At 50.0% G+C, this 57,671-nt stretch carries 52 protein-coding genes and 2 pseudogenes (1 of these 54 cut by a window edge); 30 read left to right on the top strand and 24 right to left on the bottom strand.

The genetic code is table 11. From position 1 onward, the window contains the following. The 8 genes from acnD to recO form a co-directional block, all read right to left on the bottom strand. On the bottom strand, nt 1-136 hold the 5' end (the start) of the coding sequence (gene acnD / locus HMPREF2596_RS04885; RefSeq protein WP_070850000.1) for a Fe/S-dependent 2-methylisocitrate dehydratase AcnD. Its footprint begins 2,471 nt before the window's first position; the window shows 136 of its 2,607 coding nt (coding positions 1-136); its start codon is at nt 134-136; its stop codon lies beyond the left edge, outside the window. 400 nt (nt 137-536) lie between these two features. Then, nucleotides 537-1,691, bottom strand: a complete 1,155-nt coding sequence (gene prpC / locus HMPREF2596_RS04880) for a bifunctional 2-methylcitrate synthase/citrate synthase (protein ID WP_070849999.1) — start codon at nt 1,689-1,691, stop codon at nt 537-539. 85 nt (nt 1,692-1,776) lie between these two features. Then, entirely contained in the window at nt 1,777-2,652 is an 876-nt protein-coding gene (gene prpB, locus HMPREF2596_RS04875) for a methylisocitrate lyase (RefSeq protein WP_070849998.1), read from the bottom strand. A 765-nt stretch (nt 2,653-3,417) separates the two neighbouring features. After that, a complete protein-coding gene (locus HMPREF2596_RS04870; protein WP_070849997.1) occupies nt 3,418-3,840 on the bottom strand; it encodes a hypothetical protein in 423 nt (140 codons plus the stop codon). Nucleotide 3,841: 1 nt separating this feature from the next. Next, nucleotides 3,842-4,642, bottom strand: coding sequence for an NUDIX domain-containing protein (locus HMPREF2596_RS04865; RefSeq protein ID WP_210401063.1), 801 nt, complete (start codon nt 4,640-4,642; stop codon nt 3,842-3,844). 153 nt (nt 4,643-4,795) lie between these two features. Beyond that, a complete protein-coding gene (gene acpS, locus HMPREF2596_RS04860; RefSeq protein WP_070849995.1) occupies nt 4,796-5,173 on the bottom strand; it encodes a holo-ACP synthase in 378 nt (125 codons plus the stop codon). Between the two features lie 88 nt (nt 5,174-5,261). Further along, nucleotides 5,262-5,990, bottom strand: a complete 729-nt coding sequence (gene pdxJ, locus HMPREF2596_RS04855; protein ID WP_070849993.1) for a pyridoxine 5'-phosphate synthase — start codon at nt 5,988-5,990, stop codon at nt 5,262-5,264. A gap of 68 nt (nt 5,991-6,058) precedes the next feature. Beyond that, nucleotides 6,059-6,802 carry a DNA repair protein RecO gene (recO, locus tag HMPREF2596_RS04850; protein ID WP_070849991.1) on the bottom strand — a complete coding sequence of 248 codons (744 nt, stop codon included), beginning with the start codon at nt 6,800-6,802 and terminating at the stop codon, nt 6,059-6,061. A 139-nt stretch (nt 6,803-6,941) separates the two neighbouring features. Here recO and HMPREF2596_RS04845 point away from each other — a divergent pair. Beyond that, nucleotides 6,942-8,399: pseudogene (locus tag HMPREF2596_RS04845) on the top strand (patatin-like phospholipase family protein). A 100-nt stretch (nt 8,400-8,499) separates the two neighbouring features. Continuing rightward, a complete protein-coding gene (locus HMPREF2596_RS04840) occupies nt 8,500-9,234 on the top strand; it encodes an epoxyqueuosine reductase QueH (RefSeq protein ID WP_070849989.1) in 735 nt (244 codons plus the stop codon). Nucleotides 9,235-9,285: 51 nt separating this feature from the next. On the opposite strand, the gene HMPREF2596_RS04835 is transcribed toward HMPREF2596_RS04840, so the two are convergent. Beyond that, nucleotides 9,286-9,618, bottom strand: coding sequence for a stress response protein (locus HMPREF2596_RS04835; RefSeq protein WP_070849987.1), 333 nt, complete (start codon nt 9,616-9,618; stop codon nt 9,286-9,288). Nucleotides 9,619-10,010: 392 nt separating this feature from the next. Here HMPREF2596_RS04835 and nrdA point away from each other — a divergent pair, with 392 nt between their 5' ends. From nrdA to HMPREF2596_RS04810, 5 genes are all read left to right on the top strand, one after another. After that, entirely contained in the window at nt 10,011-12,290 is a 2,280-nt protein-coding gene (gene nrdA / locus HMPREF2596_RS04830; RefSeq protein WP_070849986.1) for a class 1a ribonucleoside-diphosphate reductase subunit alpha, read from the top strand. A gap of 67 nt (nt 12,291-12,357) precedes the next feature. Beyond that, nucleotides 12,358-13,098 (top strand): NYN domain-containing protein, encoded by a 741-nt coding sequence (locus HMPREF2596_RS04825; protein ID WP_070849983.1) that lies wholly within the window; start codon nt 12,358-12,360, stop codon nt 13,096-13,098. A 145-nt stretch (nt 13,099-13,243) separates the two neighbouring features. Continuing rightward, nucleotides 13,244-14,377: a class Ia ribonucleoside-diphosphate reductase subunit beta gene (gene nrdB / locus HMPREF2596_RS04820; protein WP_039863698.1), complete on the top strand. Its 1,134-nt coding sequence runs from the start codon at nt 13,244-13,246 to the stop codon at nt 14,375-14,377. 105 nt (nt 14,378-14,482) lie between these two features. Next, nucleotides 14,483-14,782 carry a class I ribonucleotide reductase maintenance protein YfaE gene (gene yfaE / locus HMPREF2596_RS04815; protein WP_003686421.1) on the top strand — a complete coding sequence of 100 codons (300 nt, stop codon included), beginning with the start codon at nt 14,483-14,485 and terminating at the stop codon, nt 14,780-14,782. Between the two features lie 227 nt (nt 14,783-15,009). Beyond that, entirely contained in the window at nt 15,010-15,408 is a 399-nt protein-coding gene (locus HMPREF2596_RS04810; protein ID WP_070849981.1) for an NTF2 fold immunity protein, read from the top strand. Nucleotides 15,409-15,539: 131 nt separating this feature from the next. Here HMPREF2596_RS04810 and HMPREF2596_RS04805 read toward each other — a convergent pair whose 3' ends face one another. The 7 genes from HMPREF2596_RS04805 to gshA all read right to left on the bottom strand — a co-directional run bounded on the left by HMPREF2596_RS04805 (nt 15,540) and on the right by gshA (nt 24,952). Then, entirely contained in the window at nt 15,540-16,109 is a 570-nt protein-coding gene (locus HMPREF2596_RS04805; protein WP_070711946.1) for an acetate uptake transporter, read from the bottom strand. Between the two features lie 134 nt (nt 16,110-16,243). Continuing rightward, nucleotides 16,244-16,993 (bottom strand): type I 3-dehydroquinate dehydratase, encoded by a 750-nt coding sequence (gene aroD / locus HMPREF2596_RS04800; protein ID WP_070849979.1) that lies wholly within the window; start codon nt 16,991-16,993, stop codon nt 16,244-16,246. A gap of 27 nt (nt 16,994-17,020) precedes the next feature. After that, nucleotides 17,021-18,862 (bottom strand): excinuclease ABC subunit UvrC, encoded by a 1,842-nt coding sequence (gene uvrC / locus HMPREF2596_RS04795; RefSeq protein ID WP_070849978.1) that lies wholly within the window; start codon nt 18,860-18,862, stop codon nt 17,021-17,023. A gap of 64 nt (nt 18,863-18,926) precedes the next feature. Next, nucleotides 18,927-21,698 carry a DNA gyrase subunit A gene (gene gyrA / locus HMPREF2596_RS04790; protein WP_070849976.1) on the bottom strand — a complete coding sequence of 924 codons (2,772 nt, stop codon included), beginning with the start codon at nt 21,696-21,698 and terminating at the stop codon, nt 18,927-18,929. A gap of 127 nt (nt 21,699-21,825) precedes the next feature. Further along, on the bottom strand, nt 21,826-22,308 hold the full coding sequence (locus HMPREF2596_RS04785) for an acyl-CoA thioesterase (RefSeq protein WP_070849974.1): 483 nt from the start codon (nt 22,306-22,308) through the stop codon (nt 21,826-21,828). 114 nt (nt 22,309-22,422) lie between these two features. Beyond that, a complete protein-coding gene (gene corA / locus HMPREF2596_RS04780) occupies nt 22,423-23,493 on the bottom strand; it encodes a magnesium/cobalt transporter CorA (RefSeq protein ID WP_070849972.1) in 1,071 nt (356 codons plus the stop codon). Between the two features lie 100 nt (nt 23,494-23,593). Further along, a complete protein-coding gene (gene gshA / locus HMPREF2596_RS04775) occupies nt 23,594-24,952 on the bottom strand; it encodes a glutamate--cysteine ligase (protein ID WP_070849970.1) in 1,359 nt (452 codons plus the stop codon). A 264-nt stretch (nt 24,953-25,216) separates the two neighbouring features. Between gshA and leuC the strand changes: the two genes are divergently transcribed. The 8 genes and pseudogenes from leuC to leuB all read left to right on the top strand — a co-directional run bounded on the left by leuC (nt 25,217) and on the right by leuB (nt 31,464). Next, entirely contained in the window at nt 25,217-26,626 is a 1,410-nt protein-coding gene (gene leuC / locus HMPREF2596_RS04770) for a 3-isopropylmalate dehydratase large subunit (protein WP_070849968.1), read from the top strand. A gap of 125 nt (nt 26,627-26,751) precedes the next feature. Further along, complete coding sequence (locus tag HMPREF2596_RS04765; protein WP_070849966.1) at nt 26,752-26,973, top strand: hypothetical protein; 222 nt, start codon at nt 26,752-26,754, stop codon at nt 26,971-26,973. A 98-nt stretch (nt 26,974-27,071) separates the two neighbouring features. Beyond that, complete coding sequence (locus tag HMPREF2596_RS04760) at nt 27,072-27,437, top strand: VOC family protein (RefSeq protein ID WP_049349466.1); 366 nt, start codon at nt 27,072-27,074, stop codon at nt 27,435-27,437. Nucleotides 27,438-27,482: 45 nt separating this feature from the next. Then, nucleotides 27,483-28,124 (top strand): 3-isopropylmalate dehydratase small subunit, encoded by a 642-nt coding sequence (gene leuD, locus HMPREF2596_RS04755; protein ID WP_070849964.1) that lies wholly within the window; start codon nt 27,483-27,485, stop codon nt 28,122-28,124. A 68-nt stretch (nt 28,125-28,192) separates the two neighbouring features. Further along, nucleotides 28,193-28,861, top strand: a pseudogene (locus tag HMPREF2596_RS04750) (DUF2625 domain-containing protein). A 102-nt stretch (nt 28,862-28,963) separates the two neighbouring features. Then, nucleotides 28,964-29,425, top strand: coding sequence for a NanQ anomerase/TabA/YiaL family protein (locus HMPREF2596_RS04745; RefSeq protein ID WP_070849962.1), 462 nt, complete (start codon nt 28,964-28,966; stop codon nt 29,423-29,425). Between the two features lie 38 nt (nt 29,426-29,463). Continuing rightward, nucleotides 29,464-30,327, top strand: a complete 864-nt coding sequence (locus HMPREF2596_RS04740; protein WP_070849960.1) for a DUF1444 family protein — start codon at nt 29,464-29,466, stop codon at nt 30,325-30,327. 66 nt (nt 30,328-30,393) lie between these two features. After that, a complete protein-coding gene (gene leuB, locus HMPREF2596_RS04735; RefSeq protein ID WP_036490965.1) occupies nt 30,394-31,464 on the top strand; it encodes a 3-isopropylmalate dehydrogenase in 1,071 nt (356 codons plus the stop codon). Between the two features lie 128 nt (nt 31,465-31,592). Here leuB and HMPREF2596_RS04730 read toward each other — a convergent pair whose 3' ends face one another. Beyond that, the gene (locus HMPREF2596_RS04730; protein WP_070849959.1) at nt 31,593-33,002 is read right to left on the bottom strand and encodes a DEAD/DEAH box helicase; all 1,410 of its coding nucleotides are present in this window, start codon (nt 33,000-33,002) and stop codon (nt 31,593-31,595) included. A 116-nt stretch (nt 33,003-33,118) separates the two neighbouring features. Here HMPREF2596_RS04730 and HMPREF2596_RS11300 point away from each other — a divergent pair, with 116 nt between their 5' ends. The 9 genes from HMPREF2596_RS11300 to gloB all read left to right on the top strand — a co-directional run bounded on the left by HMPREF2596_RS11300 (nt 33,119) and on the right by gloB (nt 45,491). Next, entirely contained in the window at nt 33,119-33,322 is a 204-nt protein-coding gene (locus HMPREF2596_RS11300; protein ID WP_070849957.1) for a hypothetical protein, read from the top strand. A 21-nt stretch (nt 33,323-33,343) separates the two neighbouring features. Beyond that, nucleotides 33,344-33,739, top strand: coding sequence for a glycosyl transferase (locus tag HMPREF2596_RS04720; RefSeq protein ID WP_070849955.1), 396 nt, complete (start codon nt 33,344-33,346; stop codon nt 33,737-33,739). Between the two features lie 14 nt (nt 33,740-33,753). Beyond that, entirely contained in the window at nt 33,754-34,698 is a 945-nt protein-coding gene (locus HMPREF2596_RS04715; RefSeq protein WP_070849953.1) for a class I SAM-dependent methyltransferase, read from the top strand. 112 nt (nt 34,699-34,810) lie between these two features. Further along, nucleotides 34,811-35,992: an acetylornithine/succinyldiaminopimelate transaminase gene (locus HMPREF2596_RS04710; protein WP_070849951.1), complete on the top strand. Its 1,182-nt coding sequence runs from the start codon at nt 34,811-34,813 to the stop codon at nt 35,990-35,992. A 226-nt stretch (nt 35,993-36,218) separates the two neighbouring features. Next, complete coding sequence (locus HMPREF2596_RS04705) at nt 36,219-37,154, top strand: dihydroorotate oxidase (protein ID WP_070849949.1); 936 nt, start codon at nt 36,219-36,221, stop codon at nt 37,152-37,154. A 91-nt stretch (nt 37,155-37,245) separates the two neighbouring features. After that, entirely contained in the window at nt 37,246-39,246 is a 2,001-nt protein-coding gene (rep, locus tag HMPREF2596_RS04700) for a DNA helicase Rep (protein WP_070849947.1), read from the top strand. A 307-nt stretch (nt 39,247-39,553) separates the two neighbouring features. Then, nucleotides 39,554-43,450: a phosphoribosylformylglycinamidine synthase gene (gene purL / locus HMPREF2596_RS04695; protein ID WP_070849945.1), complete on the top strand. Its 3,897-nt coding sequence runs from the start codon at nt 39,554-39,556 to the stop codon at nt 43,448-43,450. A gap of 182 nt (nt 43,451-43,632) precedes the next feature. Continuing rightward, a complete protein-coding gene (locus HMPREF2596_RS04690; RefSeq protein WP_070849943.1) occupies nt 43,633-44,718 on the top strand; it encodes a hypothetical protein in 1,086 nt (361 codons plus the stop codon). Nucleotides 44,719-44,741: 23 nt separating this feature from the next. Beyond that, nucleotides 44,742-45,491, top strand: a complete 750-nt coding sequence (gene gloB / locus HMPREF2596_RS04685; protein ID WP_070849941.1) for a hydroxyacylglutathione hydrolase — start codon at nt 44,742-44,744, stop codon at nt 45,489-45,491. A 113-nt stretch (nt 45,492-45,604) separates the two neighbouring features. On the opposite strand, the gene HMPREF2596_RS04680 is transcribed toward gloB, so the two are convergent. Next, nucleotides 45,605-45,955, bottom strand: a complete 351-nt coding sequence (locus tag HMPREF2596_RS04680) for a winged helix-turn-helix transcriptional regulator (protein WP_070849939.1) — start codon at nt 45,953-45,955, stop codon at nt 45,605-45,607. A gap of 133 nt (nt 45,956-46,088) precedes the next feature. On the opposite strand from HMPREF2596_RS04680, the gene HMPREF2596_RS04675 reads away from it, so the two are divergent. Then, nucleotides 46,089-46,961, top strand: a complete 873-nt coding sequence (locus HMPREF2596_RS04675; protein WP_070849937.1) for a pirin family protein — start codon at nt 46,089-46,091, stop codon at nt 46,959-46,961. 125 nt (nt 46,962-47,086) lie between these two features. Here HMPREF2596_RS04675 and guaA read toward each other — a convergent pair whose 3' ends face one another. The 3 genes from guaA to dut form a co-directional block, all read right to left on the bottom strand. Next, a complete protein-coding gene (gene guaA / locus HMPREF2596_RS04670) occupies nt 47,087-48,652 on the bottom strand; it encodes a glutamine-hydrolyzing GMP synthase (RefSeq protein WP_003686344.1) in 1,566 nt (521 codons plus the stop codon). Nucleotides 48,653-48,800: 148 nt separating this feature from the next. Further along, complete coding sequence (locus tag HMPREF2596_RS04665; protein WP_070849935.1) at nt 48,801-49,127, bottom strand: hypothetical protein; 327 nt, start codon at nt 49,125-49,127, stop codon at nt 48,801-48,803. Nucleotides 49,128-49,313: 186 nt separating this feature from the next. Beyond that, nucleotides 49,314-49,766: a dUTP diphosphatase gene (gene dut / locus HMPREF2596_RS04660; protein WP_070849933.1), complete on the bottom strand. Its 453-nt coding sequence runs from the start codon at nt 49,764-49,766 to the stop codon at nt 49,314-49,316. Nucleotides 49,767-49,876: 110 nt separating this feature from the next. On the opposite strand from dut, the gene pdxH reads away from it, so the two are divergent. The 3 genes from pdxH to HMPREF2596_RS04645 all read left to right on the top strand — a co-directional run bounded on the left by pdxH (nt 49,877) and on the right by HMPREF2596_RS04645 (nt 53,571). Further along, nucleotides 49,877-50,509, top strand: a complete 633-nt coding sequence (gene pdxH, locus HMPREF2596_RS04655) for a pyridoxamine 5'-phosphate oxidase (RefSeq protein WP_049335246.1) — start codon at nt 49,877-49,879, stop codon at nt 50,507-50,509. 159 nt (nt 50,510-50,668) lie between these two features. Beyond that, a complete protein-coding gene (locus HMPREF2596_RS04650) occupies nt 50,669-51,727 on the top strand; it encodes a pseudouridine synthase (RefSeq protein WP_070849931.1) in 1,059 nt (352 codons plus the stop codon). A gap of 251 nt (nt 51,728-51,978) precedes the next feature. Next, complete coding sequence (locus HMPREF2596_RS04645; RefSeq protein ID WP_070849929.1) at nt 51,979-53,571, top strand: vWA domain-containing protein; 1,593 nt, start codon at nt 51,979-51,981, stop codon at nt 53,569-53,571. 53 nt (nt 53,572-53,624) lie between these two features. On the opposite strand, the gene rlmB is transcribed toward HMPREF2596_RS04645, so the two are convergent. The 3 genes from rlmB to HMPREF2596_RS04630 form a co-directional block, all read right to left on the bottom strand. Continuing rightward, a complete protein-coding gene (gene rlmB / locus HMPREF2596_RS04640) occupies nt 53,625-54,374 on the bottom strand; it encodes a 23S rRNA (guanosine(2251)-2'-O)-methyltransferase RlmB (RefSeq protein ID WP_004520319.1) in 750 nt (249 codons plus the stop codon). Between the two features lie 62 nt (nt 54,375-54,436). Then, nucleotides 54,437-54,745: an AzlD family protein gene (locus tag HMPREF2596_RS04635; RefSeq protein ID WP_003680717.1), complete on the bottom strand. Its 309-nt coding sequence runs from the start codon at nt 54,743-54,745 to the stop codon at nt 54,437-54,439. Then, a complete protein-coding gene (locus HMPREF2596_RS04630; protein WP_070849928.1) occupies nt 54,742-55,452 on the bottom strand; it encodes an AzlC family ABC transporter permease in 711 nt (236 codons plus the stop codon). Before HMPREF2596_RS04630 ends, HMPREF2596_RS04635 begins: the two co-directional genes overlap by 4 nt. 100 nt (nt 55,453-55,552) lie before the next feature. On the opposite strand from HMPREF2596_RS04630, the gene HMPREF2596_RS04625 reads away from it, so the two are divergent. Both HMPREF2596_RS04625 and HMPREF2596_RS04620 read left to right on the top strand, forming a co-directional pair. Further along, complete coding sequence (locus HMPREF2596_RS04625; RefSeq protein ID WP_004520317.1) at nt 55,553-56,527, top strand: PhoH family protein; 975 nt, start codon at nt 55,553-55,555, stop codon at nt 56,525-56,527. 121 nt (nt 56,528-56,648) lie between these two features. Then, entirely contained in the window at nt 56,649-57,635 is a 987-nt protein-coding gene (locus tag HMPREF2596_RS04620; protein WP_070849926.1) for a malate dehydrogenase, read from the top strand. Nucleotides 57,636-57,671: the final 36 nt, after the last annotated feature.

The raw sequence follows: 57,671 nt of genomic DNA, 5'->3' as shown, positions 1-57,671 counted from the left end.
TCTCAGCCAAGATGCGGCTTGTGTAAGGCAGCTTGTCGTAAGAGCCTGGTTTGATGTCTTCACACGCCTGACGCGCGTCGTAATATTCCAAATCCGTACCGGGCAAAGCTTTGCGGTAGCGTTGGTTGGCAGTCATGTCGGTTCTCCTAAAATCTATTCTTTTTTTGGTTTTGGGTTTCAGACGGCCTGTTGATTCGGACCTTCAGGCCGTCTGAAACCATAAATTCGGTTTTATTGCTTGTGATTTGAAATCTATTCGCGGTATGAAAAAAATTGCTGCTCCGCTACCATCATTCCCGTATAGACGGAAATCCAAACTTAAATTTTTCAGCACTCTTTACAGCAGAACATTTCAACTTTTGAATTTCTGCCTGTATGGGAATGACGACAGCAGAGCAGCATGTTTTCCAAACGGCCGGCTCTCTCTCTCGCATACTGCACTAGGCCGTCGAAAAACGAAAACTTAATTTATTCATTGTTTTCAAACGGCATTTCGAGATGGGGCGGGCTGGCGCCCCACCCTGCTGCTACGCGTATTAGCGGTTTTCAATCTCCACGAATGCCAAATCTTCAGGGCCTGTGTAGTTTGCGCTCGGACGGATGATTTTGCCGTCTTTGCGTTGCTCGAGAACGTGTGCGCTCCAACCGGTTGTACGGGAAATTACGAACAGCGGTGTGAACATAGCGGTCGGTACGCCCAATTTTTGGTAGGAAACGGCGGAGAACCAGTCCAGATTCGGGAACATTTTTTTCTCTTCCCACATCACGCTTTCCAAGCGTTCGGCAATGTCAAAGAGGCGCATATCGCCGGTTTCTTTGCTCAAACCGCGTGCCACTTCTTTAATGACAACGTTGCGAGGGTCGGAAATGGTGTACACCGGATGACCGAAACCGATCACGATTTCTTTACGGCCGATGCGTTCGCGGATGTCAGCTTCAGCTTCGTCGGCATTGCGGTAGCGTTTTTGAATATCGTAAGCCACTTCGTTCGCGCCGCCGTGTTTCGGACCTTTCAATGCGCCGATGGCGCCGGTGATGCAGGAATACATATCAGAGCCTGTACCGGCAATCACGCGGGCGGTGAAGGTAGAAGCGTTGAACTCATGCTCCGCATACAGAATCAGTGAAACGTGCATGGCTTTGATGTGTGATTCGCTTGGGCGTTTGCCGTGCAACAGGTGCAGGAAATGGCCGCCGATGGTGTCTTCGTCGCTTTCAACTTCAATGCGTCTGCCGTTGTGCGAATATTGATACCAATACAACAAGATGCTGCCGAGGCTGGCGATCAGTTTGTCGGCGATGTCGCGCGCTTCACTTTCCGGATGGCTTTCGCGTTCGGGATGAACACAGCCCAGCATGGATACACCGGTACGCATCACATCCATCGGATGGGTATGTGCAGGCAGGCTTTCCAACACTTTAATCACACGGATAGGCAGGCCGCGCATGGATTTGAGCTTGGTTTTATAAGCGGCCAACTCGAATTTGTTGGGCAGATGGCCGTGAATCAGCAGGTGGGCGACTTCTTCAAACTCGCATTTTTGTGCCAAGTCCAAGATGTCGTAACCGCGATAGCTCAAATCGTTGCCGGTACGGCCGACGGTACACAATTCGGTATTGCCCGCCGCAACGCCGGAAAGCGCAACGGATTTTTTCGGTTTGAAAGTCGGGGTTTGCGTAGTTGCAGTCATGGTATTTCTCCTTTGTATTTTTATGGGTTTTATTTTTTCAGACGGCCGATACGGATTTGCTGAAAGGCCGTCTGAAAGCGGTTAATCATTTTTGAAACAACTTATCCAGTTTTTGCTCGAAGGCGTGATAGTTCAGATGCTCGTACAGCTCGGCACGAGTTTGCATACTGTCAACCACCGCCGCCTGCGTGCCGTCGCGCATAATCGCTTCATAAACATTCAGAGCGGCTTTGCTTGCTGCACGGAACGATGACAGCGGATACAGCACCAGCGATACGCCGTTTGCAGCCAGCTCGCTTTGGGTATAAAGTGGCGTTGCACCAAATTCGGTAATGTTCGCCAATACAGGTACTTTCACTGCATCTGCAAATTGGCGGTACATGTTCAAATCGGTCATGGCCTCAGGGAAAATCATGTCTGCACCGGCTTCGACACAAGCCTGAGCGCGTTCGATAGCGGCATCCAAACCTTCTACCGCCAGTGCATCGGTACGCGCCATAATCACGAAGTTCTCATCAACGCGCGCATCGACGGCAGCTTTGATACGGTCGACCATTTCATCTTTAGAAACAATGGCTTTGTTCGGACGGTGGCCGCAGCGTTTTTGTGCTACCTGATCTTCGATGTGAACCGCTGCAACACCGGCGCGTTCAAAGTTGCGAATCGTACGAGCGATATTGAACGCTCCTCCCCAACCCACATCGATGTCCACCAGCAAAGGCGTATCCACATTGTCCGTAATCCGCCGCGCATCAATCAGTACATCTTCCATTGTGGTGATGCCCAAATCAGGGATACCGCAAGAGCAGGCTGCCACGCCGCCACCGGACAGATAAATCGCCTTGAAACCGCTTTGGGTGGCCAATCGTGCAAAGTAAGCATTGACGCAACCGACTACGGCAAGAGGATTCGATTCTTTCACGGCTTGACGGAAACGTGCTCCGGCAGAGTGTTGACTCATCATATTTCTCCTTTATAGACTTTTTTCATCAGTATTAATCGGACGGCTCGGTTTTTTCACAACCTGAAACGAACCGTTTAAAAATAAACAATTATTCTGAAAACTGTTTTCAGACGGACTGTAAAATTTCAATTATCAACCATCTGAAAATTTAAAATCAATAAATACAAATAGTTATCAAAACCAATAAATACAATAAGGCTGAAGCGGAGGTATTTGTTTTTTAAATATTATTAATCAGTATATGAATGCAACAGGGGAAAGAAGTTTTAAAACCCGAAGTGTTTGTGGGAATGCGGAAACTGGATTCGGGTTGAGAGCCTTCAGACCGCCGCGACTGGCAATAAGCAGACGACGACGGGATCGGCGGAGAGGGGAGAAAATCTATAACAAGAGAGAGTGGTTTGATACAGATTCATGATGATGTTCCTTTGTAGTGCGATGTAGTTTTTATTTATGGAAACAAATTTAAAAAATAAAACCGGTCTTGTCAAACACTTTTTTCAAAAAATTTATAAAAAATTCAGTTGCTAATAAATGATTCTTTAGCAACAAACATAAAAAACGGACAGTCCCTGCCACATCAAACCCTGATGTAGCCTGGCTTCTGTCCGTTTTGTATTTTTGGTTTATAGTCAGAATGATTGTAAACAATCCATCAAAAAATAATTTATAATTGATTCATTTATAAGGAATTTTTAAATACGTTATCAAAAAAATTAGATTTTTTTAGCCTATGGCCGTTCAGACGGCCCTATCGGATGGCTACTTCGCGCTAAATGCCGTCTGAAAAGTCTGTTTGCCGACGGTAATATCGGCAGTGTAATCATGGCGGCCCTCGACACAAAATGGCAAGCGGATTTGCAAAGCCTGCCAGCTTTGCGGCGATTGTTGCGCCAGATTATAGCGGTTAAAACCCATGTCCATGTTTTTCATACTGAAACTGATGCTGACCGCGCCCGTATTTTGCGGAACATTCTCTATCACGATATCAAACGGCTCGTGCGTATTGATGGATGTTGCACGCACTTTTGAACCGTCAGGCAGAACGCAGCCTTGTGTTAAATTACATTCGACTACTTTCGTTTTTGATTGCTGTTGCTGCCACCAATCCAAGAGCAGCAGTTTGGCCGCCGCAAACACAATCAGTAAAACAGCGGCAATCAAAAGCTTTTGATTTTTACTCATTTCAGACGGCCTCAATGTCATTATCGGTCAAAACGGCATGCGCACCCATGCTCTGCCACTGTTCGCGATAAATGGAAACCAGACTTTCCGGAACTGCTACAATCAGTGGCATCGCCACGCCTTGCGCCAAAATATCCGCAACTCGCCCGGCAGCCGCTTCATTCGCCACTTTCCAAACAACGGCATCCGCATTTTGCACCTGCCGCCATTGTTCGGCATTTTCAATGATTGGCCACGCGCTGGACGCTTCTTGCAGCTTGCCTTGTTGCCAATCGGCAAATTCCAGCAATACGGCAGATGCGGTTTGATGAGCCAATCCATACGGCACAACATGATATTCGCCCATGCTGTTTTGACCGCTAAAGCCGCTTTTCAGACGGCCTTGAAGCCGGCGCGGAATGGATAGGGAGCGTAACAATGCGCTATTGGCTGGCAGCATCGGCGCAACGGTAAAATCCCCTGCTTTTTGCCATGCCCATTTCTGCCCTTCCCTCGATTGGATTTCGCCCGTCCATTGGTCGGCTTCCACCCATAAAAAATGCAGGCGTACATGTGCGTGTTCGTAGGAATGGACTTTGGTCAGCCACGGCGTAGCGGCGAGGATACGGATACCGAGTTCTTCTTCAAACTCGCGTTGCAAGGCTTGAAAATCGCTTTCACCGGCTTCCACCTTGCCGCCGGCAAATTCCCAATAGCCTGCATACGGCTTGCCCTCTGGGCGGGAACTGAGCAGGTAGCGGCCGTTTTTGTCGAGCAAAATTCCGGCAACCACTTGCACCAAGGGACGTGTGTCTTCAATCATCATGAGATTATTCTTATACGTAGCAGGCAGCGACACCTGCCGATTTATGCGTAAAAAAACGATGTCGGGCCCATGCGCCCGACTTTTAACAAATATCTAATCCTTCAGGCCGTCTGAAAAGGATGTTCTATTCCAGAATACTTAAATCCGGCCTTATTTTTCCGCAATGACAAAAGCCATGACGGTATCTTCTTCATCGCTCATGCTCAGATGACAGCCGCGGATGCCATGCTCTTCCAGCCATTTGCTCAAAGCCGGTGCAAAAAACAATTCAGGCTTGCCCAATGCGTCATGCCCGACACCGATATTGCGGAAGGACACCACGCCGCGTATGCCCGTACCAACGGCTTTGGCAAAAGCCTCCTTGGCGGCAAAGCGTTTGGCAAGATAGTTGACCGGTTTGCCTGCCTGCGGAAATTCCAACAGCTCTTCCGGGCTGAGAATGCGTTGCGCAAATGCCAGTCCGAATTTTTTGTTCAGGCGGATAATGCGTTTGAGGGAAACAATATCCGTGCCTATTCCGTAAATCATGGGTCTGCTCCTTGTTTAAATAGTCAGGCCGTCTGAAAATGCGGCTACCGGCCAAAGCAAACCGCTTTAGCCGGTATGGCTGATGCCCTTAAGGCAGCATTCTGGCCCTGAACATGACTTCCTTCATTTGGCGGACCGCTTCAGGCAGGCCGAGGAAGAGTGCTTGGGAAATCAGAGAGTGGCCGATGTTCAGCTCGCGAATGGCGAGAATTTGGGCAATCGGCGTTACGTTGTGAATGGTCAGGCCGTGTCCGGCGTTGACGATCAAGCCTAAATCGCTGGCGTAATGCGCACCATTTTGAATGCGCTCGAATTGTTTCATTTGCTCGGCGTGGCTGTGCGCATCGGCATATGCACCGGTGTGCAATTCAATAACGGGGGCGCCGACATCATAAGCGGCTTGGATTTGCGCGTTGTCGGCATCGATAAACAAGGACACGCGGATGCCTGCGTCGGTCAGGATTTTGGTGAACTCGGCCACTTTATCCTGTTGCGCCAATACGTCCAAACCGCCCTCGGTGGTTACTTCTTGGCGTTTTTCAGGCACGATGCACACATCTTCCGGCATCACGTTGAGCGCGTTTTCCAGCATTTCTTCCGTCAGCGCCATTTCCAAATTCAGGCGCGTGCGGATGGCGTTTTTAACGGCAAACACGTCCGCATCTTTAATATGGCGGCGGTCTTCACGCAAGTGCATGGTAATTAAATCTGCGCCGTGGGTTTCCGCAATCAGCGCCGCTTCGACAGGGCTGGGATAAATCGTACCGCGCGCATTGCGGACGGTGGCAATATGGTCGATGTTTACGCCTAACAACATAATAATGTCCTTTCTTTAAAGTTTCAGACGGCCTGAGCCTGCTCATATTCACAGGCCGTCTGAAAAATTCAACTGTCCAAACCAAACTGCTGCAACTGCTGCAAAACCTGCCGAGACTTGATGCCCTCGGGCAGAAGGTTGTCAATTAAAAGCCGCGTCACTTTCAAAGCCTGCCCCAGACTTTCCTGATGAACGAAACTGCCTTCCCTCAAATCGATTAACGTCGCACCCGATACGGCAACGCCTTTATTGAGCGCGTGAAAGCGGTCGGCCTCGGCCAAGGGAACCACAGCCTCTTCCGGCGTGAGCCAATACGTTTCTTCGCCGTTGATTTCATTGCCGTTGCCGTCATGGAACAAATCGGGGGCAAAGCCCAAGCGTGTCAGCAGCGTCCATTCAAAACGGCGCAATGCGGCAATGTGGTTGGCCTCGCGGCAAATGGTTTTCATGGTTTCCGCCAAAACATCGTAAAGCTCGGGCAACGGGTCTTCGCGGACGGTCAACTTCAGCATCAACTCGTTCACATACAATCCGCTGAATAAAGCCCTGCCCTGCGGCTGCGGCCAACCGCCTATCCATTCGGCGCGATGCAGGGTCTTCAACTCTTGCGAACCATACCAAGACGCACTCACCGGCACAAACGGCACCAACACGCCGCGCAATTCGCTCTGCCGTTTACGTGCGCTTCTGGCCAACAAAGCCACACGTCCATAACGGCGGCTGAAGGCCTCCACCCACAAGCTGCTCTCGCGCCAAGGGGCGGAAGCAAGCAGAAAGACAGGTTCGTGGTTGATGCGGTTCGGTTGCGCCATAAGGGTTTGGAAAGATAAAGATTGTGTCGATTATAACGGAAAATCGACACAAAAGGCCGTCTGAAAGGTCTGCTTCTGTGAACAACGCCTGAAAACCTTTATAATCCGTTTTCAATAATTTTCCGATTTTGTTGACTTTATGCCGAAATTCCCGCTCAAATCCACGCTTTCCATACTTTCTCTCGCCCTGTTATCCGCCTGCTCCTTGGTGAAATACCAACCCATTGCCGGTATTGATGCAGTCGATTTGAAGCAAGGCTACCGCTTTGAAACCAGCAAACTCCAGCGTGAAGACGATGACGATACCTTAATTGTCGTCATGTTTTCAGGCGGAGGAACGCGTGCGGCGGCCTTGGGTTACGGCGTTTTGGAACAGCTCAACCAGCAGCAGGTAACCATCGGCGGCAAAAGAAAATCCTTGCTGGCCAACGTCGATGTCGTCGTCGGCGTATCCGGCGGATCGGTTTTGGCCGCCTATTTCGCATTAAAAGGCGAAGACACCATCCCATTGTTTTACAAACGTTTCCTACACCAAAACTTCTAACGCCAAGTCATCAAACAAGCCTTTTCCATGTCCAACCTGCCCCGACTGGCCTCGCCTGAATACGGACGCGGAGATTTGTTGCAGGAGCAGTTTGAAAACTATCTTTTCGGCAAGACCACTTTCCGCGATTTGGAAAAACACGGTAAAGGCCCGTTTGCCATCATTTCCGCCACCGATATGGGCATAGGTGAACGCTTCAACTTCACGCAGGAATACTTTGATCCGATGTGTATCGACCTGGGCAACCTCCGCATCGCCCGCGCCGTCGCCGCATCCAGTTCCGTCCCCATGGTCTTTGCACCGATTACCCTAAACAACAACGGCGGTCGCTGCAACTACACGCCGCCGATTAAAATCGAAGATGTAGACGACAGTGAAACAGGCAGACAACAAAGCCGCACCATAAAAGAGTTTTACGAGCGCTTCCAAAAATACGCAGACGGGAAAAACCGACCCTACATCCACCTGATAGACGGCGGTCTGACCGACAATCTGGGCATGCGCAGCCTTTTGGATATGACGGAAATGTACCCGGAAAAAATCCTGACAAATAAAATCCTGCAAAACAACATCCGCCATATCGTCGTCATCAACGTCAATGCGCAAAACCAAGTCAGCAGCAATTTGGACAAAACCGCGGCCGTTCCCGGTTTCCGCGACGTCGTCTCCTCCATCGTCAATATCCCCATCGACCAAAACTCGCAAGAATCCCTGCGCCGTTTCCGCGCCTTCGTCGATCAGTGGAATAAAGACAAACAGACTGACGGCATCAGTTTCTCCTTCGTCAGCCTTAACCTCAAAGACCTCCCTCCTTCCGAGTTGAGGGAAAAAGTATTGAACATTCCGACCAGTTTTTATCTGCCGCCGGAAGACGTGGACAACCTGCGTACCGCCGCTGCCGAACTGATGAAGCAATCGTTGGACTACCGCAACCTGCTGACAGAATTTGCAGCGCACCACAATCCCGATGCCATCTTTGCCGAACCGCCGCCGGACGCTAAAGATTTCAAACCGTTAAACGAAAAAGAAACACAGAAACAATCTGTTCCATAAAGTATTGCTCTGTTAAAATAGACAAATAGATTTCAACCCCTTCAGACGGCCTCAGAGATAAAGGCCGTCTGAAACAAAATATCAAAAACAGAATACAACCATGACCGAAAAAACCAAGCCTATCGTTACCGATATCGACCGCCCCATCCTCGTTCCGCCCGGTGGCCATAAAAAAGTCCTGCTGCATTCCTGCTGCGCTCCGTGCAGCGGCGAAGTAATGGAAGCCCTGCTCGCCAGCGGCATCGACTACACCATTTATTTTTACAACCCCAATATCCATCCGCACAAAGAATATATGTTGCGTAAAGAAGAAAACATGCGCTTTGCGGATAAATTCGGCATTCCCTTCATCGACAAAGACGACGACTACGAAAACGACCGCAAAGAATGGTTCGCCAAAGCCAAAGGCATGGAATTCGAACCTGAACGCGGTATCCGTTGCACCATGTGTTTCGATATGCGTTTTGAAAAAGCGGCACAATATGCCCATGAAAACGGCTTCCACGTGTTCACCAGCTCATTAGGCATTTCACGCTGGAAAGACATGAAACAGATCAACGGCTGCGGCCATCGCGCTGCCGAGCCCTACGATGACCTGGTTTATTGGGATTTCAACTGGCGCAAAGGCGGCGGCAGCGCACGCATGATTGAAATCAGCAAACGCGAACATTTCTACCAACAAGAATACTGCGGTTGCGCCTACTCCCTGCGCGACTCCAATGCCCACCGCAAATCGCAAGGCCGCATCCCCATCAAGCTGGGCGTATTGTATTACGGTGATGAATCCACCCAATACGAGCCTCAAGCCGAAAACAAAATCATTGTTGAGAAATAAATATCAAAGGCCGTCTGAAACATTCAGACGGCCTTTATTCAAATCAGAGGATTAACGGCGGCGGAATTTGCCGTGATCAAAATCATCAAATGCCTGATAAGCGGCTTGGCATTGAATTTTTTGCTCGGCATAAGGCAAACCGCGGAACGCTTTTTCCGCTTTACGGTTTTCCCTCAGCTCGGCCTTGTTGCCTTTGTAGCGATACCAAGTGGCACGGCGCTCAAGGTATTGCTTGCAGGCAGGATGCAATTTGTTTTTCTTCGCTGGCTGGTGTTTGCTCGCCTGAGGGCCATGCGGCTTGGCCGCCACCTCGGCAGAATAAGCACCCAAGCTCAATACGGTAACCGCCGCAAGTGCGGAACCTAAATTTTTCAGCATCAACATGGATTCTTCTCCTAAATAGTTTTTCCATTATATGTTTCGCCTAGGCACCGGCAAAACGCCCATTTTTCACATGACAAAAATGTGGTTAATTACTACATCATACTACTTCCTTTGCAAAATTTAACACACCTTCCATTTAGACGAAACCTGAATATAAATCTCTTTATTTCATAAGCCTCTAGACAAATTTTAAACAAATGTGATGCAAACACAAAATAATGCCTGACCGCCACAAACCCACATAAAACCTAGCCTGAGCCATTCCCCTCTTTAATCAACCCCTGAAAAAAGCGCATTGTCAAGTCTAGTTAAACAAAGAAAAATACATTATATTGTGCCGTTCAAAGCAATCAAATACCGTATCTTGTGTTTTTTAATGGGAAGACTGAATAATGAATGCAGCAACGAATATTAAAGTAACCAAACGCGACGGACGCTTGGAAGATATCGATTTAGACAAAATCCACCGTGTTGTTACTTGGGCGGCGGAAGGCTTACAAAACGTCTCCGTATCGCAAGTCGAGCTCAAATCACATATTCAGTTTTACAACGGTATCCGTACCGACGACATCCATGAGACCATCATCAAGGCCGCGGCCGACCTGATCTCACAAGACACGCCTGATTATCAATATCTGGCCGCCCGCCTCGCCATTTTCCATCTGCGCAAAATCGCTTACGGCGAGTTCGAACCGCCCCACCTCTACGATCACGTTAAAAAACTGACCGAAGCAGGCAAATACGACCGCCACATCATCGCAGATTACAGCCGCGAAGAATTCGACGAGCTGAATGCCTATATCGACCACAGCCGCGACATGACCTTCTCTTATGCTGCCGTGAAACAGCTGGAAGGCAAATATCTGGTTCAAAACCGCGTTACCCGCCAAATTTATGAAACGCCTCAGTTCTTATACATTTTGGTGGCCATGTGTCTCTTCAGCAAATATCCGAAAGAGACCCGTTTGGATTACGTCAAACGCTTTTATGACGCCGTTTCCACATTCAAAGTATCGCTGCCTACGCCTATCATGAGCGGCGTGCGTACGCCTACCCGTCAATTCTCAAGCTGCGTATTGATTGAATGCGACGACAGTCTCGACTCCATCAACGCCACCACCAGCGCGATTGTGAAATACGTTTCCCAACGCGCGGGCATCGGCATCAACGCCGGCCGTATCCGCGGCTTGGGCAGCGAAATCCGTGGCGGTGAAGCACAACACACCGGCTGCATCCCATTCTTCAAAATGTTCCAAGCAGCGGTTAAATCCTGCTCGCAAGGCGGCGTACGCGGCGGCGCGGCAACCTTGTTCTACCCATTGTGGCACATCGAAGCCGAAAGCCTGTTGGTATTGAAAAACAACCGCGGCGTAGAAGACAACCGTATCCGTCAGCTGGACTACGGCGTACAAATCAACCGCCTGCTGTACACCCGCTTGATTAAAGGCGGCAATATTACCCTGTTCTCGCCGAATGAAGTTCCCGGCCTGTACGACGCTTTCTTTGCCGATCAAGACGAATTCGAACGCCTCTACACTCAATACGAGCAAGACCCAAACATCCGCAAACGCACTTTGCCGGCAACAGAATTGTTCTCCACCCTGATGCAGGAGCGCGCCGGTACCGGTCGTATCTACATCCAAAACGTTGACCACTGCAACACACACAGCCCGTTTGATCCACGCGTTGCGCCTGTTCATCAGTCCAACTTGTGCATGGAAATCGCTCTGCCGACCAAACCGCTGGACAACATCAACGATCCGAACGGCGAAATTGCCTTGTGCACCTTGTCCGCCTTCAACTTGGGCGCATTGAACAACTTGGACGAACTGGAAGAGCTTGCCGATTTAACCGTACGCGCACTTGATGCCCTGTTGGACTATCAAGACTATCCGGTTGCAGCCGCACGCACCGCGACCATGAACCGCCGCACACTCGGCATCGGCGTCATCAACTACGCCTACTATTTGGCGAAAAACGGCGTACGTTACAGCGACGACTCCGCCCTCGGCCTGACCCACCGCACCTTTGAAGCCATGCAGTATTACCTGCTCAAAGCATCGGTGAACCTTGCCAAAGAATACGGCGCATGCCCACTGTTCAACCAAACTGTTTATTCGCAAGGCAAACTGCCTATCGACACCTACAAAAAAGACTTGGACGCCGTGTGCAACGAGCCTTTGCACTACGACTGGGAAAGCCTGCGTGCCGACATCGTCAAATACGGCCTGCGCAACTCTACCCTGACCGCACTCATGCCGTCTGAAACCAGCTCGCAAATTGCCAATGCCACCAACGGCATCGAGCCGCCACGCGGATTGGTAACGGTCAAAGCATCGAAAGACGGTATTTTGAAACAAGTCGTGCCGGAGTTTGAAACCCTGAAAGACGCCTACGAAACTCTGTGGCAGCTTCCCGGCAACGAAGGCTACCTGAAACTTGTCGGCGTAATGCAAAAATTCGTCGATCAATCGATTTCCGCCAATACCGCCTACGACCCGAACAAATTTGAAGGCAGCAAAGTTTCCATGAAACAAATGCTCAAAGACCTGCTGACCGCCTATAAATACGGTGTCAAAACCCTGTACTACCACAACACCCGCGACGGTGCGGACGATACGCAGACCGATATTCAGGATGACGGCTGCGCAGGTGGGGCCTGTAAGATTTAATAAGGGGGATTTTCAGACGGCCTCACGAAGTTGTCTGAAATAATAAATAACATAGGGGAAAAATAAATTGAAAAATATACCTGAGCAATCTATTGTTGCTCTTTTTATAGATGCGGATAACGCACCTTTTGGGAAAATTGATTTTATTCTTAATGAACTTGCAAATTATGGTTCAGTAATGATAAGAAAAATTTATGGGAATTGGAAAAGTGACCAATTAAAAGGTTGGGAAGCTGTCTTATTGGATTATGCTCTAGCACCTGTTCAACAGTTTGATTATACAAAGGGTAAGAATGCAACTGATATGGCGATGACCATAGATGTAATGGATTTATTATTTCAAGATAAAATAGACGTTTTTTGCATTGTTTCTTCCGATTGTGATTTCACACCGTTAGCAATGAGAATAAAAATGGAAGGGAAACAAGTCATTGGTTTTGGCGAACATAAAACACCTAAGTCGTTGGTTGCTGCATGTAGCAAATTTTTATTTTTAGATGCAAGTTTTGATAAAAGCAGTGGGACAAATGCTCAACCAGCTGAAATTCGGAAGAGAGCTGCTAATGAACTTAAATGTGATACCACATTAATGAATTTATTAAGAGAAGCCATTGCTAATAGTTGTGATGAAGACAGTTGGGCATCATTAAGTAATGTTGGGAAGATTATCAATAACCAATCATCTTTTGATAGTAAAAATTATGGTTATACGAAGTTGGGAGATTTAGTGCGTGTAATTGATATTTTTGAAACTAGGTTGTCAGAAAATCGTTCACAAATGTATATCCGAAATAAAAGAGCAAAGTGAAAAATGAAAGTTATTTAAATAATGGCTTGTGATTGAGGTTTGTAAATAATTTTCAGATGGTCTTGTTTTGAATATCAAAAGGTACTCTGAAAACTAAATATTATTTTTTAAAAAGAGAAACACTATGTCCTGCGAACACCTAGTCATGTCATACAGCACCTTTTCCAAAACCAAAAACGACGCGCTGAAAGAGCCGATGTTTTTTGGTCAGCCAGTGAATGTTGCTCGTTATGACCAGCAGAAATACGAAGTATTTGAAAAACTGATTGAAAAGCAGCTGTCGTTTTTCTGGCGGCCGGAAGAAATCGACGTGTCGCGCGACCGTATTGACTACGCCAATCTGCCCGAACACGAAAAACATATTTTCATCAGCAATTTGAAATACCAAACCCTGCTCGATTCGATCCAAGGCCGCAGTCCGAACGTTGCGTTCTTGCCTTTGGTGTCTATTCCCGAGCTGGAAACGTGGATTGAAACGTGGAGCTTCAGCGAAACCATCCACTCGCGCAGCTACACTCATATCATCCGTAATATCGTGAATGATCCGTCAGTCGTGTTCGATGATATTGTGCAAAACAAATACATCATCGCCCGTGCTGAAGACATTGCCTGCTATTATGATGATTTGATTGAATACACTCAATATTACAATCTGTTGGGCGAAGGTTCGCACAATATCGGTGGCAAGCTCGTTACCGTGTCTTTGCGTGAGTTGAAGAAAAAGCTCTATCTCTGCCTGATGTGCGTCAACGTATTGGAAGCCATCCGCTTCTACGTTTCATTCGCCTGCTCTTTCGCCTTTGCCGAGCGCGAATTGATGGAAGGCAACGCCAAAATCATCAAGCTGATTGCCCGTGACGAAGCCCTGCACCTGACCAGCACCCAGCATATGCTCAACCTGATGCGTGCCGGTGCCGATGATCCTGAAATGGCTGAAATTGCCAATGAATTGCAGGACGAGTGCTTCAACCTCTTCAAAAAAGCAGCCGAGCAGGAAAAAGAATGGGCGGCCTATCTGTTTAAAGACGGCTCAATGATTGGCCTGAACAAGGAAATTCTGGCTCAATACGTTGAATACATTACCAATCTGCGTATGCAGGCGGTTGGCCTTCCTGCCGGATTTGAAGGTGCGACCCAAAATCCGATTCCGTGGATTAACGCATGGCTGTCTTCTGACAATGTACAGGTTGCGCCGCAAGAAGTGGAAATTTCCTCTTACCTGATTGGTCAGATTGATTCGGAAGTCAATGCCGACGATTTGGGCGATTTCGAGCTGTAATCGAACATTCGGTTTTATGATCAAGGCCGTCTGAACGGTGTGGCTGAAATCTTTGATTTCGTCTTTACACCGTTTCAGACGGCCTTTCCAATCCAAACAAATCATATGGCACTCATCAGCACACACGACAAAACCTTCCAACTCCAACAAGGCGAAACCTTATTGGAGGGCTTGGAGCGCACTGGACACGAGGTTGAATACCAATGTCGCAGCGGCTATTGCGGTTCATGCCGGGTTAAAATCTTGGATGGAAAAGTCTCTTATGATAATTTTCCGCTCGCTTTTGTCGCGCCCGGAGAAATTTTGCCGTGCTGCTGCCGGGTTACTGAAGACATCAAGCTTGATTGTCGGGAGCGCATCAAAGAGCCGGATTTATTTGATGTCGATTTATTTGAAGACAAATAAAAATGCCGTCTGAACATTGTGGCCGAAATCTTTGATTTCATTTCCACCGTTCAGACGGCATTTTGTTTAAGCAACCTTATTTACGTTCGCCAACCGGCAAAACAGTACGGCCGAAAGATTCGCTTCATTCAAGTAGATTGCATATACAGATAAATAATATAATGATTTTATGAAGCTATCTAGGCAATAAATTTAACCCATAAGTAATAGTTTGAGTAGAATAAGATATGAGCCATACAAGTCTAGCAAAAGAAACACTACTTCATTTTATGCAGGAAATGTATTCTTGGGAAAGAAAAGCGTGTAGGAGCTTAAGAAGCAAATCTTATAAAGAGATGTTGAAGAATGAATTATCTGCTATTTTTGATCAGTTTTGTACATCCAAGAAAACACTAAGAGCCAGGGAAGTATCATTGTCTGTTCGATTCCCCTTTGAATATAAGTTAGAAACACATCATATAATTAATGAGGGCAATGAGGGGAATAAAACTTATTTCTATATTAAAGAGGAACACGCTGGTTTAGAAAATTTATATAGATTTCGAATGATTTTTCAAAAAGAAGAATGGAGAATAGACAAGAAAGAATGGCTTTGTGATGGGAAATGGATAAATTCTTCATTATAATCCAATAATCTATAGTTACCTAACAACACTATAATTTATTTTGAAGACAAATAAAAAATGCCGTCTGAACATTGTGGTTGAAATCTTTGATTTCATTTCCACCGTTCAGACGGCATTTTGTTTAAGCAACCTTATTTACGCTCGCCAACCGGCAAAACAGTACGGCCAAAAGATTCGTTGATAACCTCTGCTGCTGCCAAGTAGAACGCACCAAGTGCAGTTACCAAGCCTAAACAACCGCCGATATGGACGATGCTATGATTTTCCATGCCATCGCCAATACCCAAAGCAAAGAAAGTTAGTGTCAAGAAAAAGAAAATACCGCTCAATACTTTAGGCTTGGTCAAGGTGGCCACAAACATCATCAGCGAAAACATACCCCATGCACAGAGATACCAACCGATAAATGCCGGAGCTGTTTCACCTTTGAAAAAGATGGTAAACAAAGCCCACGTCCACCAGAATGCGCCATAGCTGATAAAAGCGGTAAAACCAAACGTATTGCCTTTCTTGAATTCAAACATACCGGCAATAACTTGGGCGATACCACCAAAGGCGAGAGCCATGCCCAAAACTAAGCCGACACCCTCTTGAGCAGTAAAAAAGCCGCCGTTAATCAGACTGAGCAACCAAGTTGTCAATGCAAATCCACACAGGCCTACTGGACCTGGATTCGCCAGGTTTTCTTTAGTAGTAGTCATTTTATTTCTCCTCTAGTTATTAAAATAGGAAGCCTATTGTTACCTATTTTATTTAAAATTAAAAGAAATAAATTTAAAAAAATCAGGCCGTCTGAAAAATATTTTTCAGACGTCCTTGAATATTAATAATTAAACTATCCCAAAATTGCCAAGATTTTCCTTAATTCGTTGGCATCAATTTGGCCGGGGGCCGACGTTTTTTGTGCCGCACCAAAGGTAATGGCCGAGCCGAAAGTCGAGCCGGCCAAGCGGCTGACGGCTCCGATTTTACCCATAGACATAGTAATAATCGGGCGATTGATAATTTGTGAAACATCATATGTTGCCTGTAATAAGGTCAATACATCTTGCGGCGATTGCGGCATCACGGCAATTTTGCAGATATCTGCACCCCACTCGGCCATTGTTTTCAGACGGCCTGTAATGTCTGCCAAAGACGGAGTGGCTTGGAAATCGTGATTGCAAAGCAAGGCGGCAGTTTGATACTCATGCGCCAAAGCTATGGTTTGTTTTATGCCGCTTTCCTCGGCAAAAAGCTCGATGTCGATAATATCGGCTTGTTTGGAACGGATGATTTTTTCCAATAATTTAAAATAATAGTCGTCCAAACAAGGCGTATTGCCGCCCTCTTGCGCCCTTCTAAACGTAAACAGTAAAGGCTTGTCAGGAAAAGCCTGTCGAACAATGCCTAATTGCTCGGCAATAAAATCGGCATCAAGCGCTTTTTGGAAAAAATCTGCACGAAATTCAATGATGTCAAAAGCCGTATCTTTCAAAATACGCAAAGCCTGCTCCAATTCCTGCGTATTGGCGGCCACCAGCGGCACGGCAATTTTAGGCAGGCCTTTGCCGATCTCGATATTTTTGATGATGACAGGTTTCATATTGTTCCTTTTTGCTCTTCAAGCCAATCAGTGCAGATGCTCATAAATGGTTTCTGCCAAGGCTTTGCTGATGCCTTCAACTTTTTCCAAGTCCTCACGGCTGGCCGCAATCACGCCGCGTAAACCGCCAAATCGGGTAAGCAATGCTTGGCGGCGTTTGCTGCCAATACCGGGGATTTCGCTAAGTGAGGAAGTAACACGTGCTTTGTCGCGTTTTTTGCGGTGGCCTGTAATCGCAAAGCGGTGCGACTCATCGCGTACAGTTTGCAATAAATGCAAGGCCGGGCTGTTGGGTGGCAGGCGGAAGACTTCGCCGGTAAAAGGCAGTATGAGTTCTTCCATACCGGCTTTGCGCTCAGGGCCTTTGGCGATACCGACCAAAGGAATGTGCAGCCCGAGTTCTTCCCATACTGATACGGCTACGCCGATTTGCCCTTTGCCGCCGTCTATCAACACGACATCCGGCCATTTGACGGCCTCGCCGTTGGCTTCGGCTTCCTGCATTTTGCCGTAACGGCGCGTCAACACTTCACGCATGGCGGCGTAGTCGTCGCCGGGCTTGGCGGTCGTGATGTTGTAGCGGCGGTATTGCGAAGGCTGGATGTTTTGCTCATCGTACACAACGCAGGACGCAATAGTGGCCTCGCCTTGCGTGTGGCTGATATCGAAACATTCAAGGCGGTTGAGGCCGTCTGAATCCATGCCGAGGATTTTAGCCAGTTCATCAATACGGTGTTGCTGGCTGCTTTGTTGCAGGCGGCGTTGGGCAATCGCCATTTGTGCGTTTTGCTCCGCCATTTTCAGCCAGACCTTGCGTTCGCCTATGGTCTTGGTGACAAATTGCATCTGCTTGCCGTGTTCGCCTTCCAAAGCCTCTTTCAGCACATCGGGAACGGGAAAGTTGCTGATGATGATGTCGGGTTTGCTTTTGCCCAGATAGTGTTGGGCGACGAAGGCTTCGGCGTAGTCTTGCCCGTTTGGTTCGGGGTCGTTTTTGGTGTCAGGGAAAAAGCTTTTATCGCCGACATGCCGTCCGCCGCGGATGCTAACCCAGTGTACGCAAACCAGGCCGTCTGAAACCGCCAGCGCGAGCAAATCGATATCGTTTGGATTGTTCGGATTTTTACTGTCGATAAACTGATTACTCTGCATGATGCCGAGCGCTTGAATTTGATCGCGGTAACGGGCTGCTTCCTCAAATTGCAGATTGGCGGCGGCGGTTTGCATTTTGTGTTGCAAGGTGCGCGTCAGTTCGTCGGTTTTGCCATTGAGGAAAGTCGCGGCTTCACGTACGCTGTCGCGGTAATCTTCTTCGCTGATGTGGCCGACACAAGGAGCGGTGCAGCGTTTGATTTGGTAAAGCAGACAAGGACGGTCGCGGTGCTCGAATACGCTGTCTTCGCAGGTACGCAGCATAAATACTTTTTGCAACACTTGAATGCTGTCGCGTACGGCGTTGCTGTTGGGATACGGACCGAAATATTGATTGGGCTTTTTCAGCGTGCCGCGGTAATACGCCATTTGCGGATATTGATGGCCGCTGAGCATCAAATAAGGATAGCTTTTATCATCGCGGAAAAGGATATTGTATTTCGGCGACAAGGCTTTGATGAAGTTGTTTTCGAGAATCAGCGCTTCGGCTTCGGAACGCGTGATGGTGGTTTCGATGTGGTGAACCTGTTTTACCATCAATGCGATGCGCGGCGAATGGTCGTTTTTTTGGAAATAGCTGGAAACGCGCCGCTTGAGATTGACCGCTTTGCCGACATACAAAACATTGTTGTCTTCGTCAAAAAAACGGTACACGCCCGGCAGATTGGGCAGATTTTTCAGAAAAAGAGGTAAATCGAACGGTTCGGTTGCGCTCACGGGATTTTCTTTTGGAATAAGCAGGCCGTCTGAAAACTTTTCAGACGGCCTTTTTCATTGACGTTTAAGATTCTTGAGACGGAGTATCTTCAGCTTCTACCACTTGGTTTTCAGCTGCATCGCTTTCCAAAGCGGCTTCATCTTCAGCCTCTTCGGCCACGCGCTCCAAGCTGACCAAGGTTTCGCCTTCATCCAAATTAATCAGACGCACGCCTGCGGCAGCGCGGCCGGTCTCGCGGATTTGCTCAACTTTGGTACGAATCAGGACACCGCCGCTGGTAATCAGCATCAGGTCGTCGGTTTCACTGACCAAAGTTGCGGCAACCAAATCGCCGTTGCGCTCGCCGGTATTGATAGCGATATTGCCTTGGCCGCCTTTGTTTTTACGGCTGTAATCGGCAATCGGGGTACGTTTGCCATAGCCGTTGGCGGTAGCGGTCAATACTTGCAAATCGCTTTGTTCGGCTTCAGGGGCGAAGGTAATCAGGCTGACAATCTTGCCATAGGCCGGCAGGCGCATACCGCGCAAACCGCCACTGCCGCGACCGGACGGACGGACACCGTGTTTGCCGCTTGGCAATGCGTTTTCGGCATTTTCATCATCCAGGCCGTCTGAATCTTCGTTTTCGGTTTCGATATCGGCATCTTCTGCTTCATCGTTACCGGATTTTTCCCAATATTCGTTAAAGCGGATGGCTTTGCCCAAGTTGGAGAACAACATAATGTCGTCCGCACCGCCGGTTTGCGCTGCGCCGACCAAGTAATCGCCTTCTTTAAGCGCGATGGCTTTAATGCCTTGGCTGCGGACGTTTTTAAACGCAGACAACTGGACTTTTTTCACCATGCCTTGTGCGGTGGCGAAGAAGACGTATTGGTCTTCCGGGAACTCGCGGACGGCCAAGATGGCGCTGACTTTTTCGCCTTCTTCCAATTGGATAACGTTGTTGATCGGACGACCGCGGCTGTTGCGGCCGCCTTCCGGCAGTTTGTACACTTTAATCCAATGGCACTTGCCCAAATTGGTAAAGCACATCAAATAATCATGCGTATTGGCAACAAACAGGGTTTCGATGAAGTCTTCGTCTTTGGTTGCTGCTGCCTGTTTGCCGCGGCCGCCGCGACGCTGCGCCTGATAGTCGGTGGTCGGCTGGGTTTTGATGTAGCCGCCATGAGTCAGGGTAACGACCATTTCACGTTGCGGAATCAGGTCTTCATCGGCAATATCACCGCCAAACGGATTGATTTCGCTGCGACGCTCGTCACCGAAGTTGGCTTTAATGTCTGCCAATTCTTCGCGGATGATTTGGGTAACACGCTCTGGTTTGGAAAGAATATCCACGAAATCAATGATTTTACTCATCAGATTTTTATATTCACCGACAATTTCTTCCTGATCGAGGCCGGTCAGGTTGCGCAGGCTCATGCGCAGGATGGCATCGGCTTGCAATTCGCTCAGGTAATAACCTTGGCTATGCAGACCCAAATTTTCAGGCAAGCCTTCAGGACGCATCATTTGCAGGTCTAAATCCGTGCGGCTGAGCATATCTTCAACCAAGCTGCTGCGCCATGGACGGGACAGCAGTTTTTCTTTGGCTTCCGGCGCATTGGCAGATTCTTTAATCAGACGGATGATTTCGTCGATATTGGACAAGGCCACCGCTTTACCTTCGGCAATATGGCCTTCATGACGCGCTTTTTTCAGGCGGAACAGGGTACGGCGGGTAACAACTTCGCGACGGTGGCGCAGGAATTCGGACAGGATTTGTTTCAGGTTCAGTAAGCGCGGCTGACCGTCAACCAAGGCCACCATGTTGATACCAAAGCTGTCTTGCAGCTGGGTCATTTTGTAGAGTTGGTTCAAAACGACTTCGGCATTTTCATTGCGTTTCAATTCGATCACGACACGCATACCGGATTTGTCGGACTCGTCGCGCAGGTCGGATACGCCTTCCAGTGTTTTTTCGCGTACCAACTCGCCAATTTTCTCAACCAGCTTGGCTTTGTTTACTTGATATGGGATTTCATCGATAACAATGGCTTCGCGCTCGCCGTTTTTACCGATAGGCTCAATATGGGTTTTACCGCGCATCACCACGCGGCCGCGGCCGGTTTTATAGCCTTCGCGCACGCCGCTTAAGCCGTAAATAGTTGCGCCTGTTGGAAAATCGGGCGCTTGGATAATGTTGATCAGCTCGTCGATTTCAGTTTCAGGCTCATCCAACAAACGCAGGCAGGCATTGATGGTATCGCCCAAATTGTGCGGCGGGATATTGGTTGCCATACCGACGGCAATACCGGACGAACCGTTTACCAACAGCGCAGGGAAGCGGGTCGGCAATACCAGCGGCTCATGTTCGCTGCCGTCATAGTTGGGGCCGAAGTTGACGGTTTCTTCTTCGATATCCGCCAGCATTTCATGGGAAATTTTTTCCATGCGGATTTCGGTATAACGCATGGCTGCTGCGGCCAAGCCGTCGACAGAACCGAAGTTGCCCTGACCGTCGATCAGCACATAACGCATGGAGAAATCTTGCGCCATACGGACGATGGTGTCGTAAACGGCCGTATCACCGTGGGGGTGGTATTTACCGATAACGTCACCGACGATACGCGCCGATTTTTTATAGGCGGAATTCCAGTTGTTTTTCAACTCGTGCATCGCGTACAACACGCGGCGGTGTACCGGCTTGAGACCGTCGCGGACATCCGGCAGGGCTCGACCCACAATCACGCTCATGGCGTAATCGAGGTAGCTCTTGCGCATTTCGTCTTCAAGGCTGACAGGCAGGGTTTCAAGTGCAAATTTATGGTCGTTGCGGATGGTTGCGTTGGTCATGATTATCTGTAATTTCGTATGGCAAAAATCTTGTTGATTCTACCACAAAACAAGCGGTTTATGGCTTTTGCGTGAAGGCCGTCTGAAACAGGATTTCAGACGGCCTTCATTATTTAATAAATTCAATTTAGTTGCAGCCAGAATCTTCGTTTGCAGCCTGCAGACTCAACTCTTTGCGCTTTTTAGCCCTTTCATAACGGCAGCGTTGGCGCGGTGTATTGATTTCCAAAGGTGGGACAGGAACCGGCTTACCTTCTTCAACGGCAACCATGGTGAAGTAGCAGCTATTGGTATGGCGCACTTCGCCGGTGCGGATGTTTTGCGCTTCAACACGGATGCCGACTTCCATAGAGGTGCGGCCGGTGTAGTTGATACTGGCGTAAAAGGTTACCAACTCACCGACATGAATAGGTTCTTTAAACAATACTTTATCAACAGACAGAGTAACGCAATAGGTACCGCTGTAACGGCAGGCGCAGGAATATGCCACTTGGTCGAGCAGGCGCAAAAGATCGCCGCCGTGAACATTGCCGCTGAAGTTTGCCGTATAAGGCATCATCAGCTCGGACATGATCAGTTCATGGGAAGGAAGTTGGCGTTCCGGTTTCATCGTTTATTCTCCTTTTGATATTTATTTTTAAATTGTCTGAAAACTTCAGACTGCACGTGTGCAAAATTATTCTACCGTTTTTAATCGTTGAATTTCAACCCCTTGCCTACCCGTTTACAGCCATTTTCTACGTGAGAAGAAAATCAGCAGTCCGATGATAATGCACAGCATCACACCCAAAACCATGAAATAGCCGTAATACCAATGCAGCTCGGGCATATTGTCGAAGTTCATGCCGTAGATGCCGGTGATGACGGTCAGCGGCATAAAGATGATGGTGATAACCGTCAACACGCGCATTTGCTGGTTCATGCGGTTGGATTGGAAGGAAAGATAAATGTCCATCATGCTCAACACCATATCACGCGAGGCATCAAGCGATTCGATAAGCTGCATATTGTGGTCGTACACGTCGCGCAGATAGACGGTGGATTCGCCTTTGAAAATGGCGAAATCGCCGCGCACGGCCAGCTGGTAAAACACATCGCGCAAGGGCAAAAGCGTTCGGCGCAGGCGGACGGCATCGCGCTTGAGGCGGTGAATCTTACTGAGAATATCGCTGTTTTCATTTTTAAACAGGGACTTGTCTATGGTTTCAAAACGGTTGTTGTACGACTCCAAAACGATAAAATAGTCGTCCACAATGCGGTCAAGCAGGCAATACGCCAGAAACGCTGTGTTTTTGTTCAAAATGTCGTGCGGATTTTCGTGCATCTGCCGGCGCAGCTGGCTGAACAAGCCCAGCGGTTTTTGTTGAAAAGACAACACAAAATCTTTGCCGATAATCACATACACTTGGTCGGAATGGAGCTTGCCTGTGGTGGTGTAATGGTAAACCTGTGCGGCAGTAAACACATAGTTACCGTAGTCTTCGATTTTCGGGCGCTGCTTGCGGCTGAGAATGTCTTCAATAACCAGCTCATGGATGCCGTAAGGCTCAAGCGCGTGTTTGAGCAAAGCAGCATCGTTGATGCCGACAAAATGCAGCCAGTTGATTTGGCCTTCTTGTGGGCGTGCAATATCGGGCAAAGCCTTTCCGGCAAGATAATCATGCTGAACAAAGGTATCGGCGGAATATAAGGTTTGGTGGATGGCAGAACGCGGCGCATTGTCCGTATTGCTGCGCTGCATGGCCTGCTCTTGCAGATTGTCGTTTGTCTCAACAGGATTGGCTGGTTTATTCATAAAAAGAAATCACGTTTATTGGTTTGAATGGATTGTACAGACATAAAAGGCCGTCTGAAAACTGATTTTCAGACGGCCTGATATATAGATGAATGTTTTATTAGGCTTGAGGCGCTGTTTGTTCCAACTCTAATGCCGCGGCGAGCAAGGACAAGCGTGCCATTACGCCGTAAACGTAGAGGCGGTTGTGTTCGTTATCCACGTCGCAGTCTTTTTCAGAGCGTGGCATACCGAGCGAATCCCATTGTTCGAATACGCGTTTGCAGGCTTCGGGGGCTTCTTGGGAGTTGTCGCCGCTGCCGGTGGGAATGCTGTTGGACAGCGGGACGAACACCATGCCGCCGGCGTTTAGATTTTCGTCCGCACCGCGTCCTTCGTGTACACGGAAGAAACCGCCGATGACGAAACGGTCCATCATATACACGACAGGTTCACTGACGGCGCCATTCATGGTTTCATAGGTATAAATACCTTCTTGGACAATGACTTCGCTGACTTCCAAACCTTCTTTGACTTTTGCCATTTTATTGCGGTTTTTACGGTTCAATCCGCGCACTTCATCGGCGGATTTAACGCTCATCACGCCCATGCCGTAAGTGCCTGCGTCGGCTTTGACGATCACAAAAGGCTGGTCGGAAATACCCAATTCATCGTATTTGGCTTGAATTTTCGCCAATACGCGCTCTACCGCGCCTGCCAATGCGTCCTCGCCTTCGCGCTCTTGGAAATCCAAACCGCCGATTTTTTCAAAATAAGGATTGATTTGCCATTCGTCGATGTCAATCAGCTTGGCAAATTCGGCGGCAACTTGGTTGTATGCACTGAAATGTTCTGTTTTGCGGCGCGTCGTCCAACCGCCGTGCAATGGAGGCAATACGGTTTGGCTGATGCCTTTGAGAATATCGGGAACGCCGGCGGACAAGTCGTTATTCAACAAAACAACGCAAGGCGAAAAACCGTCGGCAAGATGGACGCGCTCGCGGGTACGCAATAAAGGCTCAAGCAAAATTTTGTCGCCCAAGGCAGTTTCAAACTCAGTCGGCTCGGTAACTTCCGGATTCAGGCTGCCCAAACGGACTTCATACCCTGCCGAACGCAAAATCTCGCTAAGCGCATAAACGTTTTGCAGATAGAATGTGTTGCGTGTGTGGTTTTCAGGAATAATCAATACGGATTTGGCCGTTTCACAGGCGCGCTGTACCGCATCTTGCGCGGCAACCGCTGCCAGCGGGATAAAGTTTGTATTCAAATTATTGAAGCCGCCCGGAAACAAATTCATATCGATAGATGAAATTTTGTAACCGGCATTGCGGATGTCAACCGAACCATAAAACGGCGGACGGTGTTCGTTCCAATGCGAACGAAACCATGCTTCGATTTTGGCATGATTGGCAAGAATTTTTCTCTCGAATTCCTGAAATTGAGTCAGGTACTCAGGAGCCAGAACCGGTAATTTCATTCTCTATACCTCTTGGTAAATGTGGATATTAAGTGAGAATGATAGAACTTTTTAGTGCATTTCGACAAGCATTCTTTCAGATAAAATGCATCTTTTTGTCAACAATTCTACAATTTGTCTAATTTTTAATGGGAATTTTTGAAACTTTACGACAAATTTTAAAAATTGGACAAATTTCTATTGCGTAGTCCCTATAAAAAGCCTAAAATCCGCCCATAAACACAAACCATCATTCATACTTACCAATTAGCAAAGAAACTCATCATGAGCGCACAAACCCTTTACGATAAACTTTGGAACAGCCACGTCGTCCGCGAAGAAGAAGACGGCACTGTTCTGCTTTACATCGACCGTCATTTGGTTCACGAAGTTACCAGCCCGCAGGCATTTGAAGGCTTGAAAATGGCCGGCCGCAAACTCTGGCGTATCGACAGCGTAGTCTCCACAGCCGACCACAATACCCCAACCAGCGACTGGGACAAAGGTATCCAAGACCCGATTTCCAAACTGCAAGTCGATACTTTGGACAAAAACATCAAAGAGTTTGGCGCACTCGCCTACTTCCCGTTCATGGATAAAGGTCAAGGCATTGTGCACGTCATGGGCCCGGAACAAGGTGCCACCCTGCCCGGCATGACCGTGGTCTGCGGCGACTCGCACACCTCTACCCACGGCGCATTCGGCGCATTGGCTCACGGTATCGGTACTTCCGAAGTCGAACATACCATGGCTACCCAGTGCATTACCGCGAAAAAATCCAAATCCATGCTGATTTCAGTTGAAGGCCGTCTGAAACCCGGTGTTACCGCTAAAGACGTAGCGCTTTATATCATCGGCCAAATCGGTACGGCCGGCGGTACAGGTTACGCCATTGAGTTTGGCGGAGAAGCCATCCGCAGTCTTTCCATGGAAGGCCGCATGACCTTGTGCAATATGGCGATTGAAGCCGGTGCGCGCTCAGGCATGGTTGCCGTCGACCAAACCACCATCGACTATGTAAAAGGCAAACCTTTCGCACCTAAAGGCGAAGCATGGGACAAAGCCGTTGAATACTGGCGCACACTGGTGTCTGACGAAGGCGCAGTTTTTGATAAGGAATATCACTTCAAAGCCGAAGACATCGAGCCTCAAGTAACCTGGGGCACATCGCCTGAAATGGTTTTGGACATCAACGGCAAAGTACCGAACCCTGCTGAAGAAACCGATCCGGTCAAACGCAGCGGCATGGAACGCGCCCTCGAATACATGGGCTTGGAAGCCGGTACGCCATTAAACGAAATCCCCGTCGATATCGTCTTTATCGGCTCTTGTACCAACAGCCGTATCGAAGATTTGCGTGAAGCCGCCGCTATCGCCAAAGGCCGCAAAAAAGCGGACAATGTACAACGCGTATTAATTGTTCCCGGCTCCGGCTTGGTTAAAGAACAAGCCGAAAAAGAAGGCTTGGACAAAATTTTCATCGATGCCGGCTTCGAATGGCGCGAACCGGGCTGCTCGATGTGCCTCGCCATGAACGCCGACCGCCTGACCCCGGGACAACGTTGCGCCTCCACTTCCAACCGTAACTTTGAAGGCCGTCAAGGCAACGGCGGACGCACCCATCTCGTCAGCCCAGCTATGGCAGCTGCAGCCGCGGTAACCGGCCGTTTTACCGACATCCGCACTATGGCTTAAAACATGTTCAGACGGCCTTTATTCATCAGGCCGTCTGAAACAATACATTGCCCAATTAAGTTTTCCCATTGCGCAAAACGTCCGAAAACCTCCTCAATCAATTGATAACTTGAAAGGAATCTAGTATGAAAAAACTGTTTGCATTGGCTGCCGCAGCCCTTATCCTGTCAGCTTGTTCCAGCACTTGGTCCGGCGCAAAAGACGATACCAGCCGCAATTGGGACAAAACCAAAGAGACTGCCGAGCGCGTAGCCGATAAAACCGGTGAAGCCGTTAAAAAAGGTGGCAATGCAGTAGGCCGCGGCATGAGCCATGTTGGAGAAAAAATCGAAGCAGCTACCGAATAATTCGGTAAGGTGGGCCGTCTGATCCTCCTGAATCCGTTTCAGACGGCCTGTTTCCCTACTATTCAGACATCCTAAGATTCCCTGCGAAAGAAGAAGCAATGAGTAATCCGTCAAGCTGGTTCGGCATCCATGCTCAAGATTTGGATCGTGCCAAGGCCTTTTACGAATCCGTATTTGACAAGCCCTTGCAAGACGTTGGCGGCAACGGATTCCGTTTCATCATTTTTCCGGCCGATTACACACAACACGGCACGGCGGGCATGATTTGGCATGACAGCAATGCCCAACCCGGCCACGGTGGAACGACCATTTTCTTCAATTGCCCGGATTGTGCCGAAACCGCAGAAAAAGCCGTTGCAGCAGGCGGCAAGCTTTTACAAGAAAAATTCCGTATTGCCAACGGCTTTGCCGCATTTATCGAAGATACAGAAGGCAACCGAATTGGTTTGCACAGCACACGCTAAGCCGAATAGCCATAAAATTTCCCATTATTACTATAAGAATCTGACATGAAAGCCTTTACCAAAATTACCGCCATCGTCGCCCCGCTCGACCGCAGCAACGTCGATACCGATGCCATCATCCCCAAACAATTTTTAAAATCCATCAAACGCAGCGGCTTCGGCCCTAATGCCTTTGACGAATGGCGTTACCTCGACCACGGCGAACCGGGCATGGACAACAGCAAACGCCCGCTGAACCCCGATTTCTCCCTGAACCAACCACGCTATCAAGGCGCGCAAATCCTGTTGACGCGCAAAAACTTCGGCTGCGGCTCTTCACGCGAACACGCCCCTTGGGCATTAGACGACTACGGCTTCCGCGCCGTCATCGCCCCCAGCTTTGCCGACATCTTCTTCAACAACTGTTTCAAAAACGGCCTTTTGCCTATCGTTTTGACAGAAGAACAGGTTGACCAACTTTTCAAAGAAGTTGAAGCCAACGAAGGCTATCAGCTCTCCATCGATCTTGCCGAGCAAACCCTAACCACCCCTAGCGGCGAAACATTCACATTCGACATTACCGAACACCGCAAACACTGCCTCTTAAACGGCTTGGACGAAATCGGCCTGACCCTGCAACACGCTGACGAAATTCATGCCTTTGAAGAAAAACGCCGCCAAAGCCAGCCTTGGCTGTTTAACGGTTGATATACAAAAGGCCGTCTGAAAAATTTAAGTGTTTCAGACGGCCTTTACTAAATGTTTTGGAATAGTCCATGAGATCATTCGACGAATTAATCCAAACCCAAGACTCTGCATGGCCATTGATTCAAGAGTGGCTTGCGGAAGCGACAAACAGCGTTGAAGTCCTGCCTCGTACACTTGAAAAGGCACAGGAAGAACTTGTCAAAACCCAAGTAACAACACGTTCGTTTATGGGCGCTGTCGTTTATGAAACCGGCGGCATCCTGATTGACGACGGCTGGTTGCGGATACTGGGTTCCGGCAGTGCGAAACTACCCCGTGGTTTGGGAAGTTGGAATCTAGGCCGTACACAATCCGAGCCAGCAGGCTCTGCTCCCTATTATCTGTTTGCCGATGATGCCGCGGGCGGCTACTTTGCCATAAACGGTGGGGGATTAGATGGCAAAGTAGGCAATGTTTTTTACCTGCCACCGGATACCTTGGAATGGGAAGATTGCGGTAAAGGTTATGGTGATTTCTTAAATTGGGCATTGACCGGTGATTTGTAGTTGTTTTACGAAAACCTGCGTTGGGAAAATTGGTGCGAAGAAATCCATGATTTGAATGGCGACAGCGTTTACACGTTCTTTCCGTTTTTATGGACTAAAGAAGGCAGCGATATAAACCAAGTCAGCCGCAAGCGCATTCCTATTGCGGAACATTATGCTTCCACTTTGAATCTGCAAAACACAACTCCATAAAAAGCCTTTTCAGACGGCCTTGTTGTCAAAATCCAAATAAAGCATCCTGAAAACCGTATTGGCTTCTCTATATCCTGAAGTTTAATTCTACCTAACCATACCATGATTACCGACACCATAAGCAATGCCACCCGCTACGCTGCCCTGCATCCCGACTTTGCCGAGGCCTTCCATCTGTTGCAGACCCTAGATTTTGCCAATCTGCCAGACGGCCAAATGCCATGCGAGAATCCCAATATCCGTATTTTTATCGGCAGCGAGACGATGAGGGCTAAATGCGAAGCCCAGCCTGAAGCTCACTTAAAACATATTGATATTCAAACGCCGATTGATGGCAGCGAAACATACGGCTGGATAGACAGAGGCCGTCTGAAAAACGGTTTAGGCTACAATGAAAAGCGCGATATCGAATTTTTCGACTGCGAGCCGGAAACTTGGCTGACCTTGGAGCCAGGCGAATTTGCGCTATTTTTCCCGAATGATGCGCATGCCCCATTGGTCGGCGACAGGGCAAACATACGCAAAGTTGTTTTTAAAATCCGTGTTGAAACTGAACGTCTATAATATTTCAGACGGCCTTATCCTCTTATTCAGGACACAATATGTCTTTTTTCAGCAGGTTGTTCCGCTCCAAACCTAAATTAATGACTTGGCAGGAATTTGTCGAATACTTTGCCCGTCGTATCCAAGAAGAATTGGATCTTGAGGCGAAAATTGACTGGGGCGAAAACATTGCTTCTTCGCCTATCATCGTCCAGTTTTCCGAAGACGATGAAGCATCGTTCAGCACATATTTGAGCAACCATTACACAAGTTATCTGCAAAATCCCGAGGCCTTGGAGGCTATTGTTGCTGCCAATTTAGCGGTTATCAATAAGATTCAGGACACTGATGCCAGTGTTTCAGCACAACAAATTCTTCCGACGATTAAAAATACAATTTATCTGGAAAACGTCAGACTGATTACAAATACGGACAAAGACGAACCTGCCGATTACCTGGTATACAAACCGATTGCAGGCGATATCATGTTGCTTTATATGGTGGATACGGACGAATCCATGCATACGCTCAATCGTGAGCATATGAAAGAGGCCGGTATTGAAGATGAAGACGCCTTGTATCGTACCGCCATGGATAATTTGCGCCAACGGATGAATGGACGTGTTCAAATTCATCATGCCGAAGGCTGGTCATTGGCTCAAATCCATTTGGACAACGACTATGATGCTTCCTTGATTTTGCTTTTGGACGAAGTACTTAAAGATGATCCTATGCTGCCGGCCAACCCTGTTTTTGCAGTCCCGGCACGCAATGCCCTGCTCGTTTGCAGCCCATCCGATGAAGAGGCTTTGCAGGCAATGGCGAATATTGCCCTGCAGGCATTTGAAGACTCTGCCTACGCAATTTCTACCCAGCTTTACCAGTACCATAATGGTACAATCAGCGTTTTCAGAGCAAATTGATTTAAGGCCGTCTGAAAAACAGGCGACCTGCCCTTTACCTAAAACCTTCCCATAAGGAAACCCGAAATGACCAAACATATCGCTATCTTGCGCGGCGACGGCATCGGCCCTGAAATCGTTGCAGAAACCGTCCGTGTACTCGACAAACTTATCGAACAAGGTTTGGATGTCAGCTACGAATATGCGCCTTTGGGCGGCGAAGCCTATGACGAATACGGCCATCCTTATCCAGAATTCACGCAAAACCTTTGCCGTAAAGCCGATGCGGTTCTGCTTGGTGCAGTCGGTTCTCCTCAATACGACAATCTCGACCGTCCATTACGTCCTGAGCGCGGCTTGTTGGCCATCCGTAAAGACTTGAATCTGTTTGCCAATTTGCGCCCTGCCATCCTTTATCCCGAGCTGGCCAACGCTTCCACTCTGAAACCGGAAATCGTAGCCGGCCTCGACATCCTTATCGTACGCGAACTGACCGGCGATATTTACTTTGGCGAGCCGCGCGGCATCCGTGTTTTGGAAAACGGCGAACGCGAAGGCTACAACACCATGAAATACAGCGAAAGCGAAATCCGCCGTATTGCCCACGTTGCCTTCCAATCCGCCCAAAAACGCAGCAAAAAAGTCTGCTCCGTAGGCAAAGCCAACGTTTTGGAAACCACCGAACTGTGGCGCGAAATCTTTGAAGAAATCGGCAAACAATACCCTGATGTCGAACTTTCCCATATGTACGTGGACAACGCCGCCATGCAGTTGGTACGCGCACCCAAACAATTTGACGTGATTGCCACCGGCAACATCTTCGGCGACATCCTCTCTGATGAAGCCTCCATGCTGACCGGCTCCATCGGTATGCTGCCTTCCGCTTCTTTGGACGAAAATGGCAAAGGCCTGTACGAGCCGTCTCACGGCTCTGCTCCTGACATTGCCGGTCAAAACAAAGCCAATCCGCTGGCGACCGTATTGTCTCTTGCCATGTTGCTGCGTTACAGCCTGAACGACGAAGCACGCGCGCAACAAGTTGAAAACGCCGTACAAAAAGTACTGCAACAAGGCTTGCGTACCGGCGATATTTACGAAGAAGGTACCAAACTGGTTTCCTGCTCCGAAATGGGCGATGCCGTATTGGCCGCTTTGTAAGAGGCCGTCTGAAAAAGCGTGGGGCCAATCCCACGCTTTTTTTATATGTGAAAACTCGAAACCATAAAAAAGGGCGTGTCTTCACACGCCCTTTCGTCTTATTTCAGACGGCCTTAAGATTGAAGCAATCAACCTTTTTTATGTTTGCCGCCAAAGCCATCGTTAGACTTACGTTTACCTTTAAAGCCTTCACCGCCTTTTTTGAAACCGTCAGACTTCTTGAAACCGTCTTTCTTAAAGCCATCTTTTTTGAAACCGTCTTTTTTATGGCCTTCGCCGCGTGATTTGCCGCCAAAGCCTTCTTTAGCCGGTTTCTTATCGCCGCGCCAGCCGCCGGATTTACGATCGCCCCAGCCGCCTTTGCCTTTCGGCTTGCCGCCTGCGGATTTACGTTTGCGTGTCGGCTCCATGCCTTCGATGGTCAGCTCAGGCAATTTACGACCGATGTATTTTTCAATTTTGTGTACTTTGACGTATTCGTTCACTTCGGCAAAAGTAATTGCAATACCGGTACGGCCTGCGCGGCCGGTACGGCCGATGCGGTGAACGTAGTCTTCAGCCTGTTTCGGCAAGTCGTAGTTGATAACGTGGGTAATGGTTGGTACGTCGATACCGCGTGCGGCAACGTCGGTGGCAACCAAAATTTTGCAGCGACCTTTGCGCAAGTCCATCAGCGTGCGGTTACGCCAGCCTTGAGGCATATCGCCGTGCAGGCAGTTGGCGGCAAAACCTTTTTCGTACAATTCATCCGCGATGACTTCGGTCATGGCCTTGGTGGACGTGAAAATCACGCATTGGTCGATGTTGGCGTCGCGCAGGATGTGGTCGAGCAGGCGGTTTTTGTGGCGCATGTCGTCGCAGTACAGCAGCTGCTCTTCAATTTTGCCTTGGTCGTCCACGCGCTCAACTTCGATGATTTCAGGGTCTTTGGTCAGTTTGCGCGCGAGTTTGCCGACCGCACCGTCCCAAGTGGCGGAGAACAATAAAGTCTGACGGTCAGTCGGGGTGGCCTCGACGATGGTTTCGATGTCGTCGATAAAGCCCATGTCCAACATACGGTCGGCTTCGTCCAAAATCAGTACTTCCAAGCGGGCGAAATCGACTTTACCGCTTTGCATCAAGTCCATCAGACGGCCCGGCGTGGCAACAATCAGGTCAACCGGTTTGCTCAGGGCACGGGTTTGGTAGCCGAAAGATGCGCCGCCGACAATACTGACAGTACGGAACCAACGCATATTTTTAGCATACGCCAGCGCATTTTTTTCCACTTGAGCCGCCAGTTCGCGGGTTGGGGTCAATACCAACGCGCGCGGGCCTTTGCCTGGTTTTTCGCTGCGTTTGGTCAGTTTTTGCAAGGTAGGCAGCAGGAAGGCTGCGGTTTTACCGGAACCGGTTTGCGCCGAAGCCATGATGTCGCGGCCGTCCAAAGCAAACGGAATGGCTTGCGCCTGAATCGGCGTCGGGCTTTCATAACCCTCGCTGCGCACGGCGGACAAGATGTTTTTATCAAGGTTCAAATCGGCAAATTTAATAGACATGGCTATCCTAAAGAGACAACAACGCGCACGCCTGAACAATTTCAGACGACCTGAAGCAAAGGAAAGTAACGATACGGGAAATGTGAAGTTACAGGGTTGTCGCAAGCATCTTGCTTGTGGTTAACATCGACGACAACCTGCACAGAAAAGGCTTTGCCAATAAGCAAGCAATAAAAGAAACGCGCCCGAAACGGCGGTTTAGGTTGGAAGACGATGGCTTCGTATCAAAAGGCGAACGGCGGATAATAAAGGAGAAAACTGCCCAGGTCAAGCAAAACAGGCTGCAACTGCAAAATCAAGCTATAATGCCGTTTTATTGAATCAGCACGGATGAAGCCGACATGAAGTTTTTCAAAACCGCCGCCTTATTACCTGCACTTGCTACCGCCCTGTTGATCGGCGCGTGCAGCGGATCGGAGAGTTATCGCGGCGAATGGAAGGCCGTTGCGTCCGACGGTAGCAAAGCCGAAATCACCTTTGCCGAAAAAAGCTTTACCGTCAAAGACGAAAAAGGCAAAGAAACCGTTTACGAATACACTCAAAACCAATACAAACTAGAAAGCGGCAGAACCAGCTACGGTATCGACATCAAAAACGCCTCAGAAGCACGAATCGTGTTCCCCTTTAAAGGCAAGACTGACCGCGCCACCATGGTTGCGCCTGACGATACAATTCTCTATATGCTTGACCGCCACGCCTACGTCCCTGCTGATCAATTCTGGAAACTTCCCCAATAAGGCCGTCTGAAACCATGACCGACATTACCCCATTTGCCAACCGCTTGGGCAAAAATATCAAACATCTTATGAAATGGGCCAAACGCAACGGCATCGAAGCCTGGCGCATTTACGACCGCGATATTCCCCAATTTCCCTTTGCCGTCGATGTTTACGGCAACCAAATCCACCTTCAGGAATACGATACCGGCTGGCTGATGCAGCCTGAAGAATACGAAGCATGGCTTGCCGAAGTATTGGAAGCCATTGGTTTTGTGACCGGTTTTGCGCCCGAACAAATCCACCTCAAGCGCCGAGAACGCCAAAAAGGCTTGCAACAGTACGAAAAAACCGGCAAAACCGGCGACGATTTCGTCATCATGGAAAACGGCCGCAAGTTTTGGGTCAACCTCGACAAATACCTCGACACCGGCCTTTTCCTCGATCACCGCAACACGCGCAAAAAAGTCGGCGACACCGCGGCGGGCAAACGCTTCCTCAACCTGTTTTCCTACACCGGCAGCTTCACCGTCTATGCCGCCACCGGCGGCGCGGTATCCAGTGAAACCGTCGATTTATCCAACACTTATCTCGATTGGGCGAAACGCAATTTCGAACTCAACGGCATCGACACCGAACAACACAAAATCGTCCGCGCCGACGTGTTCCAATATCTGCAAAATGCCGCCGCCGAAGGCAAACAGTTCGACCTGATCGTCATGGATCCGCCCAGCTTTTCCAACAGCAAAAAGATGCTCGACATCCTCGACATCCAGCGCGACCATAAAAAGCTGATTGACGGCACAATGAACCTGCTCGCTTCAGACGGCATTCTGTATTTCTCCAACAACTTGCGCAGCTTTGTGTTGGACGATTCGGTCGCGGAACAATACGCCGTCAAAGACATTTCCAAGCAGTCCGTTCCCGACGATTTCCGCAACAAAAAAATCCATCAATGCTGGGAAATCAAGCATAAATAAGCATCAGGCCGTCTGAAAGCCAGTTTTCAGACGGCCTGATTACCATATTGAATCTCTCAATCAATAGGCGCATAATTCAAGAAATTGTTGACAATATTAAAAGGAAAAGAACATGCAAAACTACCTGACGCCCAATTTCTCATTCGCACCCATGATTCCGGAACGCGCGCTCGGCAGCCGGGTTTGGGATACCGAAGGACGAGAATACGTTGACCTGTCAGGCGGTATTGCTGTGAACGCGCTGGGCCATTGCCATCCCGATTTGATCGCGGCCTTGGCCGAACAATCGCAAAAACTCTGGCACATTTCTAATATCTATACCACCCAACCGGCACAAAAATTAGCTAAAAAACTGGTCGAAAACACCTTTGCCGACAAAGTGTTTTTCTGCAATTCCGGCGCAGAGGCCAATGAAGCCGCACTGAAACTGGCACGCAAATACGGCCGCGATCATTTTGGCGAACACAAAACCGAAATCATCTCCTGCCTCAACAGCTTCCACGGCCGCACCCTGTTTACCGTATCCGTCGGCGGCCAGCCCAAATACAGCAAAGACTACGCGCCGCTGCCGTCAGATATTACCCATGTTCCATTTAATGATATTGCCGCATTGGAAGCCGCCGTCGGCGACAAAACCTGCGCCGTGATTATCGAGCCGATTCAAGGCGAAAGCGGCATCTTGCCTGCCACCCAAGAATACCTGCAAGCCGCACGCCGTTTGTGTGACAAACACGGCGCCTTGCTCATTTTGGACGAAGTGCAAACCGGCATGGGCCATACAGGCAAACTGTTTGCCTACGAGCATTACGGCATCATACCCGACATCATCAGCTCCGCCAAAGCCTTGGGTTGCGGTTTCCCGATTGGCGCGATACTGACCACCGATAAAATCGCCCCAACCTTCGGCCCCGGAACGCATGGTTCGACCTTCGGCGGCAATCCGATGGCATGCGCGGTCGGCAGCCGTGCGTTTGACATCATCAATGCGCCTGGAACATTGGCACACGTTGAGCAACAAGGCCAAAAACTTCAGACGGCCTTGCGTGAAATAGGCGTAAAAACCGGAGTATTTAAAGAAGTCCGCGGCATGGGCTTGCTGCTCGGCTGCGTGTTGGCAGACGAATACGAAGGCAAGGCATCGGAAATTACCGCCGCCGCTTTAAAACACGGCCTGATGGTACTGGTTGCCGGCGCCAATGTGGTGCGCTTCGCCCCCAGCCTGCTTCTGAACGATGAAGACATGGCCGAAGGCTTGAAACGTTTTGAGGCGGCTTTGAACGAATGGTTAGCCTGATTTTCAAAGCCCAATAGCCAAATCAGCCGACAGCTTTTATTCCCTAATTGATGCCATATAGTAAAGGCCGTCTGAAAGACCGTTTGAGTTTTTCAGACGGCCTTTTTCAATATTGAAAACAACATCTGACTACATTCCCTGTCATTTGATGTTTGTTAAAAATCGTACCGCCTCTTCATGTTACGCTTGTCAAACATTTTGATTTTACAGAGAAAAGGAGCAGGAGATGGTATCATTGCAAACCCAAATTGCCGGTTTTTCTTTGGACAACTGCCTGATGAATGCGGCAGGCGTGGCGTGTATGACTGTTGAGGAATTGGAAGCCGTCAGACAGTCTTCGGCAGGCACTTTCGTTACCAAAACCGCAACGCTTTCCCCCCGTCAAGGCAACCCCGAGCCACGCTATCATGATGTTCCTCTCGGCAGCATCAATTCGATGGGCTTGCCAAACCAAGGCATTGATTACTATCTGGATTACCTGCTTACCCTTCAAGAGTCTCATCCGAAAAGGGCTTTTTTCCTCTCACTGGTCGGTATGTCGCCCGATGAAACGCATATGTTGTTAAAAAAAGTGCAAAACAGCGGATTCAACGGCATTACCGAACTCAATCTTTCCTGCCCAAACGTCCCTGGCAAGCCGCAAATCGCCTATGATTTTGAAACCACCGAGCGGATTTTGAGCGAAGCCTTCAGCTACTTCGATAAACCTTTAGGCATCAAATTGCCGCCATATTTCGATATCGTCCATTTCGATCAAGCGGCGGAAGTGTTCAACCGTCATCCCCTAAAATTCGTCAACTGTGTCAACTCCATCGGCAACGGCATGTATATCGAAGACGAATCCGTCGTGATCCGCCCGAAAAACGGCTTCGGCGGCATAGGCGGCCAATATATCAAACCGACCGCTCTTGCCAATGTCCACGCGTTCTATCAAAGACTGGATCCGTCTATCCAAATCATCGGAACGGGCGGCGTTTACAGCGGCCGGGATGCGTTTGAACACATCTTGTGCGGCGCAAGCATGGTGCAGATCGGCACGGCACTACACCAGCAAGGCGTAGGCATTTTTGAACGGATTTCCCTTGAATTAAAAGCCATCATGGCGCAAAAAGGCTACGAAAAACTGGAAGACTTCAAGGGCAAATTGAAATATTTGGCATAAGGTTTACGCTAAAAAACGCCCAAGGCCGTCTGAAAATTTCAGACGGCCTTGTTGTATAATTGCTCCCCACATTACCCGTCTTCCTCCTTCAATGAAACTCAACCCTCAACAGCAAGCCGCAGTCCAATATCTTGGCGGCCCCCTGCTCGTCCTTGCCGGCGCAGGCAGCGGTAAAACCGGCGTGATTACCCAAAAAATCAAGCATTTGATTGTCAATGTCGGCTATCTGCCGCATACCGTCGCCGCGATTACCTTCACCAATAAAGCCGCTACGGAAATGCAGGAGCGCGTCGCCAAAATGCTGCCCAAATCGCAAATGCGCGGGCTGACGATTTGCACGTTCCACTCTTTGGGCATGAAAATTCTGCGCGAAGAAGCCAATCAAATCGGTTACAAAAAAAACTTCTCCATCCTCGACTCTACCGACAGCGCGAAAATCATCGGCGAACTTTTGGGCGGTACGGGCAAAGAAGCTGTATTCAAAGCGCAGCACCAAATTTCCCTGTGGAAAAACGATTTAAAAACGCCCGAAGATGCCGTTCAGACGGCCTCCAATGTGTGGGAACAACAAACAGCGCGTGTTTATGCCAGTTATCAGGAAACCCTGCAAAGCTATCAGGCGGTAGACTTCGACGACTTAATCCGTCTGCCCGCCGTGCTGTTGCAGCAAAACAGCGAAGTGCGCAACAAATGGCAGCGGCGGCTGCGTTATCTGTTGGTTGACGAATGCCAAGACACCAACACCTGCCAATTCACCCTGATGAAGCTCTTGACCGGCGCGGAAGGCATGTTTACCGCCGTCGGCGACGACGACCAGTCCATCTACGCTTGGCGCGGCGCAAACATGGAAAACCTGCGCAAAATGCAGGAAGACTATCCGCAGATGAAAATCATCAAGCTGGAGCAAAACTACCGCTCCACCGCGCGGATTCTCAAAATCGCCAACAAAGTCATCGAAAACAACCCCAAACTCTTTACCAAAAAACTTTGGTCTCAGTTTGGCGAAGGCGAAATCGTCAAAGTCGTTGCCTGTCAAAGCGAGCAGCACGAAGCCGACTGGGTCGTCAGCCAAATCGTCAAGCAGAAGCTGGTCGGCGGTGACAAAACCCAATACGCCGATTTCGCCGTGTTATACCGCGGCAACCATCAGGCGCGGATTTTTGAAGAAGCCTTGCGCAGCGCGCGCGTTCCTTACCAACTCTCCGGCGGACAAAGCTTTTTCGACAAAGCCGAAATCAAAGACGTTTTGTCCTACCTGCGCCTGCTTGCCAACCCCAACGACGATCCTGCCTTCCTGCGCGCCGTGACCACGCCCAAACGCGGCATCGGCGATGTAACGCTGGGTAAGCTCAACACCTACGCGCACGAACACGAATGCAGCCTGTATGAAGCCGCGCAAACTGAAGAAGCGCTTGCCCTGTTGAACCATACCAACCGCCAACACCTGCAAGCCTTCATGGATATGATTGAAAACTACCGTGCCAAAGCCGAAACCAGCGAAGCAGGCGAGCTTATTCATAACCTACTGAAAGAAATCGACTACGAAAACCACCTGTTGGCCAATGAGGAAGGCAAAGCAGGCGAAATCAAATGGCGCAACGTTACCGACCTGACCGGCTGGCTGGAACGCAAAGGCGAGCAAGACGGCAAAAACATCATCGAGCTTGCCCAAACCATCGCTCTGATGACGCTTTTGGAAGGTAAAGGCGAAGAAGAAGTCGATGCCGTCAAACTCTCCACCCTGCACGCTTCCAAAGGATTGGAATACCCCTACGTTTTCCTTGTCGGTTGCGAAGAAGGCATCTTGCCGCACAACGACAGCATCGAAGAAGACAACGTCGAAGAAGAACGCCGCTTGATGTACGTCGGCATCACCCGCGCCAAGCGCCAGCTTACACTGACCCACTGCCTCAAACGCAAAAAGCAAGGTACATGGCAGTTCCCCGAGCCAAGCCGCTTCATAGACGAAATGCCGCAGGAAGACATCAAAATCCTAGGACGCAAAGGCGGCGATCCGATTGTGAGTAAAGAAGAAGGAAAAAGTCATTTAGCAGGATTGCTGGATATGCTGGGAAATAAAAAGAAAGGATAACGCAAGGCCGTCTGAAAACAAGGTTTCAGACGGCCTTATTGTCAGCAAAAAAATCACAAACAACCATTCAATAATCCTCACTTTATGTCGTCGCTCCTATCCGACCCCATTTCGCCCAATCCTTCAAAAATAAATAAAAATAACTGAATAATCAGATATAAAATAAACAAAAGGACGGAAAGACGGCTTCTTCCGCCTTCTGTTCACAAGTAAAAATTGTCAACATTTCAAGTATAAATTCACAAGCAAAATCGCATTTTTCAGGTATAATAATGGATTCCCCAACTGCATTTTGTGAGCTGAATCCATGTCTGTTGTTCTGCCCTTGCGCGGTGTAACCGCCCTTTCCGATTTCCGTGTTGAAAAACTCTTTCAAAAAGTAGCCGCACTCGGCCTGCCCGAAGTCAAATTAAGCAGCGAATTTTGGTATTTTGTCGGTAGCGAAAAAGCACTTGATGCCGCGACAGTCGAAAAACTGCAAGCCTTACTGGCGGCGCAAAGCGTTGAACAAACGCCCAAAGCGCGCGAGGGCTTGCATTTATTTTTGGTAACGCCCCGTTTGGGTACCATTTCGCCGTGGGCTTCCAAAGCAACCAATATCGCCGAAAACTGCGGTTTGGAAGGCATTGAGCGCATCGAGCGCGGCATGGCCGTATGGTTGGAAGGTGCGCTTACCGACGGGCAAAAACAACAATGGGCAGCCCTGTTGCACGACCGCATGACCGAAAGCGTGTTGACCGACATCGATGCAGCGGCGCAACTGTTCCACCACATCCAATCGGAAACCTTCTCCAGCGTTGATGTATTGGGCGGCGGAAAAGAGGCATTGGTCAAAGCCAATACCGAAATGGGCTTGGCGCTTTCAGCCGACGAAATCGATTATCTGGTTGAAAACTATCAGGCTTTAAACCGCAATCCGTCAGATGTGGAGCTGATGATGTTCGCGCAGGCAAACAGCGAACACTGCCGCCACAAAATCTTCAACGCCGATTTCATCCTCAACGGCGAAAAACAACCGAAATCGCTTTTCGGCATGATTCGCGACACGCACAACGCGCATCCCGAAGGCACAGTCGTTGCCTATAAAGACAATTCGTCCGTAATCGAAGGCGCGAAAATCGAGCGTTTCTATCCAAATGCAGCGGAAAACCAAGGCTATCGTTTCCACGAAGAAGATACCCATATCATCATGAAAGTGGAAACACACAACCACCCGACCGCCATCGCTCCGTTTGCGGGCGCGGCAACGGGTGCGGGCGGTGAAATCCGCGATGAAGGCGCGACAGGCAAAGGTTCGCGTCCGAAAGCGGGCTTGACCGGCTTTACCGTCTCCAACCTGAATATCCCTGGCTTGGAGCAGCCTTGGGAACAAGCCTACGGCAAACCCGGCCATATTGCTTCCCCTTTAGACATCATGATTGAAGGCCCGATCGGCGGCGCGGCGTTCAACAACGAATTCGGCCGCCCGAACCTCTTGGGCTACTTCCGCACCTTTGAAGAAAAATTCGACGGTCAGGTTCGCGGCTATCACAAACCGATTATGATTGCTGGTGGCTTGGGCAGCATTCAGGCACAACAAACACACAAAGACGAAATCCCCGAGGGCGCGTTACTGATCCAACTGGGCGGCCCGGGCATGCTTATCGGCTTGGGCGGCGGCGCGGCTTCTTCCATGAATACCGGTACAAACGACGCGTCTTTGGACTTCAACTCCGTACAACGCGGCAACCCTGAAATCGAACGCCGTGCGCAAGAAGTGATCGACCGCTGCTGGCAGCTTGGCGACCAAAACCCGATTATCTCCATCCACGACGTCGGCGCGGGCGGCTTGTCCAACGCCTTCCCCGAACTCGTCAACGATGCCGGACGCGGCGCGGTATTCAAGCTGCGCGAAGTGCCGCTGGAAGAACACGGCCTCAACCCTCTGCAAATCTGGTGCAACGAATCGCAAGAGCGTTATGTGTTGTCGATTTTGGAAAAAGATTTGGACACCTTCCGCGCCATCTGCGAACGCGAACGCTGCCCGTTTGCCGTAGTCGGTACAGCAACCGACGACGGCCATTTGAAAGTGCGCGACGATTTGTTCTCTAACAATCCTGTCGATTTGCCGCTGAACGTCTTGCTCGGCAAACCGCCTAAAACCACGCGTACCGACAAAACAGTTACGCCGTCTGAAAAACCGTTTAACGCCGGCGATATCGACATTACCGAAGCTGCCTACCGCGTTTTACGCCTGCCTACCGTAGCAGCCAAAAACTTCCTGATTACCATCGGAGACCGCAGCGTCGGCGGCATGACCCACCGCGACCAAATGGTCGGCAAATACCAAACCCCCGTGGCCGACTGCGCCGTGACCATGATGGGCTTCAACACCTATCGCGGCGAAGCGATGTCTATGGGCGAAAAACCGACCGTCGCCCTGTTTGACGCGCCCGCCTCGGGCAGAATGTGCGTCGGAGAAGCCATCACCAACATCGCGGCGGTCAACATCGGCGACATCGGCAATATCAAGCTTTCCGCCAACTGGATGGCGGCGTGTGGCAACGAGGGCGAAGACGAAAAACTCTACCGCACCGTCGAAGCCGTTTCCAAAGCCTGTCAGGCATTGGATTTGAGCATTCCTGTGGGCAAAGACAGCCTGTCGATGAAAACCGTGTGGCAAGACGGCGAAGAGAAAAAATCCGTCGTTTCGCCGTTGAGCCTGATTATCTCCGCGTTCGCGCCAGTTCAAGACGTACGCAAAACCGTTACGCCCGAGTTGAAAAACGTCGAAGACAGCGTATTGCTGTTTGTAGATTTGGGCTTCGGCAAAGCGCGTATGGGCGGCTCAGCATTTGGTCAGGTTTACAACAACATGACCGGCGATGCGCCCGATTTGGACGACACAGGCCGTCTGAAAGCGTTTTACAGCGTGATTCAACAGCTTGTCGCCGAAGACAAACTCTTGGCGTATCACGACCGCAGCGACGGCGGCCTGTTTGCCACGCTGGTGGAAATGGCGTTTGCGGCACGATGCGGCTTGAACGTGGATTTGACTTCACTGGTTGCCAACCAAGCCGACGTCAACGAAGCCAGCATCCGCGCATTGTTCAATGAAGAGCTGGGCGCAGTGATTCAAATTGCCAAACAAGATGTTGCGGCAGTAGAAGCCTTGTTTAAAGAAGCTGATTTGGCACTGCATACCGTTGCGACCATCGATACTGACGAGAAAATTGTTATCCGCAACCAAGCAGGCATCGTATTGGAACAAAACCGCGCCGACCTGCAACGCGCATGGCAGGAAACCAGCCACGCCATCCAACGCCTGCGCGACAATCCTGCCTGCGCCGACAGCGAGTTCGCCCTGATTGGCGACAACGAACGCAGCGCATTGTTTGCTGACGTGAAATTTGACGTGAACGAAGACATCGCCGCGCCGTTTATCAACAGCGGCGCGAAACCCAAAATTGCCATCCTGCGCGAACAGGGCGTAAACGGACAAATCGAAATGGCCGCCGCCTTCACCCGCGCCGGATTTGATGCCTACGACGTGCATATGTCCGACCTGATGGCAGGCCGCGTCCACCTTGCCGACTTCAAAATGCTGGCGGCGTGCGGCGGCTTCAGCTACGGCGACGTACTCGGCGCGGGCGAAGGCTGGGCGAAATCCATCCTGTTCCACCCTGCTCTGCGCGACCAATTTGCCGCCTTCTTCGCCGACCCGGACACGCTGACATTGGGCGTGTGCAACGGCTGTCAAATGGTCAGCAACCTTGCCGAGATTATCCCGGGCGCAGAAACATGGCCGAAGTTCAAACGCAACCTGAGCGAACAGTTCGAAGCGCGCCTGAGCATGGTTCATGTCCCCAAATCAGCCTCCCTGATCCTGAACGAAATGCAAGGCTCCAGCCTGCCTGTCGTGGTCAGCCACGGCGAAGGCCGCGCCGACTTCGCGCTTCACGGCGGCAATATCTCCGCCGATTTGGGCATTGCGCTGCAATATGTGGACGGTCAAAACCAAGTGACCCAAACTTATCCGCTTAACCCTAACGGCTCGCCGCAAGGCATCGCCGGCGTGACTAACGCCGACGGCCGCGTCACCATCATGATGCCGCATCCGGAACGCGTGTACCGTGCCGCGCAAATGAGCTGGAAACCGGAAGACTGGACGGAACTGTCTGGCTGGTACCGCCTCTTTGCCGGCGCAAGAAAAGCTTTGGGCTAATGAAAAGCTTGATCTGATCAGGCTTTAAGCAAGGCCGTCTGAAACAGGAAAGGCAAAATTTTCCGCCTCCTGTTTTCAGACGGCCTTTAAGTTTACTTTATTTATAGAAACCGGCTGCCGTCATTCTGTATTTCCCTCTTTTAAACTATAATCGAGATATTCAGACGGTCTTTCCCGACATTATGACTCGACAAGCCTTTATCCTCAGCGATTGCGAATTTTCCGAATACGGAGAAAAGCCTTACGCCCTGTTGACCGCGAATCCGACGAAGGAACACCACTTCATCGCTCAAACCGAGCAGCGGCAGCATTCGCATAATCCGCAGGTCAGCCCGCAGAATCAAAACGTTTACCGCCTGCCGCTGTCAATGTTCCATACTGGCGAAAAAGCCCGCGGCAAAGAACAAAACCGCAGCGAAGCGATAAGCGTCAACATCATCGGCAACTTGGCGGCGAAAAACCTCTATACGCTGACCTTTGTCGAAGACTCCGCCAACCAATACAATCTGGAAAGCTGGTTCAACCGTCATGAAAGCGGCTACGAAGATGCCTGCAAACACCTGCGCACCCTGCCTGCAGACCGTCTGAAAACAACTACGGCAAATGCCGACACCGTCAAAGTACCGGATGCCTTGTGGCGGATATTGCGGCTGAAATTCCTCGGTATCCTGCGCAATCCGCACAACCATAAAAACCTGTTTGCCCATCGCCTACACCAAGCACTTCGGGCGCGGCTGCCGGAAGTCGGTTTTGAATTTGTCCGCTTGATCAGCAAACGCGACCCCAAGCGCATCGAAGCCATTATGCAGGACTACCGTTTTACCTTTCTCGGCTATGTCGATTGGCTGGGCGGGCTTTACGGTATGTTGAGCGAAGGCGTGGCGCAGCCGTCGTTGTTTGAACGGCTGTTTTGCAATATCTTTGCCGAACCCGAAGCCGTGAAAATCGAATTGTTCCGCTATCCGGAAAACACGGGGCTGTGCCTGTTTGGCGACAGCAGTTTCTGCCTGCAAGCCTCAACCAAGCTATTGAGCGTCGGCGTCAATATTTCGCACGATATGTTTGCCATCGTCCATCTGCAAACCGGCCGTTGGCACGCGTTTAAAAACACCTTTCATCACGATGCACCCAAACTGCAAGGCCAAGTACGGATTATCGACGGCGACCAAACCCAAAGATTGCTGTTCAACCGACTGTGCATCCAGCAAGCCCATGAAGCCGTGTTCGGCCAAAGCCCGAATATCAAAGATTATTTAGAGGCCGTCTGAAACCCCAAACCAGAAGAAAGCATATGAAAATCACGCCAATCCAAGCCCTAAACGACAACTACATCTGGATAATTCAAGAAGGCAACCATGCCGCCTGCGTCGATCCGTCCGATGCCACGCCCGTTTTGAAATTCCTTGTCCACAACCGCCTGATGCTGGCGCAAACATGGATTACCCATCCGCACCCCGACCACACCGGCGGCGCAAAAAGCCTGTTCCACGGATTTTTAGAATCTCCGATTTATGGCGAAAGCGACATCGACGTGGCGACGCATACCGTTACCGCAGGTACGCAGTTCCCATTTGGCGAAGGCTTGGTTACCGTTTGGGCAACCCCTGGCCATACCGACCGCCACATCAGCTATCTGCTGGAAAATTCAGACGGCCTGCACGTTTTCTGCGGCGATACCTTGTTCTCCGCCGGTTGCGGCCGCGTATTTACCGGCACAATCGAGCAGCTTTACGACAGTTTCCACCGATTCAACCAGCTGCCCGAAGAAACGCTGTTTTATCCGGCGCACGAATATACCGCCTCCAACCTGCGCTTTGCCCAGCATATCGAGCCGGACAACGCCGACATTCAGACGGCCTTGGCCGCAGCCGAACACACGCCGACACTGCCTGTCAGCCTGGCACACGAACGCAAAGTTAATCCGTTTTTCCGCGTACATCTGCCCGAAGTTCAGGCACGCGCCGAAGAATTGAGCGGACGAAAATTAAACAGCGAACTCGAAGTCTTCGCCGCTTTGCGTGAATTGAAAAATCAATTTTGATTGGGCTTAGTCCCTAAAGAATAAGGCCGTCTGAATAAGCGTGAAACCATGAATCACGCCTGTTCAGACGGCCTTAAAACCTTCATCAATATCATAACCATAAAAGCATAAGCCTACGGCTGCTTTTTATGTTTCACACATTCCGCAGCATATTGTTCGCCCCAACGGTGCATGGCTTCGATCACAGGCATCAGCGTCCGCCCAAACTCAGTCAACGAATATTCTACCTTCGGCGGTACCTGCGGATACACTTCCCGATGAACGATACCGTCGTTTTCCAATTCGCGCAGCTGCAGCGTCAACATCCGCTGGGTAATACCTGCCAACAAACGCTGCAACTCATTGAAACGTCGGGTTTCCCCGTGTAAATAATATAAAATCAATACCTTCCATTTGCCGCCGATAATATCCAAAGTATTAACGACCGGACAGCAAGAGCCGTGTGCGTGTTCTGTTTCCGACATACAAAATCTCCAAACAACAGTATAAAAAATGTGCGTACTTGTTATAAAGTTTGTACCCCCTATAATACAAGCATTCTGTAACAAAAGGCCATCTGAAAGACTTCAGACGGCCATAAAAAGAAGGAACTTTATCATGCGCAACATCAAACAAATCTACCGAGCCGACAGCCAACACTGGGTAGGCAACGGATTCCTCGTGCAACCTTTGTTCTCCCACATGGCTGACGACCGCGGCACCAATCCATTCCTGATGTTGGACTATGCCGCACCGTATGAATTTGCACCCAACGAAACGCACGGTCCGCGCGGTGTCGGACAACATCCGCACAAAGGCTTTGAAACCGTTACCATTGCCTACCACGGTGAAGTGGCACACCGCGACTCCAGCGGCGGAGGCGGCATTATTTACGAAGGCGACGTGCAATGGATGACCGCAGGTTCAGGCATTATTCATGAAGAATTCCACTCTGAAAACTTCAGCAAAAAAGGCGGACTCTTTGAAATGGTGCAACTTTGGGTCAACCTGCCGGCCAAAGACAAAAACACGCCGCCACGCTATCAGCATCTTGCCAAAGCGAATATTCCCGTCGTCGAATTTCCAGACGAAGCCGGCTACTTACGTCTGATTGCAGGCGAACATGACGGCGTAAAAGGCGCGGCGGACACGTTCACCGAAATGAATGTTTGGGATATTGTGCTCCATGCCGATCAAGAAGCCGAATTGGCAGTACCCGACAATCACAATCTGTCTATGGTTGTCCTGCGTGGTAAGCTTACGTTTAATGGCAATGAACAGGCGACAGCCGGAGAATTGGTCAATTTTGAGCAAACCGGCGGTAAAGTGCGCGTAAAAGCCGGTAGCGAAGAAGTCAAAATCTTGCTGCTTTCAGGCGTTCCGATTGATGAACCCGTAGTCGGCTACGGCCCATTTGTGATGAATACTGCCGAAGAAATCCGACAAGCCATCAGCGATTTCAAAAGCGGCAAATTCGGCCGTATTGATTAAGATATTTGCTTAAACCGCTAACGGAAAGCTTGCTGATTGATTTCATTGTATGCATTACCCAAGTTCATCCGTGCAAAAAGGCCGTCTGAACAATATCCGTTCAGACGGCCTTTATTATTTAGGGATTATTCCCACTCAATCGTGGCAGGCGGTTTGCCGCTGACATCATAAACCACGCGGTTGATGCCTTTGACTTCGTTAATGATGCGGTTGGACACGCGGCCGAGCAGTGAGTATGGCAGTTCTGCCCAGTGTGCGGTCATGAAGTCGCTGGTGATGACTGCGCGCAGTGCGACGACGTAATCGTAAGTACGGCCGTCGCCCATTACGCCGACGGATTTCACAGGCAGGAATACGGCAAAGGCTTGGCTGGTCAGGTCGTACCAAGATGTGCCGTTTTCGTCGGTAGTATTGCGCAATTCTTGAATGAAAATATCGTCTGCCTGACGGAGCAAGTCGGCGTATTCTTTTTTCACTTCGCCTAAGATACGCACGCCCAACCCCGGACCCGGGAACGGATGGCGGTACACCATTTCACGCGGCAGGCCCAAAGCGACGCCCAATTCTCGCACTTCGTCTTTGAACAAGTCGCGCAATGGTTCAAGCAATTTGAGCTTCATGTTTTCAGGCAGGCCGCCGACGTTGTGGTGAGATTTGATGGCATGGGCTTTTTTGGTTTTTGCGCCTGCGGATTCGATTACGTCAGGGTAAATCGTACCTTGCGCCAACCATTTGGCGTTGGTGAGTTTTTTCTCTTCAGCATCGAATACTTCGATAAATTCCGCACCGATGATTTTGCGTTTTTTCTCCGGATCGGTCACGCCGGCAAGTTTCGCCAAAAACTGCTCTTCTGCATCAACGTGAATCACGCGTACGCCCAAGTTGCGGGCAAACATGTCCATTACCATTTTGCCTTCATTCAAACGCAACAGACCGTGGTCAACAAACACGCAGGTCAGTTGGTCGCCGATGGCGCGGTGAATCAGTGCGGCCGCTACGGAAGAGTCCACACCGCCAGACAGACCTAAAATCACTTCGTCGCTGCCGACTTGTTCGCGGATTTTGGCAACGGCTTCTTCGATGTAGTTCGGCATGGTCCAGCTTGGTTGTGCGCCGCAAATATCCAAGACAAAGCGGTTCAACAACGCGCGGCCTTGTTTGGTGTGGGTCACTTCAGGGTGGAATTGGATGCCGTAGAATTGTTTCTCAGCGTTTTCCATCATGGCAATTGGGCAAGACGGGGTGTCGCCGATGACAGAGAAGCCGGTAGGCAGTTTGGAAACTTTATCGCCATGGCTCATCCATACGTCGAGCGTGTTTGGCGCATCATCTTGAATGCCGCGTGTCAGCTCGCTGTCGATGGTTTTCACTTGCGCATAACCGAATTCGCGTTGGTTGCCCGGGCTAACTTCGCCGCCCAAGTGGTGCGCCATAAATTGCATGCCGTAGCAGATGCCCAAAACCGGAATGCCCAAATCAAAAATGCCGGTATCGGCTTGATAATCGGATTCGTAAACGGAATTAGGGCCGCCGGAGAGGATGATGCCTTTCGGATTGAAGGCTTTGATTTCTTCCAAAGGCATGTCGAAAGAATGCAGTTCGCAGTAAACGTGGGCTTCGCGCACGCGGCGGGCGATCAGCTGGGTAACTTGCGAGCCGAAGTCGAGAATAAGGATTTTGTCTTGGGTCATGGCGGAAACTTTGCAAAATGTAAGAAAACGGTGCGGCCGAGAGGGTAAATTTCAAATTTAAACTACAATAAAAAAGGCCGTCTGAATCGGCGGATTATACCATTGTTCAAACGGCCTTTATAGGGCAAAACCCAAATCTCTCATCTTTCTATTTTGTGTGTTTCTCAGGAATCATATTGCTACGCGAGAGCAACAGCAGGCAACCCAACACAACCATGCCGACGGCCAGCAACGGCGAGAGATAAATCCAGTAGCTCATGTGCAGATAAATGGCTGTACCGATATAAACCAGCATCGGGCCGGAAACGATAGACTGTTTGTTGATGCCGTCCATAATCAACACGGCAAAGCCCAAAATAATTAATGCGCCGGCAATCATGGTCGATGTCGCAGGCAAAATATCCGTAGCGCGTAAAAACCAAATCGCACCAAAGATAATCAAAAATAAAGGCAGAAAAAGTGAGGGGCGGGACATAACAACGCTCCGTAAAGGTTTCAGACGGCCTGTATTATTGGGTGCGTCGGTTATACAGACAAGATATAAAAATGCAATCTTGTGTGTAATTATGCAAAGGTTGGCACAACAAAAAGGCCGTCTGAACAACAGCAAACCGAAATCAAATATTTCAATTTATCTTGTTCCAGATGTCCTTTCAAATCATCAGGCTTTGCCGGTGCTGCCGAATCCGCCTTCACCGCGCTCGCTCGCGGCAAACTCGTCCACGACCTTAAACGCAGCTTGGACAACCGGCACAATCACCATTTGCGCGATACGCTCCATCGGCTCGATGGTAAACGCTTCTTTACCACGGTTCCACAGAGAAACCTTCAATTCGCCTTGGTAATCCGAGTCAATCAAACCGACCAAATTGCCCAAAACAATACCGTGTTTATGACCCAAACCGGAACGCGGCAGCAAAACGGCTGCATACGCAGGGTTGGCCAAATGCACCGCCAAACCGGTCGGCACGAGATACACATCGCCCGGCTGCAATACGACGGCTTCATCCAAGCAGGCACGAAAGTCCAAACCGGCAGAACCGGGCGTTGCATAAGCAGGCAGGGAATCGGCCATTTTCGGATTTAAGATTTTCAGTTCGACTTCGGTTTGCATGACAGGACTCCGTATGGTTCTAAATTAGAAAGGGCTACGATTATACACAAATGCCCTTGAGGCCGTCTGAAAAAACGGAGTATGATTCAGTCAAACCAAAGGAGAAAATCATGGATTTACACAATATCCGCGAAGATTACAGCAAACGCGAGCTGTCGGAAGCCGAATGCCATGCCGACCCGATTGTCCAATTCGAGCAATGGCTGAACGAAGCGATTCACGCCGAAGTCAACGAGCCGACTGCGGTCAACGTTGCCGCCGTAGGCGAAGACGGCAGACCCAACAGCCGCATGGTGCTGCTGAAAGAAGTCAACCCCAAAGGCTTTGTTTTCTTTACCAATTACCACAGCCGCAAAGGCCGCTCCTATACGGCACACCCTTTTGCCGCCATGACTTTTTTCTGGCCGGAACTCGAGCGCCAAGTGCGCATTGAAGGACGCATCGAAAAACTCGACGCCGCCGCTTCGGACGAATATTTTGAAAGCCGCCCCTACACCAGCCGTATCGGCGCATGGGCAAGCGAACAAAGCGAAGTGATTTCCAGCAAAGCCGTTTTGGTGGCCAAAGCCGCAGCCGTTGGTGTCAAACATCCCCTGCATGTTCCCCGCCCGCCGCATTGGGGCGGATACCTCGTTATTCCCGACCGCATCGAATTCTGGCAAGGCCGCCCCAGCCGCCTGCATGACCGCATCCAATACCGCCTAGTTGACGGCAACTGGATACGCGAACGCCTTTCACCATAATTTTCGGATTTTCAAACAAAAAATTACTGGTTGAGTTACAATACAGCCTTTCATCGGCAGGCCGTCTGAATCTGATTTTCAGACGGCCTTTTCCCCCAATCCAACCCCTGCCGCAACTGCCGCAGAAGAACCGCTTTTTCAAGCGAGTTAGGAAAAATCATGTCCAAACAGCCTTCCAGCAAACGCCAATGGCGCGACGGCGTATCATCTGCCGCCAAGAAACCTTCCAAACCGGCCAAATCCTTCGCCAATAAAAAACGTCCAGACGACGAACGAAAAACATCAGGCAAACCTTACGGCCAAAAAGTTTCAGACGGCCCTAAAGCTCAAAATACCGCCCCAAAACAACGAGCCGCCAAAGCCAAAAAACTGGTGGTCCGCAACCCAAACCAAAAAATCATGGAGCACGCCCGCGATTTGAAAGAACGCCGCAGCGACCTTTCTCGCTTTGAACCCGAGCGACTGCAAAAAGTCCTGGCCGCTTCCGGCGTCGGCTCACGCCGCGAAATGGAAGAATGGATCAGCAACGGCTGGGTAACGGTCAACGGCCGCGTCGCCCAACTGGGCGACAAAGTCACCCCCGACGACCACGTTACCGCCAAAGGCAGCATCATCAAACTCAAATGGGCCGACCGCCTGCCGCGCATCATCCTCTACTACAAACAAGAAGGCGAAATCGTTTCCCGCGACGACCCGCAAGGCCGCGTCAGCATTTTCGACCGCCTGCCGCAAGCAGCCAGCAGCCGCTGGGTAGCCATCGGCCGTTTGGACATCAATACCAGCGGCCTCTTGATCCTGACCACTTCAGGCGAACTCGTTCAACGCTTTGCCCACCCCAGCTTTGAAGTCGAACGCGAATACGCCGTGCGCGTATTGGGCGAGTTGACCACCGAACAAATGCGCGTCCTGACCGAAGAAGGCGTCATGCTCGAAGACGGTTTGGCTAAAGTCGAACGCATCTACGAACAAGGCGGCGAAGGCGCAAACAAATGGTACAACGTCGTCATCAAAGAAGGCCGCAACCGCGAAGTACGCCGCATTTTTGAAAGCCAAGGTCTGACCGTCAGCCGCCTCGTCCGCGTAGGCTTCGGCCCCATCGGCCTGCCCAACCGCCTCAAACGCGGCCAGTTCTACGAACTCAATCCGGCAGAAGTCGCCAACATCATCAAATGGGCGGATATGCTGCTGCCGGGTGAACGTCGCCGGAAGAAAAGTTAATGTAAGATAAATCGGGGCCGAGGCCTTTACAAAATCGTCTCAGCCCGACAAAATCTTGCCCGAGTCATAAAAATAGTGGGTTAAGTTTAGACCAGTACTGCATTGCTCCGCCTTGTCCTGATTTAAACTTAACCCACTATTCACACATTAAAATTCAAAAAAAGTGACTCAGCACCAGCGTTAACTCTGCCAATACACTGCCATCAACACTTTCAACAATCAGCAAGAGATATTTATATGGAGCTCGAATCATGCCCCGTTTTTTCCTAAAAACCGTTTCCATACTCACTTTGGCAGCTTTAACCGCGTGTTCCGGCCCGCTCGATCGTTCAGACTCGTCAACCGAAAATCTTCATGGCGCACCGGACTCAGCATTGCCTGCTACTGCCGTTGCTGAAGAAAATCTGTCTCTTACAGAAAACACCGAACGCTACCAAGACCAACCCGATCAACCGGTTAAATCCGTTGCTCAAGAACCTGTTTCCACATTCAGCATCGATGTCGATACCGGCAGCTACGCCAACGTCCGCCGATTTCTGAACAGCGGCAAACAGCCGCCCAAAGATGCCGTGCGCATTGAGGAAATCGTCAATTATTTCCCTTACAACTACCCACTGCCTACTGACGGCCGTCCCTTTGCCGTTCACACTGAAACCATTGATTCTCCATGGCAACCGGAAGCCAAACTGATCAAAATCGGCATTCAAGCACAAGACACGGCAAAGAAAGACCTGCCGCCCGCCAATCTTGTATTTCTCGTCGACGTATCCGGCAGTATGGATGAAGAAAATAAACTTCCATTGGTTCAAAAAACACTGCGTATCTTGACCCAACAATTACGCCCGCAGGACAAGGTTACACTGATTACCTATTCATCAGGCGAAGAGCTGGTGCTTCCGCCCACATCAGGTTCAGATAAAGAAACCATCCTGAAGGCCATCGACAAGCTGAAAGCCGAAGGCTCGACTTCGGGCGAATCCGCTTTACGCATGGCCTACAAAGAAGCGCAAAAGGCCTTTGTACCCAACGGCATCAACCGTATCCTGCTGGCGACCGATGGCGACTTTAACGTTGGCGTATCTGATACCGAAACGCTCAAATCCATGGTTGCTGAAAAACGTAAAACCGGTATTTCACTCAGTACGCTAGGCTTCGGTACGGACAATTACAACGAAGACATGATGGAACAAATTGCCGATGCAGGCGACGGCAATTACAGCTATATCGACAACGAAAAAGAAGCGAAAAAAGTCCTACAGCAACAACTGACTTCCACGCTGGCCACCGTTGCGCAAGATGTCAAAATCCAAGTCGAATTCAATCCTGCCACTGTCAAAGAATACCGCTTGGTCGGCTACACCAACCGTACCCTGCGCAATGAAGACTTCAATAATGACAAAGTAGATGCGGGCGATATCGGCTCAGGCCACAGCGTGACCGCCATTTATGAAATCATTCCGGCAGGCAAAAACGGCTGGCTGAACGAATCACGCTATCAAAAAGCCCCGGCCGCCAAAGGCAGTAAAAACGAATACGCCTTTGTCAAAGTACGCTACAAACTGCCCGGAGAAAAAGACAGCAAGCTGATGGAACAAGCAATTCCCGTTGGCAGCAAACCGCTGGATCAAGCCGATAAAGACACCCTGCTCGCCCTGGCTGCAGCTTCCTATGCCCAAGCCCTGCGCGGCGGCGAATACAACGGCAAACTTGGCTGGAGCGATATTGAAAAAATGGTACAGAAAGTCCAAGGCGACGATCCGTTTGAGCTGAAATCGGAATTTCTCCAATTGGTACGCATTGCCGCCGGTAATGAAAAGCAATCAGGTCCTTTGGTTAAAGAATAAAACCTGAAAAAGGCCGTCTGAAAAACATTCAGACGGCCTTTTAATTAAACCTTTTATTTTTCCGATTTCAACACGCGTTGACGGCGGGTTTCGCTCAATACCATGCCTGCGCTGACGGAAACGTTCATGCTTTCGACTGTGCCAAACATCGGAATCGATACCAGCATATCGCAATGTTCGCGCGTCAGGCGGCGCATGCCTTCGCCTTCGTTACCCATTACCCAAGCCACACTGTCGGGCAGGTCGCAGTGGTAAAGGTCGGAGTCGCCGCCCATGTCCGTACCGACAATCCAAATGCCGTATTCTTTCAGCTCACGCAAAGTACGGGCAAGATTGGTTACGGTAATATACGGCACTGTTTCCGCCGCACCACAGGCAACTTTGCTGACGGTCGCATTCAGGCCAGCACTTTTGTCTTTGGGCGCAATCACGGCATGCACGCCCATCGCATCGGCAGTACGCAGACACGCGCCGAGGTTGTGCGGATCGGTAATGCCGTCCAATACCAGCAAAAACGGCGGTTCGCTCAGGTTTTCCAACACATCTTCCAAGTGAACATGGTTTTTGGAAGCATCGATGAATCCGACCACGCCCTGATGTCGCGCGCCTTTGCTGATGGCATTAAGGCGATCGGCATCGGCAAAATGCACGCGCACGTTTTCAGAGGCCGCTTTATCCAATACATCGCGGGTGCGCGCATCGGATTTGCCCTCTTGGATATAGAGTTCGGTAATCGATTTCGGGTTTTGCCACAAACGGGCATTGACGGCGTGAAAGCCATAGATGAGTCGTTGGTTTGCCATGTTTTTGCTTTATCAAAAAATTCAGACGGCCATTATAACAAGTAAGGCCGTCTGAAAATTTTTTATTTCATCAAATAACCGAGTATGCCCGAAGTACCAACGCCGATTAATACCGTCACCAACATCGAAAACCGGCTGGCGGCCAATACTGTCAAAGCAATGGCAATCAGCTCATGCGGTTTGTCCGATACAAAATAAGGCGCAATCACAGAAATCAACACGCAGCCCGGCGCGGCCTCCATCACCACTTGCGCACGACGGCTCAACGTACGGTTGCGCAATGCAAAAAAGCCGATTAATCGGGTTGAATAGGTAACGGCCAACATACTTAAAAACAGCAAAAACGATTGCAGCGACAACAAATCCTTCATTTTTGCTCTCCCAAAAAATACGCCGCCAACAAACCCGACAACGCTCCAGCCGGAACATACCATGCGCCGTCCACGGTCAAATAGGTTACGCACGCCACAATCAGGCTGACAAACCAAGGGCGTGAAGCCGCAAAGCTCTTCCACATACCGCGCAGCAACACCAAAAACACCGCAGGAAACGCCATTCCGAAGCCCCAAGCCGCCACATCGCCAAACATCGGACCGACTGCAGCGCCAAACGCCGCAAAGCCAATCCAAGTTACATACAAAATAAAGCACACGCCGGCATAAAACGGCATATTGAACGCAGGCAAACCTGCCGCCTTACGCTTTTGAATTTCAGCAAACGCCATTGCCCAGCTTTCATCACACATCACAAACAGCGCAGGCATCGCCTTTTTCAGCGGTATATCCCTCATATACGGCGCAATCGCCGCACCCATCAGGATATGGCGTGAATTAATCATAAACGTAACCGTTGCAATCAGCAGAATCGGCAAAGGATTTGCCCATAAATTGACTGCGGCGAATTCCGAACCTCCGGCAAAGTTCATGCCCGTCATCAGCAGCATTTCCAGCCAACTCATGCCCTTCTGCCCGCCCTGCATACCCAAAATCAGCGCCCACGGCAACAGGCCGATCAACATGGGCGAGGTTTCTTTGATGCCGCGCAGAAATTCCGATTGGGGAGAAACAGTGTGATTCATTTTAATTGAAACGGTTTATTAAAAAGAAGCGACGTATTATAAAGCATGCCGTCTGAACAAGGGTATAATACGGAAAAATAGATTTATTACGGAAACCGATATGACCCACACCGTCCATCTGCAGTTTGAAGAAATTGACAATACCGTGTTGCAACGCCTGTGCGGCGCGCTCGACAGCAATCTCGAAGCCTTAGGCAAAGCCCTTGATATCCAAATTAGCCGCCGCTTCGAACATTTCACCTTCATGGGCGAACTGGCACATGCCGGCCGCCGTGCCTTGCTATCGCTTGCCGAAGCCGCAGAAAAAGGCGACTTGGACGACAACGCCATCAGCCTCGCGGCCGTCGAAGCCAAAACCGCAGATGAAAAACACGAAGAAAAACACCACGACCAACAATACTATTTCCGTACCAAACGCGGCAGTATCGGTGGCCGCACCCCGCGCCAAAACGGCTATATCCGCGCCTTGCTCAACCACGATGTCGTGTTCGGCTTAGGCCCTGCCGGTACGGGTAAGACCTATCTTGCCGTTGCCGCCGCAGTCGATGCCATGGAAAAACATCAAATCGAACGCATTGTTTTGGTGCGTCCCGCAGTCGAAGCAGGCGAAAAATTAGGCTTCCTGCCGGGCGATTTGGCGCAAAAAGTCGATCCCTACCTGCGACCGCTTTATGATGCGCTTTATGATTTAATGGGTTTCGACCGCGTAACCAAATTGATGGAAAAAGGTTTGATTGAAATTGCGCCGCTGGCCTATATGCGCGGCCGTACCTTAAATGGCGCATATGTCATTTTGGACGAAGCGCAAAATACCACGCCCGAACAAATGAAAATGTTCCTGACCCGTATCGGCTTCGGTGCCAAAGCAGTCATTACCGGCGACATCAGCCAAATCGACCTGCCACGCAACATCAAATCCGGCTTGAAAGATGCACGCGAAAAACTGCGCGACGTAGAAGGCCTGTATTTCCACACCTTCACCAGCGAAGACGTCGTCCGTCATCCTTTGGTGCAGAAAATCGTCGAAGCCTATGAAGCAGCAGAAGAACAAGCTGAAAAGAAAAACGGCGAATAATCTTTTCAAACACTGAAGGCCGTCTGAAAATCAAATTTCAGACGGCCTTCCTACATCATTCGCCACATAATACTGCTATAATCCGAAAATCAAGTAAAACAACGACTTCAAAAGGAAAAATATGACCCTCAAGCCACCCGTCCGAATCGCCGTTACCGGCGCGGCAGGCCAAATCGCCTATGCCACCCTTTTCCGTATCGCCGGCGGCATCATGCTAGGACGCGACCAACCCGTTATCCTGCAGCTGCTCGACCTGCCGCAGGCACAACAGGCATTGCGCGGCGTGATTATGGAAATGCAGGATTGCGCCTTCCCGCTCCTTGCCGACATCTTCGCCACAGACGACCCCGAAGTCGCCTTCAAAGATGCCGACATCGCCCTCTTGATTGGAGCGCGCCCGCGTACCCAAGGCATGGAGCGCGCCGACTTGCTGCACGCCAATGGCGAAATTTTCAAAGTACAAGGCGCGGCGTTGAACAAAGTTGCCAATCGCAACGTTAAAGTCCTCGTCGTCGGCAATCCAGCCAATACCAACGCCTACATCGCCATGAAATCCGCACCCGACATCCCGCCGGAAAATTTCACCGCCTTGATGCGTCTTGACCATCACCGCGCCGTCAGCCAAATTGCCGAAAAAATCAACCGCCCGATTCCTTCCATCGAGCAAATGTGCGTCTGGGGCAACCACAGCCCGACCATGTACGCAGACTACCGCTACGCCACCAGTAACGGCGAGTCCGTCCAAGACATGATTACCGAACCCGACTGGAACACCGAAGTTTTCATGCCGAAAATCGCCGGACGCGGTGCCGCCATTATCGCCGCACGCGGTTCATCATCCGCAGCTTCCGCCGCCAATGCCGCCATCTACCACCTGCGCGACTGGTTGCTCGGCAGCAGCGGTAAATGGATAACCATGGGCGTTCCATCCGACGGCTCTTACGGCATTCCCGAAGGTTTGATTTTCGGCTTCCCCGTCATTTGCGACGAAGGCAGCTACCGCATCGTCCAAGGCTTGGATTTGTCGGACAAATTCAGCCAAAAACGTATTGCCGCCACGCTGGCCGAATTAGAAGAAGAGCGTTCAGCCATCCAAGATCTACTCTAAAACAAAGGCCGTCTGAAAACCAAATTTCAGACGGCC

Origin of the sequence: Neisseria sp. HMSC078C12 (genome assembly GCF_001838065.1) — a bacterium.
Classification (GTDB): Bacteria; Pseudomonadota; Gammaproteobacteria; order Burkholderiales; family Neisseriaceae; genus Neisseria.
This window is presented reverse-complemented; position numbering and strand designations above follow the sequence as displayed.

Bases quoted from the DNA above. Each gene is read 5' to 3' on its own strand.
- gshA (WP_070849970.1), bottom strand. From the start codon at position 24,952: ATGAAATTACCGGTTCTGGCTCCTGAGTACCTGACTCAATTTCAGGAA.
- leuB (WP_036490965.1), top strand. From the start codon at position 30,394: ATGACCAAACATATCGCTATCTTGCGCGGCGACGGCATCGGCCCTGAA.
- pdxJ (WP_070849993.1), bottom strand. From the start codon at position 5,990: ATGTTGTTAGGCGTAAACATCGACCATATTGCCACCGTCCGCAATGCG.
- aroD (WP_070849979.1), bottom strand. From the start codon at position 16,993: ATGAAACCTGTCATCATCAAAAATATCGAGATCGGCAAAGGCCTGCCT.
- HMPREF2596_RS04745 (WP_070849962.1), top strand. From the start codon at position 28,964: ATGATTACCGACACCATAAGCAATGCCACCCGCTACGCTGCCCTGCAT.
- corA (WP_070849972.1), bottom strand. From the start codon at position 23,493: ATGAATAAACCAGCCAATCCTGTTGAGACAAACGACAATCTGCAAGAG.
- HMPREF2596_RS04785 (WP_070849974.1), bottom strand. From the start codon at position 22,308: ATGAAACCGGAACGCCAACTTCCTTCCCATGAACTGATCATGTCCGAG.
- HMPREF2596_RS04675 (WP_070849937.1), top strand. From the start codon at position 46,089: ATGCGCAACATCAAACAAATCTACCGAGCCGACAGCCAACACTGGGTA.
- HMPREF2596_RS04650 (WP_070849931.1), top strand. From the start codon at position 50,669: ATGTCCAAACAGCCTTCCAGCAAACGCCAATGGCGCGACGGCGTATCA.
- HMPREF2596_RS04765 (WP_070849966.1), top strand. From the start codon at position 26,752: ATGAAAAAACTGTTTGCATTGGCTGCCGCAGCCCTTATCCTGTCAGCT.
- HMPREF2596_RS04705 (WP_070849949.1), top strand. From the start codon at position 36,219: ATGGTATCATTGCAAACCCAAATTGCCGGTTTTTCTTTGGACAACTGC.
- purL (WP_070849945.1), top strand. From the start codon at position 39,554: ATGTCTGTTGTTCTGCCCTTGCGCGGTGTAACCGCCCTTTCCGATTTC.
- HMPREF2596_RS04680 (WP_070849939.1), bottom strand. From the start codon at position 45,955: ATGTCGGAAACAGAACACGCACACGGCTCTTGCTGTCCGGTCGTTAAT.
- HMPREF2596_RS04665 (WP_070849935.1), bottom strand. From the start codon at position 49,127: ATGTCCCGCCCCTCACTTTTTCTGCCTTTATTTTTGATTATCTTTGGT.
- HMPREF2596_RS04805 (WP_070711946.1), bottom strand. From the start codon at position 16,109: ATGACTACTACTAAAGAAAACCTGGCGAATCCAGGTCCAGTAGGCCTG.
- HMPREF2596_RS04810 (WP_070849981.1), top strand. From the start codon at position 15,010: ATGAGCCATACAAGTCTAGCAAAAGAAACACTACTTCATTTTATGCAG.
- rep (WP_070849947.1), top strand. From the start codon at position 37,246: ATGAAACTCAACCCTCAACAGCAAGCCGCAGTCCAATATCTTGGCGGC.
- HMPREF2596_RS04865 (WP_210401063.1), bottom strand. From the start codon at position 4,642: ATGATTGAAGACACACGTCCCTTGGTGCAAGTGGTTGCCGGAATTTTG.
- pdxH (WP_049335246.1), top strand. From the start codon at position 49,877: ATGGATTTACACAATATCCGCGAAGATTACAGCAAACGCGAGCTGTCG.
- HMPREF2596_RS04625 (WP_004520317.1), top strand. From the start codon at position 55,553: ATGACCCACACCGTCCATCTGCAGTTTGAAGAAATTGACAATACCGTG.
- prpC (WP_070849999.1), bottom strand. From the start codon at position 1,691: ATGACTGCAACTACGCAAACCCCGACTTTCAAACCGAAAAAATCCGTT.
- recO (WP_070849991.1), bottom strand. From the start codon at position 6,802: ATGGCGCAACCGAACCGCATCAACCACGAACCTGTCTTTCTGCTTGCT.
- HMPREF2596_RS04840 (WP_070849989.1), top strand. From the start codon at position 8,500: ATGACCGAAAAAACCAAGCCTATCGTTACCGATATCGACCGCCCCATC.
- acpS (WP_070849995.1), bottom strand. From the start codon at position 5,173: ATGATTTACGGAATAGGCACGGATATTGTTTCCCTCAAACGCATTATC.
- nrdA (WP_070849986.1), top strand. From the start codon at position 10,011: ATGAATGCAGCAACGAATATTAAAGTAACCAAACGCGACGGACGCTTG.
- HMPREF2596_RS04740 (WP_070849960.1), top strand. From the start codon at position 29,464: ATGTCTTTTTTCAGCAGGTTGTTCCGCTCCAAACCTAAATTAATGACT.
- HMPREF2596_RS04630 (WP_070849928.1), bottom strand. From the start codon at position 55,452: ATGAATCACACTGTTTCTCCCCAATCGGAATTTCTGCGCGGCATCAAA.
- yfaE (WP_003686421.1), top strand. From the start codon at position 14,483: ATGGCACTCATCAGCACACACGACAAAACCTTCCAACTCCAACAAGGC.
- HMPREF2596_RS04715 (WP_070849953.1), top strand. From the start codon at position 33,754: ATGACCGACATTACCCCATTTGCCAACCGCTTGGGCAAAAATATCAAA.
- leuC (WP_070849968.1), top strand. From the start codon at position 25,217: ATGAGCGCACAAACCCTTTACGATAAACTTTGGAACAGCCACGTCGTC.
- dut (WP_070849933.1), bottom strand. From the start codon at position 49,766: ATGCAAACCGAAGTCGAACTGAAAATCTTAAATCCGAAAATGGCCGAT.
- guaA (WP_003686344.1), bottom strand. From the start codon at position 48,652: ATGACCCAAGACAAAATCCTTATTCTCGACTTCGGCTCGCAAGTTACC.
- HMPREF2596_RS04620 (WP_070849926.1), top strand. From the start codon at position 56,649: ATGACCCTCAAGCCACCCGTCCGAATCGCCGTTACCGGCGCGGCAGGC.
- prpB (WP_070849998.1), bottom strand. From the start codon at position 2,652: ATGAGTCAACACTCTGCCGGAGCACGTTTCCGTCAAGCCGTGAAAGAA.
- HMPREF2596_RS04645 (WP_070849929.1), top strand. From the start codon at position 51,979: ATGCCCCGTTTTTTCCTAAAAACCGTTTCCATACTCACTTTGGCAGCT.
- gyrA (WP_070849976.1), bottom strand. From the start codon at position 21,698: ATGACCAACGCAACCATCCGCAACGACCATAAATTTGCACTTGAAACC.
- rlmB (WP_004520319.1), bottom strand. From the start codon at position 54,374: ATGGCAAACCAACGACTCATCTATGGCTTTCACGCCGTCAATGCCCGT.
- leuD (WP_070849964.1), top strand. From the start codon at position 27,483: ATGAAAGCCTTTACCAAAATTACCGCCATCGTCGCCCCGCTCGACCGC.
- HMPREF2596_RS04720 (WP_070849955.1), top strand. From the start codon at position 33,344: ATGAAGTTTTTCAAAACCGCCGCCTTATTACCTGCACTTGCTACCGCC.
- HMPREF2596_RS04690 (WP_070849943.1), top strand. From the start codon at position 43,633: ATGACTCGACAAGCCTTTATCCTCAGCGATTGCGAATTTTCCGAATAC.
- gloB (WP_070849941.1), top strand. From the start codon at position 44,742: ATGAAAATCACGCCAATCCAAGCCCTAAACGACAACTACATCTGGATA.
- HMPREF2596_RS04870 (WP_070849997.1), bottom strand. From the start codon at position 3,840: ATGAGTAAAAATCAAAAGCTTTTGATTGCCGCTGTTTTACTGATTGTG.
- HMPREF2596_RS04635 (WP_003680717.1), bottom strand. From the start codon at position 54,745: ATGAAGGATTTGTTGTCGCTGCAATCGTTTTTGCTGTTTTTAAGTATG.
- HMPREF2596_RS04835 (WP_070849987.1), bottom strand. From the start codon at position 9,618: ATGTTGATGCTGAAAAATTTAGGTTCCGCACTTGCGGCGGTTACCGTA.
- HMPREF2596_RS04710 (WP_070849951.1), top strand. From the start codon at position 34,811: ATGCAAAACTACCTGACGCCCAATTTCTCATTCGCACCCATGATTCCG.
- nrdB (WP_039863698.1), top strand. From the start codon at position 13,244: ATGTCATACAGCACCTTTTCCAAAACCAAAAACGACGCGCTGAAAGAG.
- HMPREF2596_RS04760 (WP_049349466.1), top strand. From the start codon at position 27,072: ATGAGTAATCCGTCAAGCTGGTTCGGCATCCATGCTCAAGATTTGGAT.
- HMPREF2596_RS04730 (WP_070849959.1), bottom strand. From the start codon at position 33,002: ATGTCTATTAAATTTGCCGATTTGAACCTTGATAAAAACATCTTGTCC.